53 protein-coding genes, 1 tRNA gene and 1 pseudogene (1 of these 55 running past the window's edge) are annotated in these 57671 nt (G+C 31.5%); 36 read left to right on the forward strand and 19 right to left on the reverse strand.

The features are described 5' to 3' along the window. The 7 genes from ACNG5D_RS05480 to ACNG5D_RS05510 form a co-directional block, all read left to right on the forward strand. The coding region (locus ACNG5D_RS05480) for a T9SS type B sorting domain-containing protein (RefSeq protein ID WP_418182495.1) at positions 1–1385 on the forward strand (1385 nt) is incomplete at its 5' end. Positions 1386–1416: 31 nt separating this feature from the next. Beyond that, on the forward strand, positions 1417–2349 hold the full coding sequence (locus ACNG5D_RS05485) for a PorP/SprF family type IX secretion system membrane protein (RefSeq protein WP_418182496.1): 933 nt from the start codon (positions 1417–1419) through the stop codon (positions 2347–2349). Positions 2350–2361: 12 nt separating this feature from the next. After that, positions 2362–4272, forward strand: a complete 1911-nt coding sequence (locus ACNG5D_RS05490; RefSeq protein ID WP_418182497.1) for an OmpA family protein — start codon at positions 2362–2364, stop codon at positions 4270–4272. Between the two features lie 100 nt (positions 4273–4372). After that, positions 4373–4897 (forward strand): isopentenyl-diphosphate Delta-isomerase, encoded by a 525-nt coding sequence (gene idi / locus ACNG5D_RS05495; RefSeq protein WP_418182498.1) that lies wholly within the window; start codon positions 4373–4375, stop codon positions 4895–4897. After that, positions 4898–5308, forward strand: a complete 411-nt coding sequence (locus ACNG5D_RS05500; protein ID WP_418182499.1) for a 6-pyruvoyl trahydropterin synthase family protein — start codon at positions 4898–4900, stop codon at positions 5306–5308. Positions 5309–5360: 52 nt separating this feature from the next. After that, positions 5361–5630 carry a hypothetical protein gene (locus ACNG5D_RS05505; protein ID WP_418182500.1) on the forward strand — a complete coding sequence of 90 codons (270 nt, stop codon included), beginning with the start codon at positions 5361–5363 and terminating at the stop codon, positions 5628–5630. A gap of 61 nt (positions 5631–5691) precedes the next feature. Continuing rightward, positions 5692–5765 (forward strand) — tRNA-Thr (locus ACNG5D_RS05510). A gap of 56 nt (positions 5766–5821) precedes the next feature. Here the strand turns inward: ACNG5D_RS05510 and ACNG5D_RS05515 are convergent. Together ACNG5D_RS05515 and ACNG5D_RS05520 are read right to left on the reverse strand one after the other, a co-directional pair. Continuing rightward, entirely contained in the window at positions 5822–6526 is a 705-nt protein-coding gene (locus ACNG5D_RS05515) for a DUF4369 domain-containing protein (protein WP_418182501.1), read from the reverse strand. Positions 6527–7083: 557 nt separating this feature from the next. Further along, the gene (locus ACNG5D_RS05520) at positions 7084–7677 is read right to left on the reverse strand and encodes an alpha-ketoglutarate-dependent dioxygenase AlkB family protein (RefSeq protein WP_418182502.1); all 594 of its coding nucleotides are present in this window, start codon (positions 7675–7677) and stop codon (positions 7084–7086) included. Between the two features lie 39 nt (positions 7678–7716). Between ACNG5D_RS05520 and ACNG5D_RS05525 the strand changes: the two genes are divergently transcribed. Beyond that, positions 7717–8382 (forward strand): M15 family metallopeptidase, encoded by a 666-nt coding sequence (locus ACNG5D_RS05525; protein WP_418182503.1) that lies wholly within the window; start codon positions 7717–7719, stop codon positions 8380–8382. A gap of 75 nt (positions 8383–8457) precedes the next feature. Here ACNG5D_RS05525 and ACNG5D_RS05530 read toward each other — a convergent pair whose 3' ends face one another. The 9 genes and pseudogenes from ACNG5D_RS05530 to ACNG5D_RS05570 all read right to left on the reverse strand — a co-directional run bounded on the left by ACNG5D_RS05530 (position 8458) and on the right by ACNG5D_RS05570 (position 17908). Then, entirely contained in the window at positions 8458–9699 is a 1242-nt protein-coding gene (locus ACNG5D_RS05530; RefSeq protein WP_418182504.1) for a DEAD/DEAH box helicase, read from the reverse strand. 31 nt (positions 9700–9730) lie between these two features. Beyond that, on the reverse strand, positions 9731–10111 hold the full coding sequence (locus ACNG5D_RS05535) for a hypothetical protein (protein ID WP_418182505.1): 381 nt from the start codon (positions 10109–10111) through the stop codon (positions 9731–9733). A 65-nt stretch (positions 10112–10176) separates the two neighbouring features. After that, entirely contained in the window at positions 10177–10815 is a 639-nt protein-coding gene (locus tag ACNG5D_RS05540) for an MOSC domain-containing protein (protein WP_418182506.1), read from the reverse strand. A gap of 72 nt (positions 10816–10887) precedes the next feature. Continuing rightward, positions 10888–11589, reverse strand: coding sequence for a helix-turn-helix transcriptional regulator (locus ACNG5D_RS05545; protein ID WP_418182507.1), 702 nt, complete (start codon positions 11587–11589; stop codon positions 10888–10890). 75 nt (positions 11590–11664) lie between these two features. Continuing rightward, the gene (locus ACNG5D_RS05550; protein WP_418182508.1) at positions 11665–12042 is read right to left on the reverse strand and encodes a VOC family protein; all 378 of its coding nucleotides are present in this window, start codon (positions 12040–12042) and stop codon (positions 11665–11667) included. A gap of 156 nt (positions 12043–12198) precedes the next feature. Continuing rightward, complete coding sequence (locus tag ACNG5D_RS05555) at positions 12199–13023, reverse strand: FKBP-type peptidyl-prolyl cis-trans isomerase (RefSeq protein ID WP_418182509.1); 825 nt, start codon at positions 13021–13023, stop codon at positions 12199–12201. Positions 13024–13143: 120 nt separating this feature from the next. Then, positions 13144–13251, reverse strand: a pseudogene (locus ACNG5D_RS05560) (tRNA-dihydrouridine synthase family protein); the annotation flags it as partial. Positions 13252–13415: 164 nt separating this feature from the next. Continuing rightward, positions 13416–15326, reverse strand: coding sequence for a molecular chaperone HtpG (gene htpG / locus ACNG5D_RS05565; RefSeq protein WP_418182510.1), 1911 nt, complete (start codon positions 15324–15326; stop codon positions 13416–13418). 173 nt (positions 15327–15499) lie between these two features. Then, positions 15500–17908, reverse strand: a complete 2409-nt coding sequence (locus tag ACNG5D_RS05570; RefSeq protein WP_418182511.1) for an alpha/beta hydrolase family protein — start codon at positions 17906–17908, stop codon at positions 15500–15502. Positions 17909–18071: 163 nt separating this feature from the next. On the opposite strand from ACNG5D_RS05570, the gene ACNG5D_RS05575 reads away from it, so the two are divergent. Next, on the forward strand, positions 18072–19079 hold the full coding sequence (locus tag ACNG5D_RS05575; RefSeq protein WP_418182512.1) for a 3-oxoacyl-ACP synthase III family protein: 1008 nt from the start codon (positions 18072–18074) through the stop codon (positions 19077–19079). Between the two features lie 491 nt (positions 19080–19570). Here the strand turns inward: ACNG5D_RS05575 and ACNG5D_RS05580 are convergent, their stop codons facing one another. Continuing rightward, positions 19571–22045 (reverse strand): outer membrane beta-barrel protein, encoded by a 2475-nt coding sequence (locus ACNG5D_RS05580; RefSeq protein WP_418182513.1) that lies wholly within the window; start codon positions 22043–22045, stop codon positions 19571–19573. A gap of 105 nt (positions 22046–22150) precedes the next feature. Here ACNG5D_RS05580 and ACNG5D_RS05585 point away from each other — a divergent pair, with 105 nt between their 5' ends. After that, entirely contained in the window at positions 22151–22513 is a 363-nt protein-coding gene (locus tag ACNG5D_RS05585; protein WP_418182514.1) for a CoA-binding protein, read from the forward strand. Here ACNG5D_RS05585 and ACNG5D_RS05590 read toward each other — a convergent pair. Continuing rightward, on the reverse strand, positions 22490–23932 hold the full coding sequence (locus tag ACNG5D_RS05590; RefSeq protein WP_418182515.1) for a sodium:solute symporter: 1443 nt from the start codon (positions 23930–23932) through the stop codon (positions 22490–22492). The two genes, ACNG5D_RS05585 and ACNG5D_RS05590, sit on opposite strands and share 24 nt — an antisense overlap. Positions 23933–24112: 180 nt before the next feature. Here ACNG5D_RS05590 and recR point away from each other — a divergent pair, with 180 nt between their 5' ends. The 13 genes from recR (at position 24113) to rimO (ending at position 34361) form a co-directional block, all read left to right on the forward strand. Continuing rightward, positions 24113–24730 carry a recombination mediator RecR gene (gene recR / locus ACNG5D_RS05595; RefSeq protein WP_418182516.1) on the forward strand — a complete coding sequence of 206 codons (618 nt, stop codon included), beginning with the start codon at positions 24113–24115 and terminating at the stop codon, positions 24728–24730. A 12-nt stretch (positions 24731–24742) separates the two neighbouring features. Beyond that, a complete protein-coding gene (locus ACNG5D_RS05600) occupies positions 24743–25837 on the forward strand; it encodes a glycosyltransferase family 2 protein (protein WP_418182517.1) in 1095 nt (364 codons plus the stop codon). A gap of 85 nt (positions 25838–25922) precedes the next feature. Beyond that, a complete protein-coding gene (locus ACNG5D_RS05605; RefSeq protein WP_418182518.1) occupies positions 25923–27254 on the forward strand; it encodes a dihydrolipoamide acetyltransferase family protein in 1332 nt (443 codons plus the stop codon). Between the two features lie 90 nt (positions 27255–27344). Next, on the forward strand, positions 27345–28121 hold the full coding sequence (locus ACNG5D_RS05610) for a 3'-5' exonuclease (protein WP_418182519.1): 777 nt from the start codon (positions 27345–27347) through the stop codon (positions 28119–28121). A gap of 155 nt (positions 28122–28276) precedes the next feature. Next, positions 28277–28888, forward strand: coding sequence for a fumarylacetoacetate hydrolase family protein (locus ACNG5D_RS05615; RefSeq protein WP_418182520.1), 612 nt, complete (start codon positions 28277–28279; stop codon positions 28886–28888). Positions 28889–28891: 3 nt separating this feature from the next. Continuing rightward, entirely contained in the window at positions 28892–29233 is a 342-nt protein-coding gene (locus ACNG5D_RS05620; protein WP_418182521.1) for an Hpt domain-containing protein, read from the forward strand. Then, a complete protein-coding gene (locus ACNG5D_RS05625; protein WP_418182522.1) occupies positions 29233–30483 on the forward strand; it encodes a competence/damage-inducible protein A in 1251 nt (416 codons plus the stop codon). The genes ACNG5D_RS05620 and ACNG5D_RS05625 overlap by 1 nt, the downstream gene beginning before the upstream one ends. 82 nt (positions 30484–30565) lie before the next feature. Then, on the forward strand, positions 30566–30802 hold the full coding sequence (rpmB, locus tag ACNG5D_RS05630; RefSeq protein ID WP_418182523.1) for a 50S ribosomal protein L28: 237 nt from the start codon (positions 30566–30568) through the stop codon (positions 30800–30802). 25 nt (positions 30803–30827) lie between these two features. Then, entirely contained in the window at positions 30828–31010 is a 183-nt protein-coding gene (rpmG, locus tag ACNG5D_RS05635; RefSeq protein ID WP_007648529.1) for a 50S ribosomal protein L33, read from the forward strand. Between the two features lie 12 nt (positions 31011–31022). Next, entirely contained in the window at positions 31023–31175 is a 153-nt protein-coding gene (locus ACNG5D_RS05640; protein WP_418182524.1) for a DUF4295 domain-containing protein, read from the forward strand. Between the two features lie 253 nt (positions 31176–31428). Further along, positions 31429–32403 carry a signal recognition particle-docking protein FtsY gene (ftsY, locus tag ACNG5D_RS05645; RefSeq protein ID WP_418182525.1) on the forward strand — a complete coding sequence of 325 codons (975 nt, stop codon included), beginning with the start codon at positions 31429–31431 and terminating at the stop codon, positions 32401–32403. Between the two features lie 81 nt (positions 32404–32484). Then, a complete protein-coding gene (locus ACNG5D_RS05650; protein WP_418182526.1) occupies positions 32485–32913 on the forward strand; it encodes an SRPBCC family protein in 429 nt (142 codons plus the stop codon). A gap of 137 nt (positions 32914–33050) precedes the next feature. Further along, positions 33051–34361 (forward strand): 30S ribosomal protein S12 methylthiotransferase RimO, encoded by a 1311-nt coding sequence (gene rimO, locus ACNG5D_RS05655; RefSeq protein WP_418182527.1) that lies wholly within the window; start codon positions 33051–33053, stop codon positions 34359–34361. A gap of 3 nt (positions 34362–34364) precedes the next feature. Here rimO and ttcA read toward each other — a convergent pair whose 3' ends face one another. From ttcA to ACNG5D_RS05675, 4 genes are all read right to left on the reverse strand, one after another. Then, positions 34365–35159, reverse strand: coding sequence for a tRNA 2-thiocytidine(32) synthetase TtcA (ttcA, locus tag ACNG5D_RS05660; protein ID WP_418182528.1), 795 nt, complete (start codon positions 35157–35159; stop codon positions 34365–34367). A 236-nt stretch (positions 35160–35395) separates the two neighbouring features. Beyond that, positions 35396–38749, reverse strand: coding sequence for a preprotein translocase subunit SecA (gene secA / locus ACNG5D_RS05665; RefSeq protein ID WP_418182529.1), 3354 nt, complete (start codon positions 38747–38749; stop codon positions 35396–35398). A gap of 144 nt (positions 38750–38893) precedes the next feature. Then, a complete protein-coding gene (locus tag ACNG5D_RS05670; RefSeq protein WP_019387375.1) occupies positions 38894–39115 on the reverse strand; it encodes a DUF2795 domain-containing protein in 222 nt (73 codons plus the stop codon). Positions 39116–39567: 452 nt separating this feature from the next. Next, the gene (locus ACNG5D_RS05675) at positions 39568–40140 is read right to left on the reverse strand and encodes a cob(I)yrinic acid a,c-diamide adenosyltransferase (protein WP_418182530.1); all 573 of its coding nucleotides are present in this window, start codon (positions 40138–40140) and stop codon (positions 39568–39570) included. Positions 40141–40301: 161 nt separating this feature from the next. Between ACNG5D_RS05675 and ACNG5D_RS05680 the strand changes: the two genes are divergently transcribed. After that, a complete protein-coding gene (locus ACNG5D_RS05680) occupies positions 40302–42395 on the forward strand; it encodes a DUF5723 family protein (protein WP_418182531.1) in 2094 nt (697 codons plus the stop codon). A 58-nt stretch (positions 42396–42453) separates the two neighbouring features. Here ACNG5D_RS05680 and ACNG5D_RS05685 read toward each other — a convergent pair whose 3' ends face one another. Together ACNG5D_RS05685 and ACNG5D_RS05690 are read right to left on the reverse strand one after the other, a co-directional pair. After that, positions 42454–43227, reverse strand: a complete 774-nt coding sequence (locus ACNG5D_RS05685) for an O-methyltransferase (RefSeq protein ID WP_418182532.1) — start codon at positions 43225–43227, stop codon at positions 42454–42456. 2 nt (positions 43228–43229) lie between these two features. After that, the gene (locus ACNG5D_RS05690) at positions 43230–45095 is read right to left on the reverse strand and encodes an ABC-F family ATP-binding cassette domain-containing protein (RefSeq protein WP_418182533.1); all 1866 of its coding nucleotides are present in this window, start codon (positions 45093–45095) and stop codon (positions 43230–43232) included. 106 nt (positions 45096–45201) lie between these two features. Here ACNG5D_RS05690 and ACNG5D_RS05695 point away from each other — a divergent pair, with 106 nt between their 5' ends. The 12 genes from ACNG5D_RS05695 to ACNG5D_RS05750 form a co-directional block, all read left to right on the forward strand. Beyond that, positions 45202–45993 carry a polysaccharide biosynthesis/export family protein gene (locus ACNG5D_RS05695; RefSeq protein ID WP_418182534.1) on the forward strand — a complete coding sequence of 264 codons (792 nt, stop codon included), beginning with the start codon at positions 45202–45204 and terminating at the stop codon, positions 45991–45993. A gap of 10 nt (positions 45994–46003) precedes the next feature. Then, positions 46004–48463 (forward strand): exopolysaccharide transport family protein, encoded by a 2460-nt coding sequence (locus ACNG5D_RS05700; RefSeq protein WP_418182535.1) that lies wholly within the window; start codon positions 46004–46006, stop codon positions 48461–48463. 73 nt (positions 48464–48536) lie between these two features. Continuing rightward, positions 48537–49325 carry an ABC transporter permease gene (locus tag ACNG5D_RS05705; RefSeq protein ID WP_418182536.1) on the forward strand — a complete coding sequence of 263 codons (789 nt, stop codon included), beginning with the start codon at positions 48537–48539 and terminating at the stop codon, positions 49323–49325. A gap of 1 nt (position 49326) precedes the next feature. Beyond that, positions 49327–50556, forward strand: a complete 1230-nt coding sequence (locus ACNG5D_RS05710; RefSeq protein ID WP_418182537.1) for an ABC transporter ATP-binding protein — start codon at positions 49327–49329, stop codon at positions 50554–50556. 41 nt (positions 50557–50597) lie between these two features. Continuing rightward, a complete protein-coding gene (locus ACNG5D_RS05715) occupies positions 50598–51437 on the forward strand; it encodes a class I SAM-dependent methyltransferase (protein ID WP_418182538.1) in 840 nt (279 codons plus the stop codon). Positions 51438–51465: 28 nt separating this feature from the next. Further along, positions 51466–52656, forward strand: coding sequence for a polysaccharide pyruvyl transferase family protein (locus tag ACNG5D_RS05720; protein ID WP_418182539.1), 1191 nt, complete (start codon positions 51466–51468; stop codon positions 52654–52656). Then, positions 52656–53543 (forward strand): hypothetical protein, encoded by an 888-nt coding sequence (locus ACNG5D_RS05725; protein ID WP_418182540.1) that lies wholly within the window; start codon positions 52656–52658, stop codon positions 53541–53543. The genes ACNG5D_RS05720 and ACNG5D_RS05725 overlap by 1 nt, the downstream gene beginning before the upstream one ends. A 33-nt stretch (positions 53544–53576) precedes the next feature. Continuing rightward, the gene (locus tag ACNG5D_RS05730; protein WP_418182541.1) at positions 53577–54449 is read left to right on the forward strand and encodes a glycosyltransferase family 2 protein; all 873 of its coding nucleotides are present in this window, start codon (positions 53577–53579) and stop codon (positions 54447–54449) included. Between the two features lie 9 nt (positions 54450–54458). Next, entirely contained in the window at positions 54459–55367 is a 909-nt protein-coding gene (locus tag ACNG5D_RS05735; RefSeq protein WP_418182542.1) for a glycosyltransferase, read from the forward strand. A gap of 2 nt (positions 55368–55369) precedes the next feature. Then, positions 55370–56320 carry a glycosyltransferase family 2 protein gene (locus ACNG5D_RS05740; RefSeq protein ID WP_418182543.1) on the forward strand — a complete coding sequence of 317 codons (951 nt, stop codon included), beginning with the start codon at positions 55370–55372 and terminating at the stop codon, positions 56318–56320. A gap of 18 nt (positions 56321–56338) precedes the next feature. Then, the gene (locus ACNG5D_RS05745; RefSeq protein WP_418182544.1) at positions 56339–57286 is read left to right on the forward strand and encodes a glycosyltransferase family 2 protein; all 948 of its coding nucleotides are present in this window, start codon (positions 56339–56341) and stop codon (positions 57284–57286) included. Positions 57287–57360: 74 nt separating this feature from the next. Continuing rightward, on the forward strand, positions 57361–57671 hold the 5' end (the start) of the coding sequence (locus ACNG5D_RS05750; RefSeq protein ID WP_418182545.1) for a glycosyltransferase family 2 protein. 535 nt of this gene lie beyond the right edge of the window; the window shows 311 of its 846 coding nt (coding positions 1–311); its start codon is at positions 57361–57363; its stop codon lies beyond the right edge, outside the window.

A 57671-nucleotide genomic window follows, 5' to 3' on the forward strand; every position in this document is an offset into this window, starting at 1 on the left:
CCGATGAAAACGATCCATGTAGCCCAGTAGGCATCAACACAACCGATAGTGATGGTGATGGTTTAACGGATTGTGAAGAAACTACAGGTATAGACGATCCGAGTACGCCAACAGTACCAACAGGTACATCCGATGAAAACGATCCATGTAGCCCAGTAGGCATCAACACAACCGATAGTGATGGTGATGGTTTAACGGATTGTGAGGAAACTACAGGTATAGACGATCCAAGTACGCCAACAGTACCAACAGGTACCTCCGATGAAAACGATCCATGTAGCCCAGTAGGCATCAACACGACCGATAGTGATGGTGATGGTTTAACGGATTGTGAAGAAACTACGGGTATAGATGATCCAAGTACGCCAACAGTACCAACAGGTACCTCCGATGAAAACGATCCATGTAGCCCAGTAGGCATCAACACGACCGATAGTGATGGTGATGGTTTAACGGATTGTGAGGAAACTACGGGTATAGATGATCCAAGTACGCCAACAGTACCAACAGGTACCTCCGATGAAAACGATCCATGTAGCCCAGTAGGCATCAACACGACCGATAGTGATGGTGATGGTTTAACGGATTGTGAAGAAACTACAGGTATAGATGATCCAAGTACGCCAACAGTACCAACTGGTACATCTAATCCTAATGATATTTGTGACCCTATTACAACTGGTTGTGATGTTAGTATTGAAGTAACTAAAACGGCTCAATTTACTGATACAGAATTGGGAGATATAATAAATTATACTATTGAAGTACAAAATACAGGAGATATAACTTTAACAGATATCGTTTTAGTTGATACATTCTTAGATGGATATGGTGTTGAAATTTCTTTAACTGAGGAACCTACTTTTGATAGTGCCGACCAAGGCAGCGTTGAAGGGACACTTCTTGCTGGAGAAACAGCGACTTATTATGCAAGCTTTACAATTACTCAATCTGCAATTGATTCAGGAGGAGTAAGCAATAGTGTAATAGCAACAGGAGCTAGTCAATCTACGGGAACAGTTAGTGATACTAGTGATGATGGTGATGATTTAGACAACAACACTATTGATGACCCAACAGTTACAGACTTAGGATGTTTAACAGTCGTTAACGAGTTTTCTCCTAATGATGATGGTATACAAGATACTTTAGAAATTAGGTGTATTGATAATTATCCAAATAATAAAATAGAAGTTTATAACCGTTGGGGTAATATTGTTTATGAGCAAAGAGGCTATAATAGTAATAACCAATGGGATGGAACTTCTAACGGAAGAGCTACAGTTAACACTTCTGATAAGTTACCTGTTGGTACTTATTATTACGTCTTAGACTTAGGAGATGGTTCGAAACCAAAAGCAGGATGGCTATATATAAACAGATAATATAAAGTAAACGACTAAAAAAGATTAAAAAATGATACAGAAATCATCATTAATAAAAAGTTTAATTTTAGTAGTGTTTACTACACTATTAAGTTTAGAAACTCAAGCACAACAAGACCCGCAATATACCCAGTATATGTATAACACGATGAGTGTAAATGCGGGTTATGCAGGACAACGAGATGTGTTAAGTGCTACAGCATTGTATAGAACACAATGGGTTGGTATAGATGGCGCTCCAAAAACAATAACTTTTGGAGTTCACTCTCCTTTAAGAAACGAGAGAATAGGTTTAGGTTTAAATATTGTTAGTGATCAATTAGGACCAGCAGAAGAAACAAGTATTGATGCTAATTTATCTTATACAATACCTGTTGATGAAACTGGTGATTTAGAATTGTCTTTCGGACTTAAAGGTGGTTTACACTTACTTGATACAGATTGGGAAAAAGGAACATACTCAAAGATTGATCCTTTATTTCAAAGTAATGTAAATTTAATTTCTCCAACTTTAGGTGCTGGGCTCTATTTACATTCAGAAAAATGGTATTTAGGATTATCGGTTCCTAATATTTTAAATACAGAACATTATGATGATTTTCAGGAGTCTATAGCAACCGAACGTTTGCACTATTTCTTAATAGGTGGTTATGTATTTAATTTAAGTGATAATACTAAATTAAAACCAGCCTTTTTAGTTAAAGGAGTTTCTGGAGCACCATTAATAGCAGATTTATCTGTTAATGCATTATTTAACGAAAAACTAACCTTAGGATTAGCATACAGATGGGACGATTCTGTTAGTGGATTGTTAGGATTTCAAATAAATCCAGGACTATTTTTAGGTTATGCTTATGATGCCACAACAACAGGATTAAATAACTACAATAGTGGTTCGCACGAAATAATGTTAAGATTTGAATTGCAACAATTAGGCAAAATTTTATCACCAAGATTCTTCTAAAAGTTTATAAACATGAAAAAAACAATATATATATTATCTATTATAAGTGCTTTGGTTATTAATAGTGCTTATGCGCAAAAGGCTAAAGCATCTAGTGCTATAAAAAAATATGATAATCTATCTTATATAGATTCTAGAAATCAACTTTTAGAATTAGCGAATAAAGATGATGTGTCGCCAGAAGTTCTTGAAAAACTAGCTAATGCTTACTATTTTAATGGCGAAATGAAGGATGCTTCAAGTTGGTATGAAAAATTAATGGCTTTAAAAGTATCTACAAATCCTGAAAATATTTTTAGATATGCGCTAGCATTAAAAGCTCAAGAGAACTATGAAAAAGCAAACCAAATTTTAAATGATTATGCTAAAATTAGACCTGAGGATTCTAGAATTAAACAGTTTTTAAACAAGAATAATTATGTAAAATCTATTGATGAGATATCTAAAGATTTCGAATTAGTAAATTTAGATATAAATACAGCGTTTTCAGACTTTGGAACTTCTACATATAAAGATAATTTAATATTTGCTTCATCAAGAGATCAAGAGGAAGCTATTTACAACTGGAACAAACAACCTTTTTTAGACTTATTTGAATTAAATGATAAAGGAGAAATTATAGAACTTGTTGGAGATGTAAACACTAAGTATCATGAATCATCAACAACATTTACAAAAGATGGAAAAACCGTATACTTTACTAGAAATAACTTTTTTAAAGGAAAATTTAAAAAAAATAGTAAAAATACTCATGGTTTAAAGATATATAAAGCCACTTTAGTAGATAGTGTTTGGACAAATATAGTTTCTATGCCGTTTAATAACGACGAGTATAATGTTGCGCATCCGGCGCTTAGTCTTGATGAAAAGAAACTTTATTTTGCTTCAGATATGTTTGGAACACAAGGCGCCTCAGATATTTTTGTTGTTGATATTAATGATGATGGAACTTATGGAATACCTGTAAATTTAGGTCCAAAAATTAATACTGAAGGAAGAGAAAACTTTCCTTTTATAAGCGATAAAGGAACTCTATACTTCTCATCAGATGGGCATTTAGGTTTAGGAGGATTAGATGTTTTTAAAGTCGATGCTGATAAAATAAATGAAGCATCTACCTTAATAAGTAATGTAGGAAAACCAATAAATAGCCCAAAAGACGATTTTGGATTTATTGTTAATGAATCTACAGGGAAAGGATATATATCTTCAAATAGAAAGGGAGGCAAAGGAGATGATGATATTTATAGCTTTGTAATTCCTGCTTGCACAAAAGCAATATCTGGTACGATAGTAAATAAACGAACTAAGGATATTTTATCAAATGCCAATGTGTTAGTTTACGACTCTAATAGAAATTTATTGCATACTTTAAAAAGCGACGAGTCTGGGAAGTTTAATTTCGATTTAGGATGTAAAGAAGTAACTTATTTAATCGAGGCTAAAAAAGAAAAATATAAAGACGATTTTAAAGACTTTACTATCAAGCCAAACGAAAAAGGTGAATTAAAACTAGAATTAAATTTAGAGCCTGAAGCTGCAAAAATAGGAACAGATTTAGCCCTATTATTAAACTTAAATCCTATTTATTTCGATTACGATAAGTCATTTATTCGCCCAGATGCCGAAATAGAATTAGCAAAAGTAATTAATTACATGAAAGAGTACCCTAATGTAAAAATAGATGTTCGCTCTCATACCGATTCAAGAGGTAGAGACGCATACAACTGGGCATTATCCAATAGACGAAACAAATCTACCATAGCTTATATTATAGAAAAGGGTGGTATTTCAGATAGTCGCATTACAGGACAAGGCTACGGAGAAACACGATTAACAAACCGTTGTTCTAATGGAGTTAAATGCTCTAAAGAAGAACATCAAGATAATAGACGAAGCGAATTTATAGTAGTAGCAAATTAATACGCATTTAACCATCAAAAAAAGCATCTAAATATATTTAGATGCTTTTTTGTTTTTAGGGATTTACTAAGTTGTTATTTTGTTTGTATTTTTGTTAAATATGGAAGAAGAAAAAGTAATTCTTGTTAATGAACAAGATCAGCAAATAGGATTAATGCCAAAAATGGAAGCTCATGAAAAAGCGGTTTTGCATCGTGCATTTTCAGTATTTATTTTTAATAATAAAAATGAGTTAATGTTACAGCAAAGAGCTTTAAACAAATACCATTCGCCTGGACTTTGGACTAATACATGTTGTAGTCATCAACGTGATGGAGAAAGCAATATTCAGGCAGGTAAAAGACGCTTAATGGAAGAAATGGGCTTTGCTGTAGATTTAAAAGAATCTATTTCATTTATTTATAAAGCACCTTTTGATAATGGCTTAACAGAGCATGAGTATGATCATGTTTTGTTAGGTAAATATGAAGATGAACCAATAATTAATACAGATGAAGTAGCAAATTGGAAATGGATGCCCTTAGAAGAGGTAAAAGTTGATATCTCTTTACATCCAGAACTATATACAGAATGGTTTAAAGTAATTTTTGATAAATTCTACGAACATATTAATATAAGTACTTAAATGAAAGTTACTGTAAGTAGAAAAGCGCACTTTAATGCAGCTCACAGACTGTATAGAAAAGATTGGACCCATGAAAAAAATAACGAAATTTTTGGGAAATGCAATAACCCAAATTTTCATGGGCATAATTACGAACTTATAGTTAGTGTTACAGGCAATATTAACAAAGAAACGGGCTACGTTATAGATATAAAAATTTTAAAAGATATTATAGAAAGCGAAGTAGAGCAGGCATTCGATCATAAAAACTTAAACCTAGAGGTTGCAGAGTTTAAAGATTTGAACCCTACAGCCGAAAATATAGCTGTAGTTATTTATAATAAAATAAAGCCTAAGTTAGATACAAGTTTAAAACTTGAAATAACACTTTATGAAACACCAAGAAACTTTGTAACCTATTCTGGAAATTAAATTTTTTATTGGTTTTTTTACCTATTTTTGTTGAAATATTTAAATAGAAATTATGGCAAATGTTAGAGATTTAAAAAAAGATATTAATTACGTTTTAGGAGATATTATTGAAGCAGTTTACGTTTGGGAATACTCAAATACAGATAAAGATACTAAAAAAAGCGAAGCAATTATTGACGAAGCTATAGCTACTTTTGATGAATTAATTGCAAAAGTAAATGCAAAAAATGTCGATAATGCTAAAGCACATTTTAAAGCTATAAATAACGAGTTAGAAACTAAGGGCAGAGCTTTAATTGAAAAAATTAATGCTCTTGGATAAAATTTTTTAACGGACTATTTGCATATATAAATTTTGATATTATATTTGCACCCGTTAAAAAGCCGATGTAGCTCAGCTGGCTAGAGCAGCTGATTTGTAATCAGCAGGTCGTGGGTTCGAGTCCCTCCATCGGCTCAAAAAAAACCTTTCCAAAATGGAAAGGTTTTTTTATACTATAATGTGTCTCTAGTTTAGTTTTTAGTTTCTGTTTTCTTTATTTTTTCTACAAATAATTCTAACTCTTTACCATATTTAGACATTTTAACCTTTGGGGTTAAAGATTTGTTTATGGTATCTAATAAATTTAGTCTAGCATTATAAATTTCGGTTAAAGCTAAATATGGAGCTACTTCACTATCTTTATTATTTAAAGCAAAGTTAACTGTATATAAATATTTTCGTTTTAGGCTGTTTTTAGCTTCGTTTTCAAGTTTTAATAATTTAGCCGTATCATTTTCTTTTTGAGCTTCAAACTGTTCTTTAATCAATTCTAAATTTCTATTATTCATTTTAGAAATTAAAGTATTGTATTCATTTAATATTTTTTGTTGTTCTGAACCTTTTATATCTGCATCATAAGCAAAGTTTTTTAATGTGGTATTAATTTCCGTAACACCTTTATCGGCAAAAAAAGTAATCCTATCTTTTATAGCACTATGCTTGTCTAGATATAAAAAGAATACTTCAGGGCTTTCTAAATTACTTTGTAATTCTATATTCGAATGTCCATTAACAACTAATGAATCTACGGTAACCAATAACGTATCTTCGGCTTTTTTTAGATAGAGTGTGCCTTTTTTTAAGCCTTTTACATTAATTTTTACAATTAAATCTTTTTCGTTTTTTCCACAAGCAATAAAAAATAATGCTAATAATAAGAGTGATATTTTTTTCATTGAAATTTTAAATAATTTAAGAAACACAAATATTAAACAATTAAATGTTTTTTACTAGTAGCTTAATGTATATTTTATACTGTTAAATAATTCATAAAATACAATCTAACTTATTTTTGGCACAAGTATTGTTATATGTTATTTGTAATTGCATTCGTTATAAAAGTTTATTGAGTGGTTACTTTAAACTTAAGAATTGTAATTCATATTTTGGTTGGTTAGTTAGTTAAAAAGCATCCTGTTTAAGGATGCTTTTTTATTTTTTAGAGATTTTTTTTTCGTTTAGTATATGTTTTGATGTGTATTTTATCGATAATATGCATAATTTCATCAGTAAATGTTAAAATTAAGTGTATTTTATCGATTTATTGTGTATTTAATCGTTTAGATGTATTTTAAAATAATATATTTGGAGTGTACTAAATAACACACTTTTTAGTTCAATGGATTAATTAATTAATATTTGCATTATGTTGTTAAAAATGAAACCCAAATCTAGCATCATAATATAAAAAGCAAATTGAAAGAAAACCGAGTTTGAGGGAACTCGGTTTTTTTTATGCAATAATTCTAAAAGTTAAATTAATTCTTTTTCCAATATTTTTTTTTGTTTTTGGTATTTGATGTAACCAATTTTTTTGAGTTTCTCCTTGCATTAATAAAAGGCTTCCATGTTGTAAAGTAAGCTTAGTTTTAAGTAATTTGTTAGTTTTATGTTTAAACTGAAAACTTCTTTCTGCGCCAAATGTTACAGAAGCTATAATAGGATTTTTTCCTAATTGTTTTTCGTTGTCTGCATGCCAACCATTGCCATCATTACCATTTCTATATAAATTAGCTAAACAGCTTGTAAATTTTATTTTTAGTTTAGTTTCAATCTTATTTTTAATTTTTAGTAAATCGTTTTTAAAAGTATGAGGTTGCATTATAATATTACTGTATTTATATGTCTTACCGTTATCTGCATAAAAAGCTGTTAATCGTGGCTGTAAGTGTTTTTTGCCATAAACGGTTATTGTATCTTGTTGCCAATTAATTGTTTTTAATAGGTTTTTTAAATATAAATTAGAATCTTCAGTATTAAAAAAATTTGGGTAATATGTAATATCGGCCCCTTCTAAGTTTAAATTTATAGTACTTTCAAAAAGCATATCCTTTTATTTTCTAAATTAGCATAATTCAATATTATAATGAAGTATAGTTTATCTTTTTTAATTTGTTTGTTTTTGTTAAATACATATGCGCAACTTCCAGAGGGGTTTGTTTATGTTAAAGATGTTATTCCAGATTTAGAGGTAGAGTTACGTTATAATACTTCAAACAACTTTGTAGGGAAGCCTATTAATGGTTATTTTTCAAATAAACTTATTTTAACTAAGCAAACTGCTAATGCCTTAAAGCAAGTTCATGAAGCTTTACAAGAACAAAATTTATGTTTAAAGGTTTATGATGGTTATAGACCACAACAAGCCGTTAATCATTTTATAGTGTGGGCTAGAGATTTAAACGATACTATAAATAAACATGAATTTTATCCTAATGTAAAGAAAAGAGACTTATTTAAATCGGGGTATATAGCTTCAAGATCCGGACATAGCCGTGGTAGCACAGTCGATTTAACTATTATTGATGGCAATACAGGCAAACCATTAGACATGGGGAGTCCTTTTGATTTTTTTGGTGAAGAGTCTTGGGTTGCTTTTGCAGACATAACGGATAAGCAAAAGGGAAATAGACAGTTACTACAAACGGTTATGCTCAAATTTGGATTTAGAAATTACCCTAAAGAATGGTGGCATTTTACACTTCGCGGAGAACTATTTCCAAAAACATATTTTGACTTTGTTATTGAGTAAGTAAAGAAGGTAAAAAAACAGCTAAGTTAAGTTAGCCGTTTTTAATGTTTATTTTGTTGTTCTTATACATGTATTTTAGTACCAACGTTTCTTTTTCTTTTTTGAAGCTATGCTTTTTCTACCTTTTTTATGTTTGCTACCTGTTTTATTTGATTTATGAATTATAGGTTTTGCCTTTGGGTCTAAAGGGTAAGGGTGCTCCTCAATAATATCTAGTTGTAACCCTATAAGTTGTTGGATGGTTTTTATGTAGTTTTTCTCATCGGCAGAGCAAAATGAGTATGCTATACCTATATTACCAGCTCTTGCAGTTCTACCAATTCGGTGCACGTATGTTTCTGGAATATTTGGTAAATCAAAATTTATAACAGCATCTAAATCGTTAATATCAATACCACGCGCAGCAACGTCGGTAGCTATTAAAATGTTTACTTCTTCTTTTTTAAAACGGCTTAACGCATCTTGTCTAGCTGTTTGGCTTTTATCGCCATGAATACTATCTACTTTATAACCATTTTTTAAAAGCGTTTTTTCAAGTTTGTCTACACCAAATTTGGTACGCCTAAAAATAATAATATTTCCTTTTATTGTATTTCTAAGTAAGTGTAAGCACAGTTCTATTTTATTACGTTTTGGTACATAATATAATATTTGCGATACGTTTTTTGATGTTGATGCGTTTTGGGCAACTTCTATACGCTCTGGTGTTTTTAAAATAGTATTTGCCAAGTATTCTACTTTATGCGGAATAGTTGCAGAGAATAAAAGAATTTGTTTTTCTTTAGTACATAAACGTTCAATTTTTCTAACATCGTCTATAAAACCCATGTCTAGCATTAAATCGGCTTCATCTAAAACTAAGGTTTCAACATAATCTAGATTTATAATATCTTGTTTGTGTAAATCTAATAAGCGACCTGGTGTTGCAATTAAAATATCAACTCCTTTTTTTAAAATGTCTTTTTGTGGTTCTATAGATGTGCCACCATAAACAACTGTAGTACGCAGGTTGGTATAGGTGTTGTAGGTTTTAAAGTTATCTTCAATTTGAATGGCTAATTCTCTTGTAGGGCTAACAATTAAAGCTTTAATTGTTTTTCCGTTTTTAGGTGCATCTTGCTGGCTTAATAACGATTGTAGTATTGGAAGTGCAAAAGCTGCCGTTTTTCCTGTTCCTGTTTGGGCAGAAATAATAGCGTCTTTTTTACTTAAAACAATAGGAATTGTTTTTTCTTGAACTAAAGTAGGGTTGTCGTAACCGGCTTCGGCTACAGCGCGTAAAATGGGTCTGCTAATTTTTAAATCTTTAAAAGACATCTATAAATGTTTGCCACAAAGATAGTGCAATTTATGAGAGGATTTTTTTAATTTTCATGGCATTCCAATTATGATCTACTACCAGTAATTTAGTAGGCTTTAAGCGGTAATCGCCCAAAAAATCCCAGTCGAATTCTATGTGTAGATTAGATATTTCATTAATGGTTGTGTTATTTGGATAAAATACCCAAACAACCGAAGCATCTAAAAGCCTGGGGAACAAAGTAAGCATTTGGTTTATAAACTCGGCTTTAGTTTTAACAAATACTAAGGCGCACTCTACACATGATGTTGTTACTAAGGTTTCTGAGTAATTTATTTCATTAAAAACGAAATCAAAAGCAATTGGCTTGTTTAAAATATAAACATCGCTAAAGTTATTTAGTTTAAGTCTTTTAGATAGTGTGCGCATAAGTTAAAAATACAAAAAAAAGCGTAATAATTAAAGCGAATTTTAACTTTGCAGCTATGCTATAGCTATTGTTTTAAATATTTTTTTAGTTTTTCGCGTTTACGCTCAGGCAATGCATTATTATTAAGTATTAGCTTAATATGGTTAGTGTTTTTTTCTTTGTTATATAGTAAATCGAAAAATTGCCAAGTACTAATGCTGTTTTTTGCTTTTTCAATTAGCGTTATAGTATCTCCGGTTTTAACAAAACCTTCTTCTAAAACCCTAACATATGTGCCCGGAAAGCCATGATTAATAAATTGCGCTAAAGCATTTTGGTTACCAAATTTTACACCAAATTTAAAACAAGGTTCTCTGGGTTGCGTAATTTGTACAAGTGCTGTGCCTATTTTGTAAATATCGCCAATATGTAGCTTTTTTTCGTTTAAGCTAGAAACGGTTAGGTTTTCGCCAAACATACCCCAATTCCAATCTAGGTTAGGGTAAAGGTTTTTCCAATACGTATAGTGATTTTTAGAAAACAGGTAACACGCTTTAAACTCGCCACCATGTACTTTTTTGTCTGTAACTTCATCGTTTTTTACGGCTTCCTTGCCTAAGTAAATGGCTTGGTTTGTTGGTTGTTTGTATATGCCTGTAGTTACTTTTTTATCATTCCAAATAATGGTAGTTGGTTTTGCTATGTTGGTTGCTATTATTTTCACTTTTTTGTGTATTGACTTATAAATCGAAGGTAGCTGAAATTTTTGATATTGTCAACATGTAAATTACAACGATTAGTCTGTTTTATTTTCGTTGTAAGTATACTCATTAAAATAGTTTTGCAAGTTAAATTTACGGTCTTTAAATTGTTCTGGTAAAATTTTAAAATGTTTTATGCGGTCTATCCTAAAGGCGCGATATGCGTTACGTAAATAGCACCAAGCAATTAATATCCATTTATGGTTGGTAGAGTAAAATGCATAAGGTTCTATTTTTCGGTTAGAAACCTGTGTGTCGTTTACTTTTAAATAGTCAATTTCTATAAAGTTTAAATTGGTAATAGCTAATTGAATTTCTGATAAAGCATTACTAGAAAACTCTTCGTAATGCCAATTAAAAACACGAATTTTATCATTTAACAACTCACTTTTAACTTGAACAGAACTTTTAAAAACCGATTTTATTTTAACTAGTGCTTCATTAAAATCGGTAATAAAAGAGGCATCTTTAGATTGATTAATAATATGCTGTGCTGTAATTAAGGCATTGGCTTGTTTTTCTGTAAATTGTACAGGAGCTACTTGGTAGCCTTCCATAAGCGAGTAGCCTCTGCCTTCTAGTGTTGTAATGGGTACACCAGCTTCTTCTAGTTTTCTAATATCGCGGTAAATAGTTCTTATGCTTACATTAAATTTTAAGGCAAGCTCGGTAGCTGTTAAAAGTCGTTTAGATTTTAATAGTGTTAAAATGGATATGAGTCTAGATAATTGCGACATAATAACAAAGATAGCGAACCGATTTGCAATTCGCTACCTTTCGTTTTTTTGATTGATTGAATGGATAGTGTTTCTTTACATAAACGAATGTAAGGCAATACGATTGCCTTCGGTATCGATAAATTGTGCCATAAAACCATGCTCGCCAATATCGGTTTTAGGGATAACAATTTTGCCGCCAGCGGCTTCTATTTTACTTAAGGCAATGCTTAAATCGTTACCAGCATTTAGGTATATGGTTGGCCCATCGGTAGTTGGGTTTAGGCCTTCGGCTTCAATTAATCCGCCGCCAACACCGTTGTTATCATTGTCATAAGGAAACATACCGTATTTTACGTTTTGTTCTGGCATGTGGTGGTCTTTAATCTCATAACCTGTAACAGTTGTGTAAAATTGTTTTGCTCTTTCGTAATTTTTTACCGGAATTTCAAACCAGTTAACTGCATTTTTCATTTTTTTAATTGATTTAATTGTTAAACTTAAATGCAAATTTATTGGCCTTTGTGTCGTAATATGTCAGGGGTGGTTTTTTATTTTAAAATAATTTTTTTAATAACAAAAGCCACTCTGTTTACACAAAGTGGCTTTTGTTTATAACTAGCTAAGGCTTTAGTTTATTGATATAAGTGAAACATCAAAAATAAGAACCGAGCCACCAGGAATAGATGAGTTGCCATTATTGCCATAAGCTAAATGAGATGGAATATAAAAAGTGCCATTACCACCTTCGTTTAAATAGGTTAACCCTTCAGAAAAACCAGGAATTAAATTCCCTGCATTAAAGGTAATGTTGCCATTACTTTGGTCGAAAACTTCACCATTTAAAAAATAACCTTTGTAAGTTACTGTTACAGTATCGGTTGTTGTTGGTTGTTGGCCATCGCCAATGGTATCTATAGAGTAATATAAACCTGTATCGGTACGTTCTGCTGTAATATTGTTTTCTAATAAATAAGCTTGAATTTGCTCGTCATTTTCTGTTTCGTAGTTCACGTAAATGAGTTCTATGTCAAAAACTAGAACCGATCCGCCAGGAATACCATTATAGTCATTACTTCCATAAGCTAAATGCGAAGGGATTAATAATTTGCCACTTCCGCCTTCTTTAAAATAAGAAATTCCTTCTGCCCAACCTCTTATTACTCCTAAAAGGTTAAAGGAAGCGCCATCGGCATTTTCGTCAAAAACAGTTCCGTCTGTATAATAACCTTTGTAAGATACTTTAACCCTATCTGTTGGGCCAGGGTTTTCTCCAGTACCAGGATTTTCAATAATATAATAAAGCCCAGAAATGCTTTTTTGCGCATTTAAATTATTATTGGCAATGTAGGTTTGAATTTCTAAATCGTTTTCTTCGGTATAATCTTTAGGTGTATCGTTCGAGCTACACGCTGAAAGTAATACTAGTGTAAATACAAGAAGTAAATGTTTCATTTTATATATTTTTTTTTTGATTGCAAATATATTAGAATAAGCTAAATGGTAGAGGTGTGAAAGTTAAAAGTTTTAACCAAGTAATCTACACTTGTTATTTAAATAAGGTCAATAACCCGTCTATTTTAACGGGTTTGTAGCTTTTTTTATTGCTTTGTATGTTTTTTGTGGGTTAGAGTATGATTGTGCAAAAAACTCATGAAAACCAAGTGTTTTAGGTTTAAAAGGTTCTCAACGCCGTCTAATTGCTTTGTTATTGTTGTTAAAATGTTTTGCAAAATTAAGCTTGCTATAAAAGCAAAAACCACCTTGTTTTTATAAGGTGGTTTTTATAAGTTTCTGCGAAAGCGAAAACAGATAAGTTTTTAATTTTTAGAGTTATTCTCTATAAATTACTTTATCATTTCGTAACTACGTTTAATAAAGTTTGTTAACTCTTCGCCTTTTAATAAGCCTTGAGATAAACGTGCTAAATCTAAGCTTTGGTTTATTAAACGTTCTTGTTTCTTTTTGGTTTTAGTGCCAAGAATTTCGCTAACTAGTTCGGAGTTTGTGTTTACCACAAGGTTATACATTTCTGGCATATTACCAAACATATTCATACCGCCGCCGCCTGTAGCTTGCATCTCTTTCATTCTACGCATAAATTCTGGTTGCGTAATAGTAAAAGGTGATTCGTTACTATCCATAGCTTCAAGTTGTACTTGAAATTTATCGGCAGGGATTACTTCTTTTAATAGCTCGTCTAAAGCTTTTGTTTGATCTTCGTCTAATTTAGAAATTGTGTTTTCGTCTTTCTTAATTAAATTGTTAATGTGATCGCCATCAACACGAGCAAACGTAATGTTTTCTTTAGTGCTCTCTAATTTCTGGATTAAATGCGAAACTATTGGAGAGTCTAATAATAATACTTCGTAATCTTTAGCTTTAGCAGACTCGATGTAGCTATGTTGCGTATCTTTATCTGAAGCATAAAGGATTACTAGTTTGCCATCTTTATCGGTTTGGTTTGCTTTAATTTTGTTGTATAACTCCTCGTAAGTGTAATGTTTACCATCTACGGTTGGATAAAGGGCAAAGGCATTGGCTTTTTCGAAGAATTTTTCTTCAGAAAGCATTCCGTATTCTATAACAATTTTAATATCATTCCATTTGGCTTCAAAATCTTCTCGGTTATTATTAAATAACGATTTTAATTTATCGGCTACTTTTCTGGTTATGTAAGATGAAATCTTTTTTACAGCACCATCGGCTTGTAAATACGAACGCGATACATTTAATGGTATGTCTGGCGAATCAATAACACCACGAAGCATAGTTAAAAATTCTGGCACAATACCTTCAACATTATCGGTAACAAATACTTGGTTTTGGTATAGTTGTATTTTATCCTTCTGGATTTGCATGTCGTTAGACATTTTTGGGAAGTATAAAATACCTGTTAGGTTAAACGGATAATCTACATTTAGGTGAATGTTGAATAATGGTTCTTCAAATTGCATTGGGTACAACTCGCGGTAAAAACCAGTATAATCTTCATCTTTTAAATCGGCTGGTTGCTTTGTCCATGCAGGATTTGGGTTGTTAATAATATTATCAACCGTTATTTGTCTGTGTGGCTCGGTAGTTTCTTTGCCATCTTTATCTTTAGTTGTAGCAGGTGTATGCTCTGGATCGTTTACTTGTTTAGTTCCAAATTTAATTGAAACAGGCATAAACTTGTTGTATTTGTTTAATAACTCAGAAATACGAGATTCTTCTAAAAACTCTGTTGAGTCTTCAGCGATATGTAGAATGATTTCTGTGCCTCTTTCGGTTTTGTCTGAAGCTTCTAAGGTAAACTCTGGCGACCCATCGCAAGTCCAATGCGCAGCAGGTTCATCTTTGTAAGATTTGGTAATAATTTCAACCTTTTCTGCAACCATAAAAGCCGAGTAGAAACCAAGGCCAAAGTGCCCAATAATTCCAGAATCTTTAGCCGAATCTTTATATTTATCTAAAAACTCTTCAGCTCCAGAAAATGCAACTTGGTTAATGTATTTTTCAACTTCAGCGGCAGTCATTCCTAAACCTTGGTCTTTAATATGAAGCTTTTTACCTTCTTTGTCTATTTTAACTTCAATTTGCGGGTTGCCATATTCTACTTTAGCATCGCCAATGTTTGTTAAATGTTTTAGTTTTAAAGTGGCATCGGTGGCATTACTAACTAACTCACGTAAAAATATTTCGTGGTCGCTGTATAAGAATTTTTTAATGAGTGGGAAGATGTTTTCTACCGATACATTAATGTTTCCTTTTGTCATGATATTAATTTATTTGTTGTTCTCTAAAAAAGAACTTGATTAATTTTAATGTTTACTTACTTGTTTATGGTTAGACAACAAAAATGCCAATTGCTTAAATGTGACAAACTGACACAAAAAAGGCTGCTTTTACAAAAAGCAGCCTTTTTATTTTAACTAAACCGTGGTTTTACTTATTGTTTTTTTAAGTGTTTTTCTAACCATTGGTCTTGTTCCCAAAGCATGTGTAATATAGATTCTTTTGCGGCATAACCATGACTTTCTTTAGGTAGCATTACCAGTCTAACAGGAGCGCCTAACCCTTTAAGTGCGTTAAAGTAACGTTCGCTTTGTAAGGGGTAAGTTCCCGAATTATTATCGGCTTCGCCGTGTATTAAAAGTAGTGGTGTTTTCATGGTGTTGGCATGCATAAATGGAGACATATTGTAGTATATTTCTGGAGCTTCCCAGTAGTTACGTTCTTCACTTTGAAAGCCAAAAGGCGTTAATGTTCTATTATAAGCACCGCTTCTGGCAATTCCTGCAGCAAAAAGGTTGGAGTGAGATAGTAAATTGGCTGTCATAAATGCCCCGTAGGAGTGGCCACCAACAGCTACTTTATCTCTATGTATATATCCCATATCATCAACGGCATCAATAGCTGCTTTGGCGTTGGATACTAATTGTTTTATAAAAGTGTCGTTAGGCTCTTCATTGCCCTCGCCAACTATTGGGAAAGAGGCATCGTCTAACACAACATAACCTTTGGTAACCCAGTAAATTGGAGAGCCATACCAAGGGTAAGTAAACGCGTTTGAATTTGATGTACTTTGCCCAGCACTACTTTTATCTTTAAACTCTCGTGGGTAAGCCCACATTATCATTGGGTATTTTTTTCCGGCTTTATAATCTGTTGGTAAGTATAGTGTGCCAGAAAGCTCTAAGCCATCTTCACGTTTATATTTTATTATTTTTTTACTTACGTTTTGTATGCTTTTAAATGGGTTTTTAAAATGCGTAAGCGGTATTGGAGCTATTCGTTTTTTTATGTTCCTTATATAGTAATTAGGGTATTCGTTTTTTGATTCTATACTAACTAAAACTTCGCCCTTTTTAAGGTTTAAAGCCATAGTTATGTCTTCTACTTTATTGGTTAATGCAGATTGGTATAATCTATTTGTAGCTTTTGTTTTTAAATTAATTTCATCAATAAACGGAAATTTTCCTTTGTTGCTATACCCGTCGCCAATTAAAAAGGCTTTGTTGTTTATTAACTCAATTACGTTTCTTCCAAATTTATTTTTTGTAGTTACAAAATTACCAGGATCGCTATATCTGTCTTGGTAGTTTCTGTCGAATAAAATTTTAGGTTTTACATTAGGGTTTGTTGGGTTTATTAAATAGGTTTTTGTATTTCTAGTGTTCCACCAATAATCGTAAGCTATAGCTGTGTTATCGTTTCCCCATTCTACACCTGCATAACGATTAATAGTTTTGAATAACGATTTTGGTTGGCTGTTAAATGGTGCTTCTAATTGAAAAACTTCATCTCTATGCGAAACCTCTTTTTCGGCATCTCCATCATCTAAAGCTTCTGCCCAAACTAAAGTGGCGGGTTTATCATCTCGCCAATTAATACGACGTTTTCCTTTTCTAACAGACATGAAGCCTTTTGGTAAATCTTCAATTAAAGGTACTTCTAAAACGGTTTTAACTAATGTTCCATTGGTGTTATAAATATTGCTTTTAGATGGGAATCTGGAGTAAGGAACAAGATAAGAAAAGGGTTTTTCTATAGTTGTTATCATGATATAATTACCGTCTGGAGAAAATGATATGTTTCTATACATATCGTTTTTCATCCATGGTGTTATGTTGCCATTAAGATCTACTTTTTGTAATTCAGAGCGTACTAATTGCTCGAAATTATGCTCGTCGGTTTTATTTTTTAGTAAATCTTGATAAGTTCTGTTTTGGGCTTTTTTACCGGCTTCGCTAACCGATATGGTTGGCCCTGTAGGAACAGCTGTTTTAGTGTCTATAAGTGTTTTTTTGTTTTTTGATAGTGTTTTAATAAGTAAAGCTTCGTTATTTTTAAACCAAGAGTAAGGAATACCTGTATTGGCATTAAGGTTGTTTTCTGTAATTTTTTTTACCGTTTTATCTTTAATGGTAAGTATCCATAGCTCTACACCATTACTAGTTGTATTTGTAAATGCCATCATGCTTTGGTTTGGCGACCAAGAAAAGTTGGCATATCTACCATGTTCTGGTAGCCCAGTAACTAAAGTTTCTTGCCCATTTCTGCCTAATCTTACTTTTATATTGTTATAGTAATTTTGTCTGCTATTTATGTTGGTTTTTGGGTTAATACGTAAACCGCCAAGTCGCATTTCTTTTTCAGATAGTGTTTCTATGTTTTTAAAACTACTTCGGTATAAAAATACCATGTTTTCTCCATTGCTATCTATTCTTATGGAAGGTGTTCTAGCAGCTTCAGCCAATTCTAAGATTTCTTCAGAAGGTTTTTGGTAGTTTAAACTTTCTTGTGCCGAAAGTAAAATTCCGGACAATAAAAAGTAAATAAGAATGCGTTTTTTCATTTTTTGATTGCTTTTAGTTAAAGCATTAAATTTAATTAATCTATGCCCAATGCCTTACTAAAATTAAGTTAAAAAGCATACCGTTTCTATTTCTTTTAATTTAAAATGAAATAGTTTTTTAAATTATATTTATCTTGTAAATGAAAATAACTAAATATTGAACATGTATAATTCAAAAATAATAGGGCTAGGTAAATATTTGCCAGATAATGTAGTTACAAATCATGATTTGTCTAAAATGATGGATACAAATGATGAATGGATTCAAGAACGAACAGGAATTAAAGAGCGTAGATGGATACCTGAAGGCTCTAATGATACCTCGGCAGTTATGGGAGCTAAAGCTGCAAGAATGGCTATAGAGCGTTCTGGTTTAACCAAAGATGATATAGATTTTATTGTGTTTGCAACGCTTAGCCCAGATTACTATTTTCCAGGTTGTGGTGTGCAAATTCAAGATATGTTAGATATGCCAACTGTAGGTGCTTTAGATGTAAGAAACCAATGTTCTGGTTTTGTTTATGCTATTTCTGTGGCCGATCAATTTATTAAAACAGGAATGTATAAAAATATTCTTGTAATTGGTGCCGAGTACCATAGTAACGGACTAGATAAAACCACACGAGGCAGAGGTGTAACTGTTATTTTTGGTGATGGAGCAGGAGCTTGTGTACTTTCTAGAGAAGAAGATAATACTAAAGGTATTTTATCAACACATTTACACAGCGAAGGCAAATATGCCGATAAATTAATTGTTGAAGGGCCTAGCATTGCACATTGGGTTCCAGAAATTATGGAAGCTGGCGATAATGATTTAACTTATTTTCCATACATGGACGGCCAATTTGTATTTAAAAATGCTGTAGTTAGGTTTAGTGAAGTTATCATGGAAGGCTTAATGCAAAACGGCTTGCAAAAAGAAGATATTGATATGTTAATCCCGCATCAAGCGAATCTTAGAATAGCACAATTTATTCAGAAAAAGTTTGGCTTAAGTAACGATCAAGTATTTAACAATATTATGAAATATGGTAATACTACTGCAGCATCGGTTATTATAGCCTTAACAGAAGCTTGGGAAGAAGGGAAAATTAAGGCAGGCGATAATGTGGTTTTGGCGGCTTTTGGTAGTGGTTTTACTTGGGCAAGTGCCATTATAAAATGGGCTTAAAAATAATTGACCTTTTTTATTATAAGAAACAAAAAACCCAAAACGTTTAAGTTTTGGGTTTTTCTAGCTATTAATCAACTTCAACTAACACTTAAATGAAGAATCTTAAAGTATTAGGCGCAAAATTGAATAAAAAATTACAGCATATATGTTTATTTAACTGATTTTTAACAGTTTAAGAAAAAAACTCGAAACGCGTTTCGAGTTTTTTAATTATACTAATCTTAAATTACGAATTTGCTTTTGTGTAGACGACTAACTCTAAATAATTATGATTCGCTTTTATTGGTTAGATAGTATATACACGTTAACGTAATTTATTGTTTGTTATTGTGTTGAAAATCAAAATTTAACATATTTTTTTATAATATTTATGCATTTAGGTGTTAAAACGCAAAACCCTTAAACATATGTTTAAGGGTTTTTTTATTTAATAAGCCTGCAGAAACACTAACCATCAAAATATTAAGCAGGTTACTAAATTTTTTTTTTTACATAAATCCGCCGCCACTAGATTTAGTATTGTTGTCTCTTTGTTTTCTTTTTAAGGCTCTATATTTGCCACCACCAAAACGGTAAGAAAGCGCAATATTCCATGTGTTACTTTCCCAGTTAAAGGCTCCAACAGAAGGGAATGGAGTTGAGCCTTCAAATTCAAATTTCATGGTGTCTAAAATATCACTATAGTTAAAGCTTAATGTTGCTCTGTTGTCTTCTAAGAAACTATAGCGCATGCCTGTGTTAAGCATAAACATTGGTTTTCTTGTAAATTGAATGCCTTCTTCTTCGCCTCGATACATGGCAAAAACAGAAAAGCTTAATTTTTTTGATGCTTTAAAGTTATTAAAGGCTCTTAAATTCCAGATCACATTGTTAACCTCTGTATCTTGCCTAATAATATCGTTAACGGTTGCGTTTTGTATATTGTCGGTGTCTAAAATTTCAGTTATGCCTTGTTGAGTTTGCGAGTATAAATCGAAACTAGCATTTAAACTCCACCATTTTGTTGGTCGGTAATTTGTAGATAACTCGATACCAAAAGCAGAAGTGTTGTCAAAATTATCAAAAGATAAAATAGAGTTACCAGAGGTTATATCTGTTCTATCAATCGATACATATCTGCTTATATTGTCTTCAATAATTCTGTAAAAAACACCAGCAGTAATACTTCCTTTACCTAATTGTCTTGTATAATTTGTTTCTATAGAGTTTGTAAATTGCGGTTGTAATTCTGAGTTTCCAAAAGAAGAAACACGAGGTGTGCTCCACTCTCTAATTGGGTTTACTTGCTGTAATCCAGGTCTGTCTACACGACGACTAAAGCTTAATTGATATGCGTTTTTTTCTGATGGGCTGAATGTTAAAAAAGCTGATGGGTAAATTTGAAAATAATCATTGCTAAAAGGTATTAATTCTGTACTGCTATCGTTAAAAAGGCGTAAAGCATCAGCAGAAACATTTACTTGTTCTGCTCTTATACCAACTTGATAATTCCATTTTTCTAACGTTTTTCCGTAGGTAAAGTAAGCCGAATAAATATCTCTATTGTATTCAAAATCTGTACTTGGTGTTGGTATAATGTTTCCTTCGCTAGAAAAGGTTTGTCCTGTAGATGTGTATGCTATATCCGAATTGAATAATAGGGCCTGTAAACCAGCTTCAATTTTAGTTTTTTCGTTTATAGGTTTAACATAATCAACATTTATTGTAGTTTGGTTACGTTCTGTGCCTACATTATCGACATAATTTGGTGGGAAGTTAAAATTAAAGTAATCGAAATTTGCAATCTCATCATTTTCAAAATCGTTATAATCAATTTCAATATCTAAAGTTTCATCTTCATTATTAAATTCATGCTTGTAAGCTAAATTATATTGTCCAGAATTGTTTTCTGAGATGTTTGTAAATAACTGGCTTTGTGTAAATGTATTGTAGTTTATAATAGTATTTCCAAAACCATCGCCATTAAATATATTTTGATTTGTAAAAAACGAAATGGTGTTTTTATCATTCATATAAAAATCTACACCAACTTTGTATAAATGCGACTTGTTGTTATTGCCAAATTTAAAATCTTGTAACGAATTATCGTCTAAACGTTTTATGTCTCCAAAGTTATCAAACTTGCCAATATTGTTACCGTAATTGCCGTAAAAATTAAATTTTCCATTTCGGTAATTCATGTCTATAGAGCTGTTAAACTTCGCATAAACTTCGTGTGTAACACCTACGTTAATATTTCCATTAAAACCAACCTGAGTGTTTTTATGTAGTTTTATGTTTATAATACCACTCATGCCTTCTGGGTTGTATTTAGCCGAAGGGTTGGTTATTAATTCTATTTGTTTGATAGAAGTAGATGGGATTTGTTTTAATAATTGAGCAATTGGTACATTGCTTAATTTACCATCAACCATAACGCGAACATTTTCGTTTCCTCGAAGGCTTATGTTTCCTGTTTGTTGGTCTACACTTACAGATGGTATATTGTTCATAATATCGCTAGCGCTTGCACCAGCGGTGGTTAAATCTTTTCCTATGGTAATTACTTTTCTGTCTACTTTTTGTTGAATGGTAGATACTTCGGCAACAACTGTTACGGCATTTAAGCTTTCGGCTTCTTCTTCAAGTAAAATGTTTCCTAAATTTACTTTGTAATTGCCTCTGCCAATAGTAATGTTTTTATTAGCTGTTTTATAACCTATGTATTGAATGCTAACTATAACATTGCCTTCGGTTACTTTATCTATTGTAAATGTACCGTCATCTAAAGTAATTCCACCAGTAATAGTTTTGCCAGATGTATTTTTAACAATAACATTAACGTATGGTAAGGGTTCTTTTAAAGTTGCGTCTAATACTTTACCGGATATGGTGCCAGTTTTTTCAGATTTGGGATCTGGATCTGTTGCGTGAGCCGTTGAAAAAGAAAATAAAATAGCACACAAATAGAGTAAATGTCTCATTTTTATTTGATTGATTTTTTGATTGATATTTCTTAGAAGACGCAAAATTTCAATTTCTGTTACTATATTTTGTAGATATTAACAGTCTTTTAACTTTTTTAACTAATGAATAAAAAAACTTTGGTGCTTGGTGCATCGTTAAAACCTAATAGGTATTCCAATTACGCAATACAACGATTGGTTGCTAAACATATTGAAACTAAAGCTTTTGGTTTAAGAGAGGGCTTAGTAAACGGAGTGAAAATTGATACTAGCTTGATAGATTATAAGGGTATTAATACGGTTACATTGTATTTAAATCCAGAACGACAAAAAGCGTATTATAGTTATATTGTTTCATTAAAACCCGAACGTGTTATTTTTAATCCAGGAACAGAAAATCCCGAATTTTATAAAATTTTAAAAGAAAATAATATAGATTTTGAGGCAGCTTGTACTTTGGTTTTACTTTCTACGAATCAATATTAAGCCTAAAAAAGTAAGAATACCGTTAATTATTAAAATTTCGAATCCTATTTGGTAACCTGCTAATAAATTAACAGAATATTTGTTAATAATATAAGAAATAATAGGGGCAATAATAGCTACTACCCAAACATACTTGTCTTTAAGTTGTGCTTTAGTGTAAATTCCAAAAGCAAACAAACCAAGTAACGGCCCATATGTGTATCCTGCAGCTTTAAACAATTCCCATATAACAGAAACATCTTTAAAAATAGCATCAAATAAAATAATAACAACAACAAGTAAAAGGCTAATAAATACATGAGTTTGTTTTCTAATTCTTTTTTGCGAAGCTTTAGGTTTTTTATCTAATTCTATAATATCTATACAAAAAGAAGTTGTTAAAGATGTTAAAGCAGAATCTGCACTAGAATATGCTGCGGCTATTAACCCCAATAAAAAGAAAGCCGAAGTTACAAAGCCAATTTCGGGTAGCATGGCTATGGTAGGAAATAAATCGTCTTTTTTTGCTGTAATACCATGCATACTGGCGTATTGGGTTAACATTAAACCTAAAACTAAAAATAAAATATTTACAAAAATTAATACAACACTAAAAGAGACCATGTTTTTTTGAGCTTCTTTTAAATTTTTACAGGTTAGGTTTTTTTGCATCATATCTTGGTCTAACCCAGTCATGGTTATGGTAATAAACATGCCTGCAAAAAAACTTTTAAAGAAGTATTGAGCATCGTTAACATCATTAAAGAAAAATGTTTTGCTCATGGCACTTTCTTTAGCATTGGCATAAATTTCAGAAAAACTATTTAAGTCTAAGGCAGATGCAAGAAACGAAATAGTAACAATTACCGAAATTAACATAAAAAGCGTTTGCAACGTATCGGTAAAAATAATAGTTTTTATACCGCCTTTAAAAGTATATAGCCAAATAAGAGCAATAGTAATTACAACCGTTATGGCAAAAGGTATGTTAAACTGGTTAAAAACTAGTAGCTGTAATACTTTAGCAACTAAAAACAATCTAAAAGAAGCACCAACAACTCTAGAAATAAGAAAGGCTACCGATCCTGTTTTGTAGCTCACACTACCAAAGCGGTCTTTTAAGTATGTGTAAATAGAGGTTAAATTTAATTTATAATAAATAGGCAATAACACATAAGCAATAACTAAATACCCAAATAAATAGCCAAAAACAACCTGTAAGTACCCAAATTGTTTAGTTTCAACAGCACCAGGAACAGATATAAAAGTAACACCAGAGAGCGATGCGCCAATCATACCAAAAGCGACTAAATACCAAGGAGCAGATTTGTTCGCTTTAAAAAAAGCATCGTTAGTGTCGTCTTTTCCTGTAAAGTAAGATATTAATATTAAAACAATAAAGTAAGCTATAATTAATAGTATAATTTGTGAGGCTGTCATAAAAAACTAAATTTCAAGTTTTGAAAGTACAAATATAAATTGAAAAATAAAGTTTTGGTTTTTAATAGGGTATCTAAAAATTTTAATATTTATAAATGCGTAATGTTAAAAGGGAACTTGTATTTTAAAAGGATTAATTAAAATTAGCGAAATTCGTGTCTAAATAGTAATTTCGCCGTTATGGAATTTTCTTCAAAATTATTGGAGCGTGCGGTAAACGAAATGTCTCAATTGCCAGGTATAGGTAAGCGTACAGCATTACGTTTAGTGTTACACATGTTGCGGCAACCAAAAGAGCAAACTTTAGGGCTGGCAGAAGCCTTACAAGCTATGCGTAGCGAAGTGAAATTTTGTAAGTCATGCCATAACATAAGCGATGTAGAGCTTTGCGAAATATGTTCAAACCCAAAAAGAAATAAAAACATAATTTGTGTTGTTGAAGATGTTAGAGATGTTATGGCTATAGAGAATACCAGCACGTTTAAAGGTCATTACCACGTTTTAGGAGGCAAAATTTCTCCAATGGATGGAATAGGTCCACACGATTTAAATATAGAAACGTTAGTAAATAAAGTAAAAACAGGCGAGGTTACCGAGCTTATTTTTGCTTTAAGTTCTACTATGGAAGGAGATACCACTAATTTCTATATTTTTAAACAAATAAAAGAATATAATGTAACGACTTCAACTATAGCTAGAGGAATAGCTGTTGGAGGCGAGTTAGAATATGCAGACGAAATTACTCTAGGAAGAAGTATAGTAAATAGGATACCTTTCGAGTCGTCTATAAAATTTTAAACCAAACCTAATTTGAAACTTTCAATAGTTATATTAAATTATAATGTTCAGCATTTTTTAGAGTTATGTCTAAGAAGTGTAGAAGCAGCTATAACAAATATAGAAGCCGAAATTATTGTTGTAGATAACAATTCTAAAGATGGAAGTTGCAATATGGTAAAAGCTTTATTCCCAAAGGTTAATTTAATTGAAAACAAGAAAAACCTAGGGTTTTCAAAAGGAAATAACATAGGGGTTTTAAAAGCCAAAGGCGAATATCTGTGTATTTTAAATCCAGATACCGTTGTTGCTGAAGATACCTTTAGTAAAATATTAAACTTCTCTGATAGTAAAGAAAACTTAGGAATTCTAGGATGCAAACTTATAAACGGAAGCGGAGAATTTTTACCAGAAAGTAAGCGTAATATTCCTAAAGTAAATGTGGCTTTAAAAAAAATACTTGGTTTTTCTAAAAGTTACTATGCCAACCATTTATCTAAAGAAAATATAGGGAAGGTCGATGTGCTAGTTGGAGCATTTATGCTTTTAAAAAAAGAAATATATAATGAGGTAGGAGGCTTTGATGAAGATTACTTTATGTACGGAGAAGATATCGATTTGTCGTATAAAATACTAAAAGCAGGCTATAATAACTATTATTATGGAGGCTCTACAGTAATTCATTATAAAGGCGAAAGTACATTAAGAGATAAAAACTACGCACGTCGTTTTTTTGGAGCCATGCAAATATTTTACGAAAAACATTTCAAACAAAATTTATTTTTCGATATGATTGTGTGGCTAGGAATAAAATTAGCTTTTGTATTTAGAAAAACACGTAAAACAAAAGAAAAAGACGTTTCAGAATACGTTTTTATTTCAAATGCAAAAAATGAAAGCATTGAAAAAGCATTAACAAAAAAAGTAATTTTGCAAACAGAATTAAATGCAGTAAAACCAAAATCTGAAATTATTTTTGATGCTAATGTGTTAAGTTATAAAGAAATTATAAGTATAATTAATCGTTTTAATACACAGGTTACATATAAGATATTACCTAGTAAATCCAGTTTTATTATAGGAAGCAACAATGGGTTTAGCCAAGGTCAGGTTATTATGTTACAATAGTTTTATTGAATATATTAAAGCAAAACAGCAATTTTTTTAGTAATTTTGCAAAATAAAATTAAAAAACAAGTATTACGTTATTGATATGGCAAAGTTTGAGCTTAGATTACCTAAAATGGGAGAAAGTGTTGCAGAGGCAACAATAACATCTTGGTTAAAAGATGTTGGCGATACTATTGATATGGATGATCCAGTACTAGAAATAGCTACAGATAAAGTAGATAGCGAAGTACCAAGCGAGGTAGATGGTGTGTTAGTAGAGCGCTTATTTAATGTAGATGATGTTGTGCAAGTTGGGCAAGTTTTAGCTATTATTGAAACAGATGGTGAAGTTGATTCTGAAGCAGTTTCAAACCAAGAAACTAATACCGAGAAAGAAAGCGAAAGTAAAGAAGAAGCAATACAAGAAGTAGAAGCATCGATAGCAAAGGCTAAAGAAACTGTTGCGCCAGTAATTTCTAGTGGCGATCGTTTTTATTCACCTCTAGTAAAAAACATAGCAAAAGCCGAAGGGGTAACTCAGCAAGAGCTTGATGCTATTGCAGGAACAGGAAAAGACGGGCGTGTTACTAAAAACGACATTTTAAACTTTATTAAAAACAGAGGTAATGCTCAGCAATTAACAGCTAAACAAGTTGAAACACAAGTACAACCTGTTAAAACAACCGAAAAGCCTAAGGCAGAAAAACCAGTAGTGATTTCAAGTGGAGACGATGAAATTATAGAAATGTCTAGAATGGGAAAACTCATTGCGCATCATATGGTTGAGTCTGTACAAACATCTGCTCATGTACAAAGCTTTATAGAAGCCGATGTTACAAATATTTGGAACTGGAGAAAGAAAGTTAAAGATGGCTTTATGAAACGTGAAGGCGAAAACTTAACCTTTACACCAATATTTATGGAAGCTATAGCAAAGGCTTTAAGAGATTTTCCTATGATGAATATTTCTTTACAAGGCGATAAAGTAATTAAAAAGAAAAACATAAACTTAGGTATGGCAGCGGCTTTACCAGATGGTAACTTAATAGTGCCAGTTATAAAAAATGCCGATCAATTAAATTTGGTAGGTATGACTAAGCAGGTTAACGATTTGGCTAACCGTGCTAGAATAGGAAAGTTAAAACCAGACGATACCCAAGGCGGCACATATACCGTTACCAATGTAGGAACCTTTGGCAGCATAATGGGAACACCTATAATTAATCAGCCGCAAGTTGGTATTTTGGCACTCGGGGCTATTAGAAAAGTACCTGCAGTAATTGAAACTCCAGAAGGCGATTTTATTGGTATTCGTTATAAAATGTTCTTATCTCATTCATACGACCACCGTGTGGTAAACGGTGCTTTAGGAGGGCAGTTTGTAAAAGCAGTTGCAGATTATCTAGAGGCTTGGGATGTTAACAGAGAAATATAAGCCCAAAAGCATAAACAAAATTAAAACCTAACTGTAAAACGGTTAGGTTTTTTTATTTTTGTAAATTATCGTTAAAATAATTTAAATTTAATGCAATTAAACCTAACAAAACCCATCTGTTTTTTCGATTTAGAAACTACAGGAGTAAGTATAACAAAAGACCGCATAGTAGAAATTTCTATACTAAAAGTGTTTCCTAATGGCACCGAAGAGAGTAAAACATGGTTGGTTAATCCTGAAATGAAAATACCAGATGAGGTTGTTGCAATTCATGGTATATCAAACGAGAAAGTAGCAAACGAACCTACTTTTAAAGTACTCGCAAAAGATATTTATAATATGATAAAGGATTCTGATTTGGGAGGGTTTAACTCTAATCGCTTCGATATACCTTTATTAGCTGAAGAAATGTTGCGAGCCGATATTGATTTTGATATGAAAAACACTTTGGCTGTCGATGTGCAAACCATATTTCATAAAATGGAACAACGCACCTTAAGTGCAGCTTACAAGTTTTATTGTAACGAAAACCTAGATGGCGCCCATAGTGCAGAAGCCGATACTAATGCAACATACCAAGTGTTAAAAGCACAATTGGATAAATATGACGAATTAGAAAATAGTACAAAGTTTTTAGCCGAATTTAGCTCAAGAAAAAAGTTTGCAGATTTTGCAGGCTTTATAGCTTATAATAAAGAAGGCGCAGAGTGTTTTTCGTTTGGGAAACATAAAGGGAAATTGGTTACCGAGGTTCTAGAAAAAGAACCAGGTTATTTTGGATGGCTTTTAAATGCAGATTTTCCGTTATACACAAAAAAAATATTAACAGCTATTAAACTAAGAAGTTTTAATAATAAATTAGGGTAATAAAAGTATACGTTAAAATTAGGAGAGCTATTTTTGGCAAGTAAGCCCGCATTAGGGATTGTAATGTAAAGCCCACAGCCCGACAACGGAGGTGCGAGGACTTGCAATGTAAAGCCCGACCCTTGTGGTAATGCCCAAATTAAAAAAATTAAACAATGAAGTTGATTTGTATTGGTAGAAACTATACCGAACATATTAAAGAATTAGAAAATGAAAAACCTTCAGATCCTGTTGTATTTTTAAAGCCCGACACGGCTATTCTTTTAAAAAAACAACCTTTTTTTATTCCAGATTTTTCTGATGATGTACATTATGAGGTTGAGGTTTTGGTAAAAATTAATAGAGTAGGAAAGCATATAGATAAAAAATTTGCTCATAAATATTATAACGAAATAGGCCTAGGAATAGATTTTACTGCTCGCGACTTACAAAGTGCATTAAAGGCTAAAGGTTTACCTTGGGAAAAAGCCAAAGCCTTTGATGGAGCTGCTGTAATAGGCAAGTGGATGGGTAAAAAAGAGCTTGATAATATTGATGGTTTTGAGTTTTCGTTAAAAAAGAATGACGAAATTGTACAAAATGGAAATACGAGCCACATGCTTTGGAAAATTGATGAATTAATAGAATATGTGTCAAAATATTTCACTTTAAAGATAGGAGATGTTATATTTACAGGCACACCCGCAGGAGTTGGCAAAGTAGTAGCTAACGATAAATTAAAAGGTTTTATAGAAAACAACGAAATGTTTTCAATAACAGTAAAATAAAAAATGGAATTACATTATAAATTATTTAGAGTAAGAGAATTGGCTGATAATGACGAGGATTTTATAGCGTCGTTAGCCGAAGCTTTTTTAGAAGAAGTACCCGTTGATGCAGAACGTTTAAAAATTGCAGTTGCAGAAAAAAATTATCAAGAAGCTTATCAAGCAGCTCATAAAATGAAACCAACGGTAGATTTGTTCGAGTTAGGCGTGTTAGATAAGTTAATAGAAGTACAGGATTGGGGTAAGTTTACACAAACCAATGTAGATATTACAGAACAGTTGGATATTGTACTTACCGCAATAGATAAAGCTAGCGCAGAAATTAGGTCTGATTTTAAATTATAATGTTAGCCGAAATAATTACCATTGGAGACGAGCTACTAATTGGGCAAGTTATAGATACTAACTCGACCTTTATAGCAAAGCAACTTAATAAAATAGGGGTTTCTGTTTACCAAATAACATCTATACAAGATGATAGAGAACATATCTTGCAGGCTTTAGAGGATGCCGAAAAACGTGCAGATATTATAATTTGTACTGGTGGTTTAGGACCTACAAAAGATGATATTACTAAAAAAACCATTGCCGAGTATTTTAATGACGTGCTTGTAAAAAACGACACTGTTCTAGAAAATATAGAAACCATTTGGAGCCAACATATAAGAACAGAACTATTACAAGTTAATAAAGATCAAGCCTTAATACCATCAAAATCAAAACCCTTAATGAATAGGTTGGGCACAGCACCAGGCATGTGGCTAGAAAAAAACAATAAAGTTTTTATTTCGCTTCCAGGTGTACCTTATGAGATGGAAGCATTAATAAAGTATCAAGTTATACCGCAGTTAAAAGAAAAGTATAATTGCCCATTTATACTTCATAAAACATTATTAGTTTACGGAATAGGCGAAAGTGCTTTGGCAGCAAAAATAGAAGCTTGGGAAGATGCCTTACCAAAACATATTAAATTAGCATATTTACCAAATTTAGGAAAAATGCGTTTGCGTTTATCAACAAAGGGATATGATGAAGCTTTGTTAAATAAACAAGTACAAGAGCAAATAAATAAGGTAATACCTTTAATACAAAAGGAATACGGTGGTTTAGAAGATGAAGATGGTTCGGTAGAGGTTGTTATAGCTAAGCAATTAACTAAATTAGGTAAAACCTTGGCTATAGCCGAAAGTTGTACAGGAGGTGCAGTAGCAGAAACATTTACTACACATTCTGGAGCATCGGCATTTTTTAAAGGCGGATTAGTAACCTATTCAACACAATCAAAAATAGATGTGTTAAAGGTTAAAAAAGAAGAAATAGATGCTTTTTCTGTTGTAAGCTATCAAGTAGCAGAGGCAATGGCTAAACAAGCGCAGCAATTATTTAAATCAGATTATGCAATAGCCACCACAGGAAATGCAGGGCCTACCAAAGGCGATTCTAATGCCGAAGTAGGAACTGTTTTTATTGCTATAGCTACTAAAACAGGCGTTTATTCTCAAGAATTTAACTTTGGAAACTCTAGAATAAAAGTTATAAATAAGGCTGTAAATAAGGCCTTAGAAATGTTGCTAAAAGAAATTTTTAAAAATTGATAAAAATTACGTTGTCATAATGTAAAGATTTTATATATTTGCACCTCGATTTTAAGCAACAAAGAATTTAAAGTTATATAGAATGTCAAGAGTTTGTGAACTTACAGGAAAGAAGGCCATGGTTGGAAACAATGTGTCTCATGCAATGAACAAAACTAAACGCAAATTTCATGCGAATTTAGTAAAGAAACGTTTTTACATTCCAGAAGAAGACAACTGGATAACTTTAAAGGTTTCTACATCTGCGTTAAAAACGATTAATAAAATTGGTATATCTGCAGCAATTAAAGATGCGAAATCTAAAGGATTTTTAAAATAATAGCTGTATTTAATAAGTATAAGACATGGCAAAGAAAGGTAATAGAATACAAGTAATCTTAGAGTGCACAGAGCACAAAGAGTCTGGACAACCAGGAACTTCAAGATACATTACAACAAAAAACAAAAAAAATACGCCAGATAGAATGGAGATTAAAAAATTTAATCCTATCCTTAAGCGTATGACAGTTCATAAAGAAATTAAGTAAAAAATATAGGTCATGGCAAAGAAATCAGTAGCATCATTACAAACAGGATCTAAAAGATTAACAAAGGCAATAAAAATGGTAAAGTCTCCAAAAACAGGAGCTTACATGTTTGTTGAATCTATCATGAGTCCAGAACAAGTAAACGACTTTTTAGCTAAAAAGTAATATATATTGTTTAAAAATATTATAAGCTGCTTTCTACTCGAAAGCGGCTTTTTTATTTTATATTTATATGCCATAATAACAGTTTTTATAATTTGGTAAGATAATTGACTATAAGTAATTATTCTAAGATGTTGAAAAAGCATTGTTGCGTGCATCATATAATAAGTAAAAAGCTAATAAGCTATAAATAAATAATTGAAGCGCAATTAAAAAATATAATAGAACTTTAATTAAATAACCAACCAGTTAAAAAATGAGTTTTTTTAAAAAAATATTCTCTTCAGAGAAAAAAGAAACGCTAGATAAAGGTTTAGAGAAAACTAAAACTAGCTTTTTAGGCAAATTAAGTAAGGCCGTTGCAGGTAAATCTAAGGTTGATGATGATGTTTTAGATAATTTAGAAGAGGTGTTAGTAACTAGCGATGTAGGCGTAAACACAACTTTAAAAGTTATAGAGCGTATTGAAGCACGCGTATCAAAAGATAAATATTTAGGAACTGCCGAACTCAATCAAATTTTACGCGAAGAAATAGCATCTTTATTAAGCGAAACAAATTTAGGAGAAGAAACAGAATACACAATACCTGAATTACCTAAACAGGCAAACGGTAATAAAACACCTTATGTTTTAATGGTAGTTGGGGTAAATGGTGTTGGAAAAACAACAACCATAGGAAAATTAGCTTATCAATTTAAAAAGAAAGGACTAAAAGTAGTACTTGGAGCAGCCGATACGTTTAGAGCAGCAGCTATAGACCAGTTGCAAGTTTGGGCCGATCGCGTAGATGTTCCAATGGTTCGTCAAGATATGGGAAGCGATCCAGCATCGGTAGCTTTTGATGCTTTAGAATCTGGTGTTAAGCAAGATGCCGATGTTATTATAATTGATACCGCTGGTCGTTTACACAATAAAATAAACCTTATGAACGAGCTAACTAAGGTAAAACGTGTTATGCAAAAAGTAATTGATGATGCTCCGCATGATGTACTATTAGTTTTAGACGGGTCTACAGGTCAAAATGCTTTCGAGCAAGCTAAACAATTTACTGCAGCAACCGAAGTAACGTCTTTAGCGGTTACAAAACTCGACGGAACAGCAAAAGGTGGCGTGGTTATTGGTATTTCAGACCAATTTAAAATTCCTGTAAAATATATAGGCGTTGGTGAAGGTATAGAAGATTTACAAGTATTTAATAAATTCGAGTTTGTAGATTCATTTTTTAAATAAGTTGGTTTTTCTATGTGTCTTAAAACTAAATAGTTATGCGATATTAAGCTTTAATTAAATAATTAGTAATTTTATAGGATTATGAGTTATAATATTTATCATAATCTTTTAATTAATGTACCGCCAAAACAAGTGTTTGATGCCGTAACGCTACCAGAACACCTAAATAACTGGTGGACATTAAAAGCTTCAGGAAAACCAGAATTAAATTCTGAATATAATTTAAATTTTACCGATGATTATAATTGGTTTTGCAGAGTTATACAAATAAAAAAAGATAAGTTATTTTACTTAAAAATGACTAAAGCAGATGCAGATTGGAACCCTACTACTTTTGGTTTTAACCTAGAACCTAAAAACAATGCAACTTATTTAAAATTTAGCCATACCAATTGGCCAAAAAATAACGATCATTTAAAACACTCCTCTTTTTGTTGGGCTATGCTTTTAAATGGTTTAAAAAACTATTTAGAGCAAGGTGTTATTATTCCTTTTAAAGAAAGAAATTAATTAAAGCATTTGTTTTATCCTTAAAAAGGTGTGCATGTTTTTTTGTAGCATTAAAATGATGTATTTTAATTTTAGGACAATCAAATATATAAAAGGTTTAATTATATTGTATCTTTGCGCCCTGATTTATAGATAGTATGCGTACAAAAACTTTAAAGAAAAACAAGATTAATGTAGTAACTCTTGGTTGTAGTAAAAATGTTTACGATAGCGAAGTGTTAATGGGGCAATTAAAGGCCAATGGTAAAACAGTTGCTCATGAAGAGGAAGGTAATATTGTTGTAATTAATACCTGTGGTTTTATTAATAATGCCAAAGAAGAAAGTGTAAATACTATTCTTGAATATGTTAAAAAAAAGGACGAAGGCGATGTCGATAAAGTATTTGTAACGGGTTGTTTAAGCGAGCGTTATAAACCAGATTTGGTAAAAGAAATTCCTAACGTTGATGAGTATTTTGGCACTACCGAATTACCCGGATTGTTAAAGGCTTTAGGGGCAGATTATAAGCATGAACTAATAGGAGAACGTTTAACAACCACCCCTAAAAACTATGCCTATTTAAAAATAGCAGAGGGCTGCGACAGGCCATGTTCGTTTTGTGCTATTCCTTTAATGCGTGGTAAACATAAAAGTACACCTATTGAAGATCTTGTAATTGAAGCAGAAAAACTAGCAGCAAATGGTGTTAAAGAGTTAATACTTATTGCTCAAGATTTAACTTACTACGGGTTAGATTTATATAAAAAAAGAAATTTAGCCGAGTTGCTTGAAGCTTTAGTTAAAGTTGAAGGTATTGAGTGGATTCGTTTGCATTATGCATTTCCAACAGGATTTCCGTTAGATGTGTTAGATGTTATGAAACGTGAAGCTAAAATTTGTAATTATTTAGATATACCATTACAACATATATCAGATAATATTCTAAAAAGTATGCGTCGCGGAACTACAAAAGCGAAAACAACAAAGTTAATCTCTCAGTTTAGAGAAGCTGTTCCAGAAATGACCATAAGAACGACACTTATTGTTGGTTACCCTGGCGAAACCGAAGAGCATTTTCAAGAGCTTAAACAATGGGTAAAAGCTATGCGTTTTGAGCGTTTAGGTTGTTTTACTTATTCGCATGAAGAGAACACTCACGCTTATAACTTAGAAGATGATGTTCCTGAAGATGTTAAAATAGATAGAGCAAACCAAATTATGGAAATTCAGTCGCAAATTTCTTGGGAGCTTAATCAAGCCAAAATAGGAGAGACCTTTAAAGTGGTTATAGATAGAAAAGAAGGAAACTATTTTATTGGGCGTACAGAGTTTGACTCGCCAGATGTGGATAACGAAGTTTTAATTGATGCTACAAAAACCTATTTAAAAACAGGCGAATACACAACAGTTAAAATTACCGAAGCTGAAGATTTTGATTTATACGGCGACGTTGTAACAACTTTATAACAATTAAACTAACACCCCTTTTAGGCTTGCTTCTTCAAGTGTATTAAAGTTGAATAATTTTTGATCTAGTAGGTGAGATGGCGAAATGTTTTGTAAAGCATTCATCATAACCGAAGATCGGTCTGGAAAATCTGCTTCCCAGTTGGCAATCATTTGCTTTACTTTTTTACGCTGTAAATTTTCTTGCGATCCGCATAAATTACAAGGTATTATAGGGAAGTTCATGTGTTTGGAGTAGGTTTCAATATCACTTTCTTTACATAAAGCTAATGGCCTTAAAACAATTAAATTTCCAGCATCGTTTTTAAATTTTGGCGGCATAGTTTCTAGCTTTCCAGCAAAAAATAAGTTTAATAAAAACGTTTCTAGAATATCATTTCTATGATGCCCAAGTGCTAGCTTATTACACCCTAAATCTTTAGCGGCTTCGTATAAAGTGCCTCTTCGTAATCTAGAACACAAACTGCAAGTTGTTTTGCCTTCTGGTGTTTTTTCCATAACAACTTTATAGGTGTTTTTTTCTATTATTTTATAAGAAACACCTAATTTACTAAGGTAATTGGGTAATACATCTTCAGGGAAACCAGGTTGTTTTTGGTCTAAATTAACAGCAATAATTTTAAATGAAATTGGAGCTACTTTTTGAAAGTACATCATCATTTGTAATAAGGTGTAGCTATCTTTTCCTCCAGAAAGACAAACCATAATACTATCGCCATCATCAATCATTGAAAATTGCTTTATAGCTTCGCCAACCGATCTCTGTAACTTTTTTGTAACTATATCTATATGCTCCATGAGCACAAAAATATTATTTAATAACGTAAATTAAATATTAATGTTTAAGACTATTATTAAGAAGTTATTAACGAATAGTTGTAAAATGAAAAGTAAAAAGAAGTATTACTGGTTGTTTACAATACAATTAAGCCTAGCGTTATAAGGGTATAAGTTACTATGTTACAATAAACAAAAAATCTCAGTAGTTTAATACTGAGATTTTTAATGTAATCATTATTATTTTCAGGAATACGTTATTCTTCAATTAAAACCCATTCGCCTTTAGCTATTAAAGGTTCGGCTTGTTTGTATTTTAAAGTTTTGTTTTCGCCATTCATAACATGTTTAATAGTAACACGATCGTTACGACCAATTTTTGGCTTATCGCGTACAACAGTTTCTACAACTTCTGGTTGGCGTTGTGTGTTACCTGCAGCTCTGTTTTGTGCAGAGCGCTCGTCTAGATTAGGAATTTCTTCTTTTTGTACGTTTAGCTTTTCTTGTTTTCTGGCACGAGCTTCTTGTATCGTGTTTTGAGTTTCTTGAGGTAATTCGCCTTTAAATAAAAATGAAATTACATCTTTATTTACCTCGTCTATCATGGCTTTGAATAACTCGAATGACTCAAATTTGTAAATTAAAAGTGGGTCTTTTTGTTCGTGTACAGCCAATTGAACAGATTGCTTCAATTCATCCATTTTACGTAAATGCGTTTTCCAAGCATCATCTATAATGGCTAAAGTAATGTTCTTTTCAAAATCGTTAATTAGCTGTTTTCCGTTAGTTTCATAAGCCTTTTCAAGGTCTGTAACAACGTTTAAACTCTTTACACCGTCTGTAAACGGTACTACAATACGTTTAAATTTATCGCGTTGTGTTTCGTATACATTTTTAATAACGGGGAATGCAATATCTGCATTACGAGACATTTTATCTCTGTAATGATCAAAAGCAGTTTTGTATATTTTTGATGTAATGTCTTTTGCAGAAAGCTTACCAAACTCTTCTTCAGTAATTGGCGAGCTCATAGAGAAATAACGAATCAATTCAAACTCGAAGTTTTTATAATCGTTTGCGCCTTTGTTAGTTTCAGCAATACCTTCAGATGTGTCAAAAATCATGTTTGCTAAATCCACACGTAAACGTTCGCCATTTAATGCATTGTAACGACGCTTGTAAACCACTTCACGTTGTGCATTCATAACATCATCATATTCTAATAATCGCTTACGAACCCCAAACTGGTTTTCTTCAACTTTTTTCTGAGCACGCTCAATAGATTTTGAAATCATAGAATGTTGAATAACTTCGCCTTCCTTTAATCCCATTTTATCCATCATTTTGGCTATACGTTCAGAACCAAATAGACGCATTAAGTTATCTTCTAACGATACGTAAAATTGAGAGCTTCCCGGATCTCCTTGTCGGCCGGCACGACCACGTAACTGTCTGTCTACACGACGCGAGTCGTGGCGTTCTGTACCTACAATGGCTAATCCGCCAGCGGCTTTAACTTCGTCTGATAGTTTAATATCGGTACCACGACCAGCCATATTTGTTGCAATAGTTACTTGCCCTGCATTACCAGCTTCGGCAACAATATCGGCCTCGCGTTTATGTTGTTTAGCGTTTAATACATTGTGTGGTATTTTTCTAATACTAAGCATTTTGCCTAGTAATTCTGAAATCTCTACCGATGTTGTTCCAATTAATACTGGACGACCAGCTTGCGATAATTTAGTAACTTCTTCAATAACAGCGTTGTATTTTTCGCGTTTTGTTTTATATACCAAATCTTCTCTATCATCACGAGCAATTGGGCGGTTTGTAGGTGTTTCAAGAACATCTAATTTGTAAATTTCCCAAAACTCGCCAGCTTCTGTTAATGCTGTACCTGTCATACCAGATAGTTTACGGTACATTCTAAAGTAATTTTGTAAAGTTACAGTTGCAAAAGTTTGTGTAGCATCTTCAATTTTTACATTTTCTTTGGCTTCAATGGCTTGGTGTAATCCGTCAGAATAACGGCGCCCTTCCATAATACGTCCGGTTTGCTCATCAACAATCATTACTTTATTATCCATAACCACGTATTGTGTGTCTTTTTCAAATAAAGCGTATGCTTTTAGTAATTGGCTTAGTGTATGTATACGTTCAGATTTTACACCAAATTCTTTAAATAATTCTTCTTTTAATGTAGCTTCTTCTTCTGCCGATAAGCCTTGCTTTTCAATGTTATCAATTTCAATACCTATTTCTGGTAAGATGAAAAAATCTGGGTTGTCTTTACCAGATATATATTCTACACCTTTATCGGTTAATTCTACTTGATTATTTTTTTCTTCTATTACATAATATAATTCGGCATCAACCTTTGGCATTTCTCGGTTGTTGTCTTGCATGTAAAAGTTTTCGGTTTTTTGTAAAAGTTGTTTTACGCCTTCTTCAGATAAAAACTTAATTAAAGCTTTGTTTTTAGGAATACCACGATAAACGCGTAGCAATTGTAAGCCACCTTCTTTAGTATCGCCAGCGGCAATTAATTTTTTGGCTTCGGCTAAAACACCAGTTAAATATTTACGTTGTACAGAAACAATATCGTCTACCTTAGGTTTTAGTTCTGTAAACTCGTGGCGGTCTCCTTTAGGTATTGGCCCAGAAATAATTAATGGTGTACGGGCATCATCAATCAATACAGAGTCTACCTCATCAACAATAGCGTAATGGTGTGGGCGTTGTACTAAATCTTCTGGCGAGTGTGCCATGTTATCGCGTAAGTAATCGAACCCAAACTCGTTATTGGTACCGTAAGTAATATCGGCATTGTAAGCTTTTCTTCTTGCATCAGAGTTTGGTTGGTGGTAGTCAATACAATCTACACTTAAACCATGAAACTCGAAAATAGGCGCCATCCATGCGCTATCACGTTTTGCTAAATAATCGTTTACTGTTACTAGGTGCACACCTTTTCCTGCTAAAGCATTTAGGTAAACGGGTAAGGTTGCTACTAGGGTTTTACCTTCACCAGTTTGCATTTCGGCTATTTTACCTTGGTGCATGGCAATACCACCAATTAATTGCACATCGTAATGAATCATGTCCCAAGTAATGGCTTTTCCAGCGGCATCCCATGAGTTGGACCAAACGGCTTTGTCGTCTTCTAAAACGACATTTGCTTTTTCGCCAGAAATAATTCTGTCAAATTCATTAGCGGTAACAGTAATGGTTGTATGGTTTGTAAAACGTTTAGCGGTTTCTTTAACAACAGCAAACGCTTCAGGTAAAATATCGTTTAAAACGTTTTCTGTAACTTTATAGGCTTCATCTTTAAGCCTGTCAATTTGTTCGTATATATCTTCACGAGCGTCAATATCTTCAGTAGCATCAGCCTCTTGTGTTAGGTTTGCTATTTGTTTGTTTATTTCGGCATTGGCTTCGGCAATTTTAGCTTTAAACTCGGTTGTTTTAGCTCTAAGCTCGTCGTGCGATAAGGCTTCTAAGGTCGTTTCAAAAGATTTTATTTTATTTACAAGCGGTGTTGTAGCCTTTACATCTTGTTTGGCTTTATCGCCAACAAACATTTTAAGTACAGAATTTAAAAAACTCATAAGTTTAATTTTATATGTTTTATCTAGGGTTTACCTAGGGGTTTATCGTTATTAAAGGCCTTAAATTAAAAGGCAATCAAAGATACAGTTTAGAACAAAAAAAAAGCCTCAATTCGAGACTTTTTAACTGTTCTTTATGCTTTATTAATATTCATCTTCATTCCAGAGGTAATCCTCGTCGGTAGGGTAATCAGACCAGATTTCTTCAATAGAGTCGTAAGAGTCTCCTTCATCTTCAATAGATTGTAAGTTTTCAACAACCTCTAGAGGTGCTCCTGTTCTAATAGCGTAATCTATCAATTCGTCTTTTGTTGCTGGCCAAGGTGCATCACTTAAATAAGATGCTAGTTCTAATGTCCAATACATTTTGTATGTGTTTAATTTTCTGCAAAAATAATTTTTTAGTTTAAACACGCAAGAAAAAAATGAATTATTTCATTTTCTTTATATTTTTATTTTAAAAAAGTAAATAAAAACACTTCAGAAAATTAACCGTTACACTTTCGTTTAAAAAATATTTATGAATCATCTCAATATTTTCATAAGATCTTTTAAACTCATTTAACCATTAATTATAAGAACGTATCTTTTTGTAATCCAAACACCTGCAAATTATTCCTGCGGGTTAATACTATATTTAGCAATAAAAATTATTTGGGCGTTACCACAAGGGTCGGGCTTTTTGTTGCAAGTCCTCGCACCTCCTACGTCGGGCTGTGGGCTTTCCACTTCAATCCCTAACGCGGGCAAGTTTGCAAAGTAAGCGCTTTATACTTAGTTGTACTATACCTGTAAGTTAAGCACAAAAAACATTAAGTTTAAGTTTTCTCGGGTATCCACTTAATTTCGTTTGCTTGCAAATCCAACGACAACTTTCGTGCCAACACAAAAAGGTAGTCAGAAAGGCGGTTTAAATACGTTAAAGCATTAGCTTCAAAAGGCTCTAAATCATTAAGGGCAGAAGCCAAACGTTCGGCTCTGCGGCATACACAACGAGCAATGTGACAGAATGACACCGTTTGATGGCCGCCCGGAAGTACAAAGTGTGTCATTGGCGGCAAAGCAGCATTCATGGTATCCATTTCATGCTCTAAACGTTCAATATCTTTAGCCGAAATTTTTTCAATGTTTAAGCGTTCTTTACCATTTTTTAAAGTAGCTTTTTCTGGAGCAGTTGCCATAATGGCTCCAATTGTAAAAAGCTTATCTTGAATGGTAATTAATAAATCTTTATAATCAAGATTTATGTCTTGGTCGCGAATTAAACCTAAATGCGAGTTTAACTCATCAACCGTTCCGTAAGTCTCAATCCTAATATGGTGTTTTGGTACTCGGGTACCACCAAATAAAGCTGTAGTACCTTTGTCGCCTGTTTTTGTATAAATTTTCATATTACGAAGTTATTGTATTTTTTAAAGTTATACAAAGGCATATAACGTATAAGTGCTGTTAATATCTTCTTTATAAAATAAGGGTATAAAAGCACATTTTGTAAGTAATTTATTGATTGAATAAATTAAATTTGTTGCAGCTATTACTACAAATACTTATTATGAAAAAAAGCACGTTATTTCTTCTATTTTTTGCCCTCACATTTTTAGATAATATACATGCACAATCGCACATAGGTTTTTTAACCGATAACTATAGTGGTGTGCATGGTGTAATATCTAATCCAGCAAGCATAACAGATTCTCGCTTTAAAACCGATATTAATATTGGCGGAGCAAGTTTGTTTGGTAGTAACGATTATTTTGGAATTAATATTTTAGATGCCACAAAAGATGGTTATAGTTTCGATTTAGAGTCTAAAAAACACCCTAAAGATGCTAACTACGGAGCGTTAAATACAGATATTTTAGGGCCATCGTTTATGTTTAATTTATCTAAAAACAGCTCTATAGCACTTTTTACAAGAGGTAGGGCTTTTGTAAATGTAAACGATGTTAATGGAACCTCTATAGCCTCTATTGATGATGATACAACAGACGATTATACTTTTAATGAAGATGATATTAATATACTAGCACACGCTTGGGCAGAGTTTGGTGTCACTTATGCACGAACCATATTAAACAAAAAGCAACATGTTGTAAAAGCGGGTGTGTCTATAAAATATTTAAAAGGCTTAGGTAGTGCTTTTGCTTTGGGTAAAGATGTAGCAATTGAATATGATGCAGATGGAACCGACCTTGGAGGTGGCGAAACCACAGGAAGCATAACCTCTAGCGGAAGCTTAACCTATGCACGATACGCTAATTTTGATAATGAAGATTACGATTATAAAACACCAGATAATGCAAGTGGCTTTGGTGTAGATTTAGGGTTTGTTTACGAGTGGAGACCAAATTATACTAGCTATAAGGCAGACAATTCAACAAATTACACTTATAAAGATAAAAACAAATACAAACTTAAAATAGGTGTGTCGATTACAGATATTGGTTTTGTAAATTATAAAAATGGTGTAAAAGAAGCCTTTAATATAGCTAATACAAATGTAAACGAAGACCAGTTTGAAGCGGCAGAAAATTTTAGCGATGCTTTAAATACGTTTTACACACTTACAAACTCTGCAACCGGATATAAAATAGATTTGCCAACAGCGTTGCATGTAAATGCAGATTGGAGTTTAAACGAAAAATGGTATATAAACTTAAATACCGATTTTTCATTAATGTCTAAAAATAGAATAACAGCAAATCGCGTAGCAAATATGGCATCTGTAACTCCACGATACGAAAGTAAATGGTTTAGTTTTTACATGCCATTAAGTGTTGTACAAAATAATGGTTTTAGAGTTGGGGCAGGTTTTAGAGCTGGGCCTTTATATGTTGGTTCGGGCTCTGTAATTTCGGCAATATCTAGCGATAATAATAGAGAAGCCGATGTTTATGCAGGCTTGAAAGTACCTATATTTCAAAATGCTCCAAAAGATAAGGATGGCGATGGTATAATTGATAAGTTAGACGATTGCCCGAAAGAAGCTGGGCCAATTTCTAATAACGGTTGCCCAATAGAAGATAAGGATGAAGATGGTGTTTTAGACGATGTTGATGAGTGCCCTGAAGTTGCTGGTCCTGAAGAAAATAAAGGTTGCCCATGGCGTGATAAAGATGAAGATGGTGTGTTGGATAAAGACGATAATTGCCCAGAGCAAGCAGGCTCGTCAATAAATAAAGGGTGTCCTTGGCCAGATACCGATGGCGATGGAGTTTTTGACAAAGATGATGATTGTGTTGATATGGCTGGAACGCTAGCAAACCGCGGTTGCCCAGAAGAGGTTGTTAAGCAAATGCAAAAAACATTAAATGATTATGCTAAAACGATTTTATTTTTGCCTGGGCATGCAACAATTAAAGAAGAATCAACCAAAGTGTTGTTAGATATTATTGGGGTTTTAAAAGAATATCCTCATGCTAAATTTACTATAGAAGGGCATACAGATAGTATTGGTAGTTACGAATTAAACCAAACATTATCTGAAAAAAGAGCCCATGCAGTTAAAACCTTTTTAGTTAAAAACGGTATTGATGTTACACGATTATCTGCTATTGGTTATGGCGAAAGAAGGCCTATTGCTACAAATATGTATAAGGCTGGTAGAAAACAAAATAGAAGGGTAGAAATAAATTTGGTTAAGTAAAATAAAGCGAGTCTCTATAAAAAAAACTCAGTAATATATATTGCTGAGTTTTTTTATGTTAAACTCTTATTTTAAAATGTTCTTTTGCTTGCTCGGTTCTAAAAAACACTAAACCCCAAAAAAAAGTATCAATAGTTACTGTTACTTTTGGATGTTTTTTTATGGTTTCCCAAGCTTCAGTCATGCCTTTAGACCAGTATATATCATCAAAAATAAAAACCGAATTGTTATTTGCCGTGTTTAATAAGTTTTTAAAGTAGCTTAACGTAGCATCTTTTTGGTGATTTCCATCAAAAAAAATAAGATCGAAACTATTATGATTTAACTTTTTTATTTCTTCATTAAAATTACCATTAATAAACAATACATTTTTAATGTTGTCTTTTTTTAATTGAGCTTTAGTGAATACTAAGGTTTCATAACATCCCTCTATTGTGGTAATATTAGCATTGTTATTTCCTAAAGCCATAGCTTGAGTTGCTATACCTAATGATGTGCCTAATTCTAAAACAGTATTAGGTTTAAAATATTTTGTAAGTCTATAAAGTAATTTTGCTCTTTTGGTTGTTGTGCCAGCATGTTTAGCGATGTTATAAATTAAGCGTTCTTGTTGTTTCATAACACGCGAGCCTGCTCCTAAATCGGTTACATTAATTTTAGCTTTATTTTTTAATAATGTTTTTTTTAAGTTGTAAATGGCTTTGTATGGCTTGTGTTGGTTTTTATCATAAAAGCATTTTGTAACTAAATTATACACAAAGGGCGAGTGTACACCATGTTGGTTGGTAGATTTAAAAATAAATTTTATGTATTGTGTAATTTGATAAAGCATGCTTACTCTTCTAATTTAGAAGATAACTCGAACCAACGTTCTTCTTTGGCTTCAATAGTATCGATAATTTTTTGTAACTCGGCCGATAGTTTGTTAATGTCGTCTTGAGTTAAATCGGGGTTGTTAAATTTATTTTCTAGTTCCTTTTTGTCAAAGGCTAAAGCGTTTAGTTTGCTTTCAATATTTCTTAGTTCTTTTTCTTCATTAAACGAAAGTTTTGAGGCTTCGTTTTGTTTCCATGATTGTTTGTCTTTTTTGTTTTCGGTTGCTGTGTTCGATATTACAGGTTGGCTATCTTCATAAACTCTGTAGTCTGTATAGTTTCCTGGGAAATCTTCAATAACGCCTTCGCCTTTAAATACAAAAAGATGATCTATAACTTTATCCATAAAGTAACGGTCGTGAGATACAACAATAACGCATCCTGGAAAGTCTAATAAAAAGCTTTCAAGAACATTAAGTGTTACAATATCTAGATCGTTGGTAGGCTCGTCAAGAATTAAAAAATTAGGGTTTTGAATTAAAACGGTACATAAATACAGTCGTTTACGTTCGCCACCGCTAAGTTTTTCAACAAAATCGTATTGCTTTTTTCGGCTAAATAAAAAGCGTTCTAAAAGTTGTTGTGCGCTTATTTGTCTTCCTTTTTTTAACGGAATATAGTCGCCAAATTCTCTAATAACATCAATAACCTTTTGTTCGGGTTTTATGGTAATTCCGTTTTGTGTGTAGTATCCAAACTTAACGGTGTCGCCTGTTATAACTTTTCCAGAATCTGGTTGTGTTGTTTGTGTTAGTATGTTTAAAAACGTGGTTTTTCCGGTGCCGTTTTTTCCAATAATACCAACGCGTTCTCCTTTTTTAAAAGTGTATTCAAAGGCGTTAAGTATGGTTTTGTTTTTAAAAGCTTTTGATACTTTATGGAATTCTAGAATTTTACTACCTAGGCGTTCCATATTAAGTTCTAGCTGAACTTCATGGTCGTTTCTGCGTTGGTGTGCGCGGTGTTTTATATCTGCAAAATCGTCAATACGAGATTTAGATTTGGTAGTTCTGGCTTTGGGTTGGCGACGCATCCAGGCCAATTCTTTTTTAAATAACTGTTTAGCTTTACCGGTTTCAACAGCTTCACGTTCTATTCTAGCTTCGCGTTTTTCTAGATAATAGGAGTAGTTGCCTTTGTAGTTGTATAGTGTGCCTTCATCTAACTCAATAATTTCATTACATACACGTTCTAAAAAATAGCGGTCGTGGGTTACCATAAATAGAGTTATGTTTTCTTTTGCAAAAAAAGCTTCTAACCACTCAATCATTTCTAAATCTAGATGGTTTGTAGGTTCGTCTAGAATTAATAAATCGGGTTTATTTATTAAAGCATTTGCTAAAGCTAAACGCTTTATTTGGCCGCCAGAGAGTACATTTACTTTTTGGTTTAGGTTATCTAGTTTTAGTTTAAAAAGAATTTGTTTGTAAAGGGTTTCAAAATCCCAAGCTTGATGCTGTTCCATAGCATCAAATGCAGCTTGATAGGTGTCTGTGTCCTCAGGATTTAAAAGTGCTTTTTCGTAATTTGCTATAATGTTTAAAATTGGGTTGTCGCTAGCAAAAATGGTTTCTTCAATGGTTAAAGATTTATCGAATTTAGGGTCTTGAGATAAAAAAGAAACCTTAATGTTTTTTCTATAGATAACTTCGCCAGCATCGGCAGTATCATCACCAGATAAAATATTTAAAATAGATGTTTTTCCAGTTCCATTTTTAGCAACAAAAGCTATTTTTTGGTCTTTATGGATGCTAAAGGAAATGTTTTCAAAAAGCGTATGCTCGCCGTAAGATTTCGATATGTTTTCAACAGTTAAATAATTCAAAAGCTAGTATTTTTTGCAAATAACGGACAAAAAACCAAAAAACCAGCTATAAGTTTTATTCTTCAACACTAAAAGTTATATTTGTGATAAATCAATTTGCCTCTATATGAAGCCTTTTCTTCAACTTATATTCTTATTATTTACTATAGTATTTACCTCATGTATAACAAATAAAGATATTGTTTATTTACAGGATAAAGATGGAAGTAGTGGTGATGATTTGGTTTTAACAGAATTACCAAAACCGTATAAAGTACAGGTAAATGATGTTTTAAGTATTAATGTAAAAGCACTAGACCCCGAGCTTGTAGGTATTTTTAATCCTGTGGGAGAAGCTGAAAATTCAAGACAAGGTCAAGCAGGGTTATACTTTAATGGGTTTACTATTGATGTGCACGGCAATATAGAGTTTCCTATTTTAGGAGAAATTAATGTATTAGGGTATACTATTGAAGAAATTGAAGATAAAGTAAAAAGCGAATTATTAAAGCAATATTTTAAAGAAAGCGCCGAATTGTTTGTTACTGTTAATCTAGCAGGGTTAAGGTATACTGTAACAGGAGAAGGTGGCGCAGGTGTGTATACCTTATTTCAAGATCGAGTAAATATTATTGAAGCTTTAGCAAATGCTGGTGATTTGCCTGATACTGCCGACAGAACAGATATTTTAATAGTTAGGCAATATCCTGGCGGACAAAAAATACATCATATAGATTTAACCGATATAAAGGCTATGCAGTCGCCATATTACTACATACAACCTAATGATATTATTTTGGTAAAACCTCTAAAACGTAAAGCTTTAGGAGCAGGGCAAACAGCAATACAAAATGTTACAACTATTGCGTCAATTTTATCTGTATTAGTGTCTACTTATTTTTTAACCAAAAATCTTTAATTAAATATTTATGGAAGAAGAATTTGATATTGCAGAGTCACAATCGCAACCTACATTCGATTTAAAAGCATTTTTAATTCGAATTTTAAGTTATTGGAAGTTGTTTGTATTGTTTATAGGCGTAGGTGTATTTATTGTCTATCAACAAAATATAAGAATGCAACAATCGTATAGATTAAGTACTCAAATATCTGTTGAAGAAGAATCCAATCCATTATTTACTTCTAACACAAGCTTAACCTTTAATTGGGGAGGTGTTTCAGGAAAAGTACAAACTATTATTACCTCGTTAAGGTCGCGTTCCATTCATGAAAAAGTAGTCGATAACCTTCAATTTTATATTAGTTATTTAAAACAATCAAGGTTTAGAAAAGACGATATTTATAAAGCATCACCAATACGAATTAATTTAACACCAAACACAAGTCAGGTTTTAAACCATCCCATTAAAATAACATGTCTTGATGATAATAAATATCAAGTTTCAATAAGCTTTGAATCTAATACCGCAAGGGTTCAGAATTTTGATAACAAAAAAAGAAAAAATATAGATGTTAATATAGGCGAGTTTAAAGAACAATTTACCTTTGGCGACACTATTAGCTTGCCCTTTGTAAATGGTGTTGTGTATTTAGCTGAAGATAGAACTCCTAAAGTTAATGATGAATATTTTATAGAATTTAGCGATTTTAATGCAGTTACAGCAAAATATAGATATAAATTAGCTATAGATAACCCTAGAAATTCGCCGACATTAAATTTAAGTTTGGTAGATGTAAATAAAGGCAAAATTGTAGATTATTTAAACGAAACGGTTTCTGTTTTAAGTGAAGATCAACTAAACAGAAAAAATCAATTTGTAACAAATACTATAAAATTTATTGATAACCAGTTAGATAGGGTAAAGTCTCAATTAACGCTTAATGCCGATTCCTTAAATAATTACAAACAAAAAAACCGAATATTTAATTTATCTAACGAAAGTTCTGCAATTAATGCAAAACTAACAGGGCTTGAAGCCGAAAAGGATGATATAAATAGAAAACTAGCGTATTATTCAAGTTTAGAAAATTATTTAAAAACCAGTAATACATTTACAGATGTTCCTGCGCCAGCAGTTTCTGGAATAGAAGAAGGTAATATTGTAGCAAATGTATCTAGAATAAATGCATTATCTGTTCAAAAATCTAAATATGGTGCAACGGTAAGAAAGGATGCTACAATTTTTGCCGATTTAAATAGAGAAATTGAAGGTATTAAATTAGTGCTTTTAGAAAATATTAGTTCTGCAAATACAGAACTAAAAAGAGAGCGCCAAATAATAAACAATAAAATAGCTGTTGAGGATGCAAAAATTAGAAAGCTACCAAAAGCACAGCAAATGTTATTTGATATTGAAAGGCAATATGCTTTAAGTGAGAAAACATATAATGTGTTTTTAGCAAAACGAGGCGAGGCAGATATAATAAAATCTGCAAGTGTTTCAGATATTGTCGTTATAGATCCAGCTAAAGATACCGGCGCAACACCAATAGATTTAAAATTAAGTTCAAGATATTTATTTGCAATCATTGGCGGTATTTTGCCTCCATTATTATTGGCTTTTTTACTTACACTTATAGACAATAAAATACATAACCCTCAAGTTTTAGAAAAATTATCAACTATTCCATTATTGGGGGTAGTAGGAAAAAATAATTTAGAAAACAATATGGTTGTTCATCTAAAGCCAAAATCTACAATAGCCGAAGGTTTTAGATCCATAAGGTCCAGTTTACAGTATTTTTACAAAAAGCATAATTTAGAAGGCTCTAAAACCGTTATGGTAACATCATCAGTAAGTGGCGAAGGAAAAACATTTTGCTCAATCAATATTGCAACTGTATTTGCAATGAGTGGAAAAAAAACGGCATTAGTAGGTTTAGATTTACGTAAACCAAAGATTTTTGGAGATTTCGAAATTAAAAATGACATCGGAGTTGTAAATTATCTAATTGGACAAAAAAACTTTGAGGAGGTTGTGCAAAATACTAAAGTGCCAAATTTGGATGTTATAACATCTGGGCCAATTCCTCCTAACCCTTCAGAGTTATTAATGAAAGATAAAATGGACGATTTAATGAGGTCTTTAAAACAATCGTATGATTATATTGTTTTAGATACACCTCCTATAGGGCTTGTAGCCGATGCTTTAGAACTTACTGAATATGCTGATGCTACTGTATATATTGTAAGACAAGACTATACTAAAAAAGGGATGCTTAATTTAATTAACGCAAAATACAATAAAGGTGAAATAGCTAATTTAAGTTTTGTTTACAATGGCTATAATCAAAAAGGTAAATACGGCTATGGCTATGGCTATGGCTACGGTTACGGCTATGGCTACGGAAGTTATGGAAATGGATACAATGATGATGATGAAAAAGCAAGCTGGTTATTAAAATTTAAAAATATTTTTAAGGTTTAATTAATACTATTCTATAACGATATTGGAAGTTAAAGTTTATCAAAAAAATAATAATATAAGTTTTTTTAAACTCTTGAAAACGAGTTTGAAAGATGTTTATAATTCTAGGTTTTTGGCTCGCCAATTGGCAGAGCGCGATATAAAAGCGCAGTATAGACAATCGTATTTAGGGGTTTTATGGGCGTTTTTATTGCCATTAGGTACTGCATTTGTTTGGATTTTTTTAAATAATACAGGCACGGTAACATTGTCAGATACAGGTGTACCTTACCCTTTATATGCTTTTTCTGGTACATTAATTTGGTCCATTATTGTGGCGTCAATAAATTCGCCACTTCAAAGCACTAATGCGGCGAGAGGTATTTTAACAAAAATTAATTTCCCAAAAGAAGCATTAATACTTTCTGGAATATATAAGTTGTTGTTTAACAGTTCAATAAAAGTTATATTATTAATACTATTTGTTTTCTTTTATGGGGTTGGTTTTCATTGGAGTTTATTGTTGTTCCCATTAACAATTATAGGAGCAATATTATTTGGCACGACCTTAGGGTTATTTATTACACCTATAGGTTTGTTGTATAGAGATATTAGTAAACTTATCTCTTTTGGAATGCAGTTTTTAATGTACATAACACCTGTGGTTTATAGTATACCTAAAACTGGAATTATGAAATCTGTAATGACTTGGAATCCTATAAGCTCTATTATTTTAACTGCACGAGATTTATCTGTTGGATTTGAACCCACTTTTTTAATATATTTTTTAGTTGTACTAGGTATATGTATTCCTTTTTTATTAATAGGTTTAGTTATTTATCGTATCTCTATTCCCATAATTGTTGAACGGTTAAGTGCTTAATATGAAAAATGATGATGTTTTAGTGAAAGTTGAGAATCTTAGCAAGAAGTTCTGCAAAGATTTAAAAACCAGCTTGTGGTATGGAGTAAAAGACTTGGTTAGTGGTGTAAGAGGGAACGAGTATGATAAAAAATTAAGAGAAAAAGAGTTTTGGGCAGTAAAAGATATAAGTTTTGAATTAAAGCGCGGCGAGTGTTTAGGTTTAATAGGGCATAATGGAGCAGGGAAATCTACTTTGCTTAAAATGTTAAATGGTTTAATTAACCCAGATGCAGGAAAAATTACTATTAAAGGACGCGTTGGAGCACTTATAGAACTTGGAGCAGGCTTTAACCCCATATTAAGTGGTCGAGAAAATATTTATAATAATGGAGCTGTTTTAGGTTTTTCAAGAAAAGAGATAGAAAGTAAAGTAGAAGAAATTATCGATTTTTCTGAAATTAGAGAGTTTATTGATATGCCAGTACAAAACTATAGTAGTGGTATGAAAGTAAGGTTGGGTTTTGCAGTTGCAGCACAAATGGAACCCGATGTATTAATAATTGATGAGGTGTTGGCTGTTGGAGATGTAGGTTTCAGAATTAAATGTTTAAACAAAATTTCTGAATTATTAAATACTTGTGCTATTATTTTGGTATCCCATTCAATGCCTCAAATAGCTCGAATTTGTACAAAAGGATTATTGTTAGACACAGGTAAAGAAAAACTACTAACAAATAATGTTGGAGAACTTGTAGAGAATTATTATTTATCTTTTGAAGACAATTATAAGTCAAATGAAATAAATCCATATAATATTGAGATATCAAATATTATAGCTAATGGTGTTGAAATATGTAATAATGATCAAGCTTTAAATCTTAGTAAAGGAGAAGGTATAGATTTAAGTTTTAAGTTTAAATGCCCAAAAGATATTGAACATTTTTCAGTTCATTTACCAATTACAGATGAACAAATGATACATGTAGCAATTACATCTTCTTTAGAAAACCTTGGAATTAGTAAAAATCATGGAGATAGCTTTTATGTAAAATGTAAAATACCAGGTTCATTTACAAATGGAAAGTTTTATTTTGGTATTACTATAATTGAAACTAAAGATTTAAAAGGTCATTTTCAGATAGGAAGAACATTATATAAAAAAGAAAATTGTTTTAAGTTTTTTGTAAGAGAAGCTCCGTTAACAACCTCTGTTCCAGTTTTATTAAATTCAAATTTTACAATAGAATAATGAATAAATGCCCACTTTGTAATTCTAAAAAAAGTGAATTATTGTATAATAATTCAAGAGGTAATTTATTTCTTGAAAACTACGTTTGCGATAGTTGCGGTTTTGTTTATACATATCCACGTATTTCTAATGAAGAAGTGAATCATTTATATTTGGATGGTGCATTTTCTAAAGAAGCAAGAAAATCTTCAAAACCAGATTTAAATAAATTTATTCAAACCGAGTCTTGGGCTTTAGAACGACTACATTTACTTGAACAAAAAATACCAGATTTTTTTTTAAAAACCAAAACATGCTTGGAAATTGGTTGCGGTACAGGAAGCTTTTTGTGGCTACTTAAAAGTAGAGATAATAAAGTTAAAGGAATTGAGCCAGATTCTGAATTTGTAAATGTTGCTGTAAAAAGATACGGAATAGACGTAGATACTATACTTTTTGATGATTCATATAGTCCAAAATTATACGATTTTATATGTAGTTTTCATGTAATAGAACATGTTTTAAACCCACGAAGTTTTGTTAAAAATATTTATAGAAGACTAAATGCTAATGGTTCTGTTTATATTGAATGTCCAACTATTGATAATATTTATACAAATGATTTAAATACTTTTTTTTGGAACGTACATGTAAATACATTTTCAAATAAGAGTCTTCCTTGGTTATTAGAAAGTGAAGGGTTTACCGTGTCTGAAGTTTTTATGAATAGAGGTTTTGTAGCTGTTATAGCAACTAAAGGAGATGTAAAAAGCCACGACATTGATAATAAAAACAGGGTAAAAAATATAATTACAGACTTTAAAGCGCAACAACTTAAAGAAGATAAGAATAAAAAACTTTTAAGTAGAGTAAAAAATAAACTAAAATCTTTTCTTAAATAGAAGAAGTTTTAAACTTGAAAAAAATATAATGACCAAGCTTAAAAAAAAAGTTAAGAAAATTATCAAAAAAATATTAGGTTACAATAAGCCAATAGGTAATTTGCCTCAAATAAAAGTAACTAAATTAGCTAAAACTAATAAAAAAATTTTTCATGTTTCAGCATTTAATTATGGAAACGCTGGCGATGCTTTACTTCCATTAGCCCTTCAAGATTTATGGAAGGAAGTTGATAATAAAATAAAATGGAAAAATCAATTGGTTTACCCAACAGTTAATTTAAATTTAATAAAGCAAATTAATAAAACTAGTGGTATTGTTATTGGTGGAGGAGGCCTTTTTTTAAAAGATACAAACGCAAATAATCATAGTGGTTGGCAATGGCCATGTTCTATAGAAATGTTGTCTAACATAAATGTTCCTGTAGCATTGTTTGCAGTTGGGTATAATAGATTTAGAGGACAAGATGAATTTGAACCAGTATTTAAAAAAAATATAGTAGCATTTGCAAAAAAAGCTGTTTATCTGGGTTTAAGAAACCATGGTAGTATTAATGCTGTTAAATCATACCTTCCTGAAAATTTGCATAGTAAATTGCGTTTTCAACCTTGTATGACTACTTTTTTAAGACAGATTTATAAGAATGATATCAATTTTAATAAAAAAAAGGAGAATTTTATAGTAATAAATGCTGCTTTTGATAGATCTCATTTAAGATTCGGGGAAAACATAGGAGATACTTTATCAAGTATTGCTAGAGTTTTAAAAGTATTATCACAGCATTATAGTATAAAAGTATATAGTCATATGCTTGCAGACGAGGCTATTATTCCTTTTTTGCAGAGTTATAAGGTTGACTTTGATTTAGTTAGGCTAAGTGATCAACACCCTAAAAAGATAATTGAAGAATATATTAAGCCCAAACTTGTTATTGGTATGAGAGGGCATGCTCAAATGATACCCTTTGGGTGTAGCACGCCAATTTTATCTATAGTGTCTCATAATAAAATGCAATGGTTTTTAGATGATATTGGAAAACCAGAATGGGGGGTAGATGTTTTAAATTCAAATTTCGAAAAAGAGTTACACGAAAAAGCATTGCAATCGCTTGAAAATACAAATGATAGAATAGATTTTATTGAGAATAAACAAAATGAACTTTACAAATTATCTCTCAATAATATTGAAGAAGGTTTAACAGCTATAAGAAATCACAGCTAATGTCTACAACAGATTTTGTTCTTGTATTAGGTTCTGGGAAAAGTATTTTAAACTTAACCCAAGATGAAAAACAGAAACTTGAATCATGTAGTGTTAAATTGGCTGTCAATAAATTTTCAGCATTTTACGATAAATCTGGTATAACACCTACCCATATTTATTTTGAAGATAGGCACGATATATCTTCAGTTTTAATGCTTAAATACATATTTAAACGTTTTAGGAAAGAAAAAAAAAATCCAACGTTTATAGTTTCAGAATTTTATAAAAATCTTCTTTTTAAAAATAGTTGTAAATTTAATTTTATAAAGCTTAAACTTAAATTTAAAACGTATACCAATCTGTTTTTAGTAAAATTAGGTAGAAAAACATTAAAACCAATTAGTGTAAATTTATTTAACAAATATGTTTATTTATTAGCTAAAGTATTTATTACTAAACCACATGTATTATATAATTTAGTCTCGAAAGGATCTGAAATTCAATTTATTGATATAATACATTGTGAAAACAAAAAAAAGCAATGGGCTAAAACCTTAAATGATCCTCTATTTCATTTTAAAGGTAGTTTTTCAAGTGTTTTAAATTATATATCAATTTGTTTTCCTAATAAAACCATATTGTTGGTTGGAGTAGATTTTAATTCTTCAGATTATTTTTTTGAAGAAGAGTTAAATAAATTAGATTTTAAGACTAGTGATTGGACTTATGATTTAAGAAAAAAGCATAATAAACACTATAGTGTTATTCAAACCGATGGTGTAAAAATGGATGATGCAATGCCTTTTATGCTAGAAAAGTTAAAAGAAACTAATAACAAGATTTACTCAATAAATGAAAACTCTTATTTGGTTGAAAAAGGTTTTGTTAAGAAAATAGATATATAATAGTTTGTATTTATTAACCGAAAAAAAAATTTAATGAAACCGCTAGTTTCTATATGTATTCCAACCTATAATGGCGCTAAATTTATTACAGAAGCTATGGAATCTGCAATAAAACAATCCTATTCAAATTTAGAGATTATAGTTTCAGATGATAATTCGAAAGATGAAACCTTAAAAATTATTGAGGATTATAAATCTAAAACAAATATTCCTATTGCTATATATAATCATAAACCAAATGGTATAGGAGCAAATTGGAATAATTGTATAAAAAATGCAAAAGGAGATTATATTAAGTTTTTATTTCAGGACGACACAATTGTACCAAGTTGCATAGATAAAATGGTGGAGCAGGCTATTAAAAATCCAAGAATAGGACTGGTATACTCAAAAAGAAATTTCATTTATGAAAAAAATGAGAAGAATAAAAATTGGATAAAGACTTACGGTAATTTACATACTAGCTGGAGTAATTTAAAAATAGAAAATAATAAAGCATATTCTGGAAAAGTACTTTTAGCAAATAAAAAACTATTAGAAGTTCCAATAAATAAAATAGGAGAACCAACAGCAGTATTGTTAAAAAAGGACGTTTTTAATAAGGTTGGCTATTTTTCAACAATACTTAAACAATCTTTAGATATTGAATTCTGGTATAGATTAATGAAATACTATAGCGTAGTTTTTATTAATGAAGAACTAGTAACTTTTAGGTTGCATGAAGATCAAGCATCTGCAATAAATAAAAATAATTATTTGAGTGAAGTAAAACTATTTAATAAGCATTTATACTCAAATTTATTTTGGCAACTGCACTTAAAAAATAAGCGTATGCTTTTTTATGAGTGTAATATTTTAGGCTTATTAATAAAAAAGATAATTAATAAGTTAGCTAAAAATAATTAAAAACATATTATGCTTGCCATTATCATTCCATATTACAAATTAACCTTTTTTGAGGCAACTTTAAAATCGTTAGCAAACCAAACAGATAAGCGGTTTAAAGTTTATATAGGTAATGATGCCAGTCTAGAAAATCCGGAGGCTGTATTAAATAAATTTTCTGCAAGTTTTAAATTTGAATATAAGAAATTTGAAAAAAACCTAGGAAGCCTTTCGCTTACGCAACAATGGGAACGCTGCATAGCGATGAGCAAAAGTGAAGAGTGGCTAATGGTTCTTGGAGATGATGACGTTTTGGGTAAAAACGTAGTAGAAACATTTTACAGGCATATTAATACTGTTAGCAAGCAAAATATTAACCTTATTCGCTTTGCTTCTCAAATTATAAACGATACAGGAAAAGAAACAAGCAAGGTTTATATTAACCCAGAGTTAGAAAAAGCAACTGATGCTTATTTTAAAAAATTTAAATGGGAAGCAAGAAGCTCATTGTCAGAATACATTTTTAGCAGAAAAAATTTTGAAGCTTTTGGGTTTACACATTTTCCTTTAGCATGGCATTCAGATGATAAAGCTTGGTTAGATTTTACAAAAGGAGGTTTAATTTACTCCGTAAATGAAGCCATAATACAAATTAGAGAATCTAATGAAAGTATTTCAGGTAAAACAGATAATATCAATTTAAAAACTAAATCAACTGCATTATTTTTACAAAACACCTTGATTAATAAAAGTTATATGTTTTCTAAACATCAAAAAACTCATTTTTTATTTGATTTTGGAGAACATATAAAAGAAGTTGAAAAAATTAATTTAAAAAATACATTTATTGTATTTTATGGGTTTTTAAAAATGGGGTCCTTTTATAATGGGTTTAGGTTTTTAAGAAGAATGTATAGAGCAAAGTTTTTAAAAAAATAAATATGCTTTTTTCAGTTTCAGTTATAATTCCAGTTTTTAATGCCGGTCGGTTTATAGAAAAAGCAATACAATCTGCCTTAATTCAAGAAGAAGTTCAAGAAGTTATTGTTGTTAATGACGGCAGTACGGATAATTCACTTGTATTAATTAAAGAATTACAGAAAACAGATCAAAGAATTAAAATATTTCACCATAAGAATAATGAAAATAAAGGACGTTCTATAAGTAGAAACCTAGGAATAAAAAAAGCTACAGGAAACTATATGGCATTTTTAGATGCCGATGATTTTTTCTTAGAAAATAGATTTCTAAAAGATAAAGAACTATTTGAAACTAAACAGGAATGTGATGGTGTTTATAACGCTATTGGGGCAGAGTTTTATAGGAAGCCCACATTAACAGAAAAGGAAGAACTTACATTATTTACAGTTAAAAAAAAGATAAAACCAAAAGATCTTTTTAAAGTGTTAATAGAAGGAGAAGCAGGACATTTTTCAATAGATGCATTAACGGTTAAAAAGTCTATTTTTAATAAGGTTGGATATTTTAATAAATCGCTTGAAGTTTCAGAAGATACAGAACTGCTTTGGAGAATGGCCTTAAAATGCAATCTAGAAGCTGGTATAATTGATAGGCCTGTTGCAATGCGAGGCGTTCATCAAGAAAATGTTTTCAATAATCAAGATTTATATAAAAAAAATAGAATTAAAATGTATAAGTCTTTAGCTATTTGGAGTGGTTATAATAATGTATCAGTACAAAAAAAAGACAGAATACTTAAATGGTTATGGCTTTTAAGGTTTAAAGAGAATTACGGATGGTTTAAAGATACCCTTTTTTGGCTGGGTATATTAATAAAAGCTCCTAGTTATATGTTAACTATATTATCTGTAAAATACTTTCCATTAGTTAGAAAGAGGCAACAGTATTTTTCATTTTTTTATAAAAAGTAATAAAGCTAAATTTACTAAATGGACTTTTCAATATCTGTAATAATTCCAGCATTTAACGTAGAGCGCTTTATAGAAAAAGCTATTCGCTCCGCATTGCAACAATCTCAGGTTAACGAAGTAGTTGTTGTAAACGATGGGAGTACAGATAAGACCATAGAAATTCTAGAATCTTTAAAAAATGAAAACCCTAAGGTTAAAATTTATCATCATAAAAATCAGGTTAATTTAGGACGTTCGGCAAGTAGAAATTTAGGAATTATAAAAGCAACAGAGAATTTTATTGCCTTTCTAGATGCCGACGATTTTTATTTAAAAGACAGATTTGTTTCTGATAAAAAAATATTTCAAAGTCTAGAAAATATTGATGGCGTATACAATGCAGTTGGTTTTCATTTTTACAGGAAAGCCAAAACAACTGAAAGCCAAAACTTAAAATTAAATACATTAACCAAAAAATTAGCACCAGAAGATTTTTTTGAAGCTATTATAGCAAGTAAATATGGTTATTTACACTTAAATGGAATAACGGTTAAAGCTTCTGTATTTAAAACAATAGGATTGTTTAATAAATCGTTAATGGTAGCAGAAGATTCCGATATTATTTTTAAAATGGCATTAAAATGTCGTTTAGCGCCAAGTCAATTAAACACAGCTTTAGCCCTTCGAGGTATTCATGATAACAATGTGTTTAATCAAGAGGCCTTATATAAAACATATAATATAAAACTATATGAATCTCTAATAAATTGGAGTTTAAAAAATAAAATTTCTTATAAAAATATAGATGTAATTTTAAATTGGTTATGGTTTTTTAAATTTCGAGAAAATAAAAAAATAACCAATTACATTAGCTATTGGTTTTATTTGGTTATAAATAACCCTAAACTTTTATTTTCTAAGTTAAGTATCAAATATTTTCCTATAATTAGGCTTAGACAAAAACTTTTCCCATTTTTGTTTAAATAAATTGCTTTAAAATATCAGGTAATTAGATGTTTTAATAAACATTGAAACGCTTTGTTTAAAAACTAATTTTTAAAATGAACCCTAATAGTAATGTTACAATAATAATTCCTTGCTATAATGATGGAAAGTTCATTCATGAAGCCCTAAATTCTGCTTTAAACCAAACATTAAAAGCAGATAAAATTATTATTATAGATGATGGTTCTGATACAGAAACGAAAGCTGTAATTGATAAAATAAAGTATGATAATGTTGATGTAATTTCACAAGAAAATAGAGGTGTAAGTTGTGCTAGAAATAAAGCTATAAGTCTGGCTACTACAGGCTATATTTTAAATTTAGATGCCGATGATTATTTAGAACCAACATTTATTGAAAAAACGGT

It is taken from the genome of Algibacter ulvanivorans, assembly GCF_048381495.1.
GTDB classification, from domain to species: Bacteria; Bacteroidota; Bacteroidia; order Flavobacteriales; family Flavobacteriaceae; genus Algibacter_B; species Algibacter_B ulvanivorans.

Bases quoted from the DNA above. Each gene is read 5' to 3' on its own strand.
- ACNG5D_RS05485 (WP_418182496.1), top strand. From the start codon at position 1,417: ATGATACAGAAATCATCATTAATAAAAAGTTTAATTTTAGTAGTGTTT.
- ACNG5D_RS05490 (WP_418182497.1), top strand. From the start codon at position 2,362: ATGAAAAAAACAATATATATATTATCTATTATAAGTGCTTTGGTTATT.
- idi (WP_418182498.1), top strand. From the start codon at position 4,373: ATGGAAGAAGAAAAAGTAATTCTTGTTAATGAACAAGATCAGCAAATA.
- ACNG5D_RS05500 (WP_418182499.1), top strand. From the start codon at position 4,898: ATGAAAGTTACTGTAAGTAGAAAAGCGCACTTTAATGCAGCTCACAGA.
- ACNG5D_RS05505 (WP_418182500.1), top strand. From the start codon at position 5,361: ATGGCAAATGTTAGAGATTTAAAAAAAGATATTAATTACGTTTTAGGA.
- ACNG5D_RS05515 (WP_418182501.1), bottom strand. From the start codon at position 6,526: ATGAAAAAAATATCACTCTTATTATTAGCATTATTTTTTATTGCTTGT.
- ACNG5D_RS05520 (WP_418182502.1), bottom strand. From the start codon at position 7,677: ATGCTTTTTGAAAGTACTATAAATTTAAACTTAGAAGGGGCCGATATT.
- ACNG5D_RS05525 (WP_418182503.1), top strand. From the start codon at position 7,717: ATGAAGTATAGTTTATCTTTTTTAATTTGTTTGTTTTTGTTAAATACA.
- ACNG5D_RS05530 (WP_418182504.1), bottom strand. From the start codon at position 9,699: ATGTCTTTTAAAGATTTAAAAATTAGCAGACCCATTTTACGCGCTGTA.
- ACNG5D_RS05535 (WP_418182505.1), bottom strand. From the start codon at position 10,111: ATGCGCACACTATCTAAAAGACTTAAACTAAATAACTTTAGCGATGTT.
- ACNG5D_RS05545 (WP_418182507.1), bottom strand. From the start codon at position 11,589: ATGTCGCAATTATCTAGACTCATATCCATTTTAACACTATTAAAATCT.
- ACNG5D_RS05550 (WP_418182508.1), bottom strand. From the start codon at position 12,042: ATGAAAAATGCAGTTAACTGGTTTGAAATTCCGGTAAAAAATTACGAA.
- ACNG5D_RS05555 (WP_418182509.1), bottom strand. From the start codon at position 13,023: ATGAAACATTTACTTCTTGTATTTACACTAGTATTACTTTCAGCGTGT.
- htpG (WP_418182510.1), bottom strand. From the start codon at position 15,326: ATGACAAAAGGAAACATTAATGTATCGGTAGAAAACATCTTCCCACTC.
- ACNG5D_RS05570 (WP_418182511.1), bottom strand. From the start codon at position 17,908: ATGAAAAAACGCATTCTTATTTACTTTTTATTGTCCGGAATTTTACTT.
- ACNG5D_RS05575 (WP_418182512.1), top strand. From the start codon at position 18,072: ATGTATAATTCAAAAATAATAGGGCTAGGTAAATATTTGCCAGATAAT.
- ACNG5D_RS05580 (WP_418182513.1), bottom strand. From the start codon at position 22,045: ATGAGACATTTACTCTATTTGTGTGCTATTTTATTTTCTTTTTCAACG.
- ACNG5D_RS05585 (WP_418182514.1), top strand. From the start codon at position 22,151: ATGAATAAAAAAACTTTGGTGCTTGGTGCATCGTTAAAACCTAATAGG.
- ACNG5D_RS05590 (WP_418182515.1), bottom strand. From the start codon at position 23,932: ATGACAGCCTCACAAATTATACTATTAATTATAGCTTACTTTATTGTT.
- recR (WP_418182516.1), top strand. From the start codon at position 24,113: ATGGAATTTTCTTCAAAATTATTGGAGCGTGCGGTAAACGAAATGTCT.
- ACNG5D_RS05605 (WP_418182518.1), top strand. From the start codon at position 25,923: ATGGCAAAGTTTGAGCTTAGATTACCTAAAATGGGAGAAAGTGTTGCA.
- ACNG5D_RS05610 (WP_418182519.1), top strand. From the start codon at position 27,345: ATGCAATTAAACCTAACAAAACCCATCTGTTTTTTCGATTTAGAAACT.
- ACNG5D_RS05615 (WP_418182520.1), top strand. From the start codon at position 28,277: ATGAAGTTGATTTGTATTGGTAGAAACTATACCGAACATATTAAAGAA.
- ACNG5D_RS05620 (WP_418182521.1), top strand. From the start codon at position 28,892: ATGGAATTACATTATAAATTATTTAGAGTAAGAGAATTGGCTGATAAT.
- ACNG5D_RS05625 (WP_418182522.1), top strand. From the start codon at position 29,233: ATGTTAGCCGAAATAATTACCATTGGAGACGAGCTACTAATTGGGCAA.
- rpmB (WP_418182523.1), top strand. From the start codon at position 30,566: ATGTCAAGAGTTTGTGAACTTACAGGAAAGAAGGCCATGGTTGGAAAC.
- rpmG (WP_007648529.1), top strand. From the start codon at position 30,828: ATGGCAAAGAAAGGTAATAGAATACAAGTAATCTTAGAGTGCACAGAG.
- ACNG5D_RS05640 (WP_418182524.1), top strand. From the start codon at position 31,023: ATGGCAAAGAAATCAGTAGCATCATTACAAACAGGATCTAAAAGATTA.
- ftsY (WP_418182525.1), top strand. From the start codon at position 31,429: ATGAGTTTTTTTAAAAAAATATTCTCTTCAGAGAAAAAAGAAACGCTA.
- ACNG5D_RS05650 (WP_418182526.1), top strand. From the start codon at position 32,485: ATGAGTTATAATATTTATCATAATCTTTTAATTAATGTACCGCCAAAA.
- rimO (WP_418182527.1), top strand. From the start codon at position 33,051: ATGCGTACAAAAACTTTAAAGAAAAACAAGATTAATGTAGTAACTCTT.
- ttcA (WP_418182528.1), bottom strand. From the start codon at position 35,159: ATGGAGCATATAGATATAGTTACAAAAAAGTTACAGAGATCGGTTGGC.
- secA (WP_418182529.1), bottom strand. From the start codon at position 38,749: ATGAGTTTTTTAAATTCTGTACTTAAAATGTTTGTTGGCGATAAAGCC.
- ACNG5D_RS05670 (WP_019387375.1), bottom strand. From the start codon at position 39,115: ATGTATTGGACATTAGAACTAGCATCTTATTTAAGTGATGCACCTTGG.
- ACNG5D_RS05675 (WP_418182530.1), bottom strand. From the start codon at position 40,140: ATGAAAATTTATACAAAAACAGGCGACAAAGGTACTACAGCTTTATTT.
- ACNG5D_RS05680 (WP_418182531.1), top strand. From the start codon at position 40,302: ATGAAAAAAAGCACGTTATTTCTTCTATTTTTTGCCCTCACATTTTTA.
- ACNG5D_RS05685 (WP_418182532.1), bottom strand. From the start codon at position 43,227: ATGCTTTATCAAATTACACAATACATAAAATTTATTTTTAAATCTACC.
- ACNG5D_RS05695 (WP_418182534.1), top strand. From the start codon at position 45,202: ATGAAGCCTTTTCTTCAACTTATATTCTTATTATTTACTATAGTATTT.
- ACNG5D_RS05700 (WP_418182535.1), top strand. From the start codon at position 46,004: ATGGAAGAAGAATTTGATATTGCAGAGTCACAATCGCAACCTACATTC.
- ACNG5D_RS05710 (WP_418182537.1), top strand. From the start codon at position 49,327: ATGAAAAATGATGATGTTTTAGTGAAAGTTGAGAATCTTAGCAAGAAG.
- ACNG5D_RS05720 (WP_418182539.1), top strand. From the start codon at position 51,466: ATGACCAAGCTTAAAAAAAAAGTTAAGAAAATTATCAAAAAAATATTA.
- ACNG5D_RS05725 (WP_418182540.1), top strand. From the start codon at position 52,656: ATGTCTACAACAGATTTTGTTCTTGTATTAGGTTCTGGGAAAAGTATT.
- ACNG5D_RS05730 (WP_418182541.1), top strand. From the start codon at position 53,577: ATGAAACCGCTAGTTTCTATATGTATTCCAACCTATAATGGCGCTAAA.
- ACNG5D_RS05735 (WP_418182542.1), top strand. From the start codon at position 54,459: ATGCTTGCCATTATCATTCCATATTACAAATTAACCTTTTTTGAGGCA.
- ACNG5D_RS05740 (WP_418182543.1), top strand. From the start codon at position 55,370: ATGCTTTTTTCAGTTTCAGTTATAATTCCAGTTTTTAATGCCGGTCGG.
- ACNG5D_RS05745 (WP_418182544.1), top strand. From the start codon at position 56,339: ATGGACTTTTCAATATCTGTAATAATTCCAGCATTTAACGTAGAGCGC.